Source organism: Shewanella intestini, assembly GCF_018221465.1.
In the GTDB taxonomy this organism is placed as follows: Bacteria; Pseudomonadota; Gammaproteobacteria; order Enterobacterales; family Shewanellaceae; genus Shewanella; species Shewanella intestini.
On sequence record NZ_JAAIKR010000012.1, the window covers coordinates 57,672 to 115,342 of the forward strand.

The following is a 57,671-nucleotide window of genomic DNA, read 5'->3' on the forward strand; positions in this document are numbered from 1 at the left end:
GCGGATATAAAAAGGCATAGAAAGCCACGCCGCCAAACATCGTAATCACGATGGCTTTATCGGATAAAATAGCAAATAACTCATGACGTAAAAATGTCAAAAATCGCATTATTGCTCCTGCTTATTCATTGCTAATTTAACGGAAATTATTGCTTGCAACCATCATCATGTTGCCGCGGTCACTCTCTAAATACAAAGAGCATGATGACAATCATTGTCTAGGCTTGTTACCTAAGCTGACGTCTTCGGATAATACTCTAAGCTATTGCGGCCCGCAGTTTCCTTGCCCCCAAATAGGTAATAGGTAGCAGCAATAAAAACGGCAGATATTGAGTTAACATCATCACAAGCTCACTTAATGAGGCGTGATAATGCAATACCGCCATTTGCTGTTCAATATAATGGCTTGAGGGCATTAACATACGCCACCACTGCGCGGCAATGGGCATATTATTGGTTGGGAATGTAACCCCCATAAACGGAAATGCAGGTGCAAATAACGCAGTGCAAAAGCTCACCATCCGCGCACTATCACGCAACGTCATAAAAATGGTCAGTACGATTAACCACACCACTATTGTCATCAATACTTGCGCCAGTAATAACAATAAAAATGCGTGGTTAACATCAAGCGATAAGTATTGGAATAACAGTAAAGTTAGCGCGCTAAATTGCACAACACTCAACGGGATATACACCGCAGCCTTAACCCAAAGTGCCCGCAACAATCCAAATTGCAGCCACTGTGCCACGCTATGGTGGCGTAATTCACGCCCAAGGCTATTGGCAAAGGTTAGCATCATCACAATTTGCCCCAACGCAATCCAAATGGCTGGCATAAGGAATATTTGATAATGACTATTGTGGTTATAAAGCGGGGTAATTTGCATCGCTATCGGGCTCAGATTTAACTCGGCCTGCGCCTTGGGAATGCCTCTGGCATATTGCAAGTACATCGACACGTCTTTTAAACCCGCCCCTAATGCTTGTTGAATTTGGCTAGCTAATAACTTACCGACTAATAAAAATTGGCTGTTATAACGCACATCAATAATAGGGCTGTGGCCGGTGAGTAAGTCTTTACGCATATTGTCAGGAAACACCACCAGCGCAAATACGTCTGCGTTGTGCATTGCAGTTTTTGCTTCATCAAGATTGTAAAAACTCACCAGCTTAATGGACGGACTCGCCTCTAACTTGTGCGCCAGAGTTTGACTCATTTGGCTTTTGTCTAAATCAACAACAGCAACAGGTAAATCGCGCGGTGTCACTGAGTTAAAAATCCACAGTAACAACAACATAGTAAGAATTGGAATATAGGTGAGTAACGCTAACTGCCAAGGATCAGCCCACAGATTTTTCCATTCTCGGCGAAATAACCCTGTCATTATCGAGGCCTACAAACGAATAATAGCTGACATGCCAACACGCAGGTTGTCAACCTGTGTCAGCGGGCGTAATTCAACATCAAAGGTGCGCATATCAAAGTCATGGCCCGACTCGGTCGCACGCCAAGTCGCAAAGTCACCCATCACACTAATAAACTGCACTTCACATTCAACGTCTTGTTTTAGAGCGGGTAAATAAACACTGATCTTATCGCCTTTATTAAAATGGCTTAATTGGTCTTCTCGCACTTGAAATGTCGCCCATGCATCTGACATATCAATCAGACTCACCACCGGAAACCCACTTGGGACTAACTCGCCAGCTTGTAATAAGACTTCACTGACTTCGGCGGTTTTAGGTGCACGCATTTGGCTATCCGCTAATACCGCATGCACTTCTTTTACCGCCCCTTCGGCCATACGCGCATTGCCAGCTGCTGCGGCTTTAGTTTCAGCCCTCGCACCTTCTTGCGCCATGTTATACATCGCTTTTGCGGCTTGCTCAGTAAATTTAGCCGCTTGCCATTGGGTATAAGCTTCATCGCGTTTTTGTCTGGCAACCACACCGTCACTAAATAAGTTTTCAACCCGTTGGTAGGTTTTTTCCATTAACTCAGTGGCGGCTTTGGCTTTATGCCATTGATCTTTTGCAGCCATCACTTCTTGGCTGCGTGCGCCGTTGTCAGCTTGTTGCAACATAGCTTTTGCCGCATCACGCCCACCTTCGGCTTGCATCAATTTGGCATTCAGCTCAGGGCTGTCGATAGCAAATAAAATATCGCCTTTAGTTACATCATCGCCTTTACGCACAAAGACTTGCTCAATGCGCCCAGCCACTTTGGACGAGATATTGTATTCACGCGCTTCAATTTGCCCTTGCAAGGTAACGGGCTTTTCAACAAACGCTTGATTGACGCCATAACCAAGCACGCCGACTAATAGTAATACAGTAAGCACAGCAAAAATTTTATTGGCCTGCATGAGACGTCCCTTGTAATAACGCAGTTTGCGATAATGGAGTGGTAATACGTAGCGCTGAATCTGCGGCTAAATCTTGATGTTGCACCCGGTTGACAAATTCATCGAGCTGGCCGCTTAGCATCATTAATTTGGCATAAGCTTGCACATAACGATATTGCGCCGCCAATTGCTGAGTTTTAACGCCATTAAGCTTAATTTCGGCGTCGACACGTTCAACCGACGTTGATAAGCCTTGATTAAATGCTAACTCACGTAAACGCAGATTCTCTTTCGCTAATGCCAAGGTACTATTTAAGGCATTAATTTCTTCTTCGGCTTGTAGTAGCTGTCGATATGACTGGTCGACTAGCAAGCTAAGATCTTGCTTTGTTTGCGCTTTCATATGCCTAGCTTGCAGTAACGCACTTTTAGCCGCCTGTACTTTGCCACTGTGACCATCTCGGCTCAGTAACGGTACTTTTACCCCGACACCGACTTTCCAGTCTGGTTCCACTTTGGCAAATAAGCTGTCGTCTTCATACAAGGTGTAATTACCGTACAAAAACACTGTTGGGTAATATGAACCTTTTTCTAACTTCACCAACCCATTAGCCTGTGCCTCTTTCGCTTGCAGGAGTTTCAGCGCCGGATGGGTTGCTTGGGTGAGTTTATTGAGTCGAACTAATGAAGGTTGGTGCGGCAACATAAATAAATGCGATGTCGGCGCCACACTTGGCAGTTGTAGCATTCGCGACAGGGCTATTTGCGCCATTTCATGTTGTCGCTGCGCATGGCGCATTTGCACTTGGGCATTATTGAGCGCCACTTGAGCATTAAGCAGTTCAACGCGCGCAATTTGTCCTTGTTGCTCAAGTTTACTGGCGTGTTGTGCATGTTTAGTTAATGATGCGACTAATTCTGCCTGAGTCGCCGCCACCTTTTGGGTAACGGCCACGGCAAAGTAGCGGTCCACTAAGGTGGAAAATAACTCCCGTTGTGACAAGGTATATTGCTGTTTTTGCTCAGTGACTTGCGCCGCTTTTATGCCTTGCGCCGCAGTAATTTTTCCACCAGTGTAAATCGGCCACATGGCTTGTAGACTGGCGCGAAAAATATCTTGCTCGGTAAATGGAGTAATAAATAACGAGCCAGGAATTGCCGCAATGGCACCACCTAGGGCTGGCGGAAGTGCTGCGGGGTCTAATGCGGCAAGTGGGTTTAAGTCTCGTAGATCTAGTTCAATTGGCTTAGCTAAACGGGTGTAACTGCCGGCAATATCAACTGAGGGATAGTCAAGCGAGTCGCTGGCATCTTGTTCTGCCTGGGCGCGATTAACTTGTTGTTGGTCGGCTTGCAGCTTGTCACTCACCTGCTGTAATTGCTGCCAAGCTTGTAAAAATGACACTTGGCTACCAACACGGTGCTGCGGCATTTCAGTTTGCGCGTGCGCAGCAGATAAGCCCAAGAACAGTTGCAAACAAAGAAGAGTGGCAAATATTTTACCGGCTACGCCATTTGCATGCTTCTTCCTACTTGAATACATCGCTTCCCCTTTTAGAGCTTTTACACTAATTATAGTTTAGCTATTTCAATTTCATTTGCACACGATTAAATACTAAAAATGGGCGTGCAGTAATATTAGATCTGATAAGCCATCACATTACCTACCGATAATCTTGCTCGTCTAGCTAGTCTTGTGTGGTTTTGCTGGCGGTTAGCAGCCTCAATAATAGTGCTAACCTGCTAACCTGCTAACCTGCTAACCACTCAAGACTATCGCGGTATCGGTAGACAACCCACACGCTATTAAGCAGTACCACCTACCGTCAATTTATCGAGTTTCAAGGTTGGTTGACCAACACCAACAGGTACACTTTGGCCGTCTTTACCACACACGCCCACGCCTTTATCAAGCTCAAGATCATTACCCACCATAGAGATTTGGCTCATGGCTTCAGGGCCGTTACCAATCAGGGTAGCGCCTTTAATTGCTTGAGTGACTTCGCCGTTTTCAATTAAATATGCTTCAGACGCTGAGAACACAAATTTACCTGAGGTAATATCAACTTGACCGCCACCAAAGTTTGGTGCATACACGCCGTTTTTAACCGATTTAATGATATCTTGTGGGTCGCTTTCGCCCGCCGTCATATAGGTATTGGTCATACGTGGTAATGGTAAGTGAGCATAAGACTCACGACGACCATTACCTGTTGGCGCTTCGCCCATTAGACGCGCATTAAGCTTGTCTTGCATGTAGCCTTTTAATACACCATTTTCAATTAATGTGGTTTTTTGTGTCTTCACCCCTTCATCATCAATCGATAATGAACCGCGGCGGTTATTTAAGGTGCCATCGTCAATCACGGTGACCAATTCAGATGCCACTTGTTGGCCAACTTTGCCGCTAAATGCACTGCTACCTTTACGGTTAAAGTCGCCTTCTAAACCGTGACCGACTGCTTCGTGCAATAATACACCCGGCCAGCCATTACCTAATACCACCGTCATTTCGCCTGCGGGGGCATCAATGGCATGCAGGTTAACTTGTGCTTGTCTTACCGCTTCTCGGGCAAATTCAAAACTGGTAGGCAAACCATTAGCGTCAGTTTCAAGGAATACACTGTAATCATGGCGACCACCGCCACCGGCACTGCCGCGTTCTCGTTTACCTTGCTGTTCAATAATCACACTACAGTTAAAGCGTACTAGCGGACGAATGTCTGCCGCTAATGTGCCGTCACTGGCCGCAACTAAGATTTCTTCATGCACGCCTGATAAACTCACAACCACTTGAATTATACGATCATCTAAACTGCGAATATAAGCGTCGGCTTGCTTTAGTAGATTAATCTTGGTGGTTTCAACCATGGCAGCAATAGGGTCTGCGCTGCTATAAAGTGCAGTTTGAGATTGGTGCGTAAAGGCATTAACCGTTTGTGACTGACCGCTGCTGGCAATCCCTCTAGCCGCTAATGCTGCGGCTTCAAGTGCGACAGGGTTAATTTCGTCAGCATATGCAAAACCGGTTTTTTCACCGCTAATCGCTCGGACACCTACGCCACGTTCAATATGGAAGCTGCCTTCTTTAATGATGCCATCTTCAAGCACCCAAGATTCATGGCGACTACCTTGAAAATACAGATCAGAGAAATCCACTTGATGGTGATGGATCTGATCTAAATAACCTTGCAGGCCATCTAGGGTTAAACCATCTTGTAATAAACTTTGTTCTACTTGGGCTAAAAAAGGCATTCACTGTTCTCTTTTATCTGTCGCATCGCCATTGGCGCTGCGCTTTAGGATGTAACACTAGGTGCATTAAACCGATTATGCCTTAAAACAGGCATGTTCTGGCGAATTTTCTGTAATTGGCGCATATCTGGGCGAACTTGCACCCAACCTGTTTGCTGCGGCTTTTGTGCCAAAACCGTCCCCCAAGGGTCAACTATCATGCTATGACCAAAGGTTTCACGACGTCCTTGATTATGCGCACCCCATTGATTAGCACCCAATATAAAACATTGGTTTTCAATCGCACGGGCTTGTAATAACACTTGCCAGTGGGCTTGTCCGGTCACTTTAGTAAACGCTGAGGGTAAGACAATGATGTCTGCGCCCATTAAGCGTAGCGCCCGGAATAAATCAGCAAAACGTAAGTCATAGCAAATGGCGAGGCCAATTTTACCAAAGGGAGTATCAATGACAGTAAGTTGCTCACCGGCGGCAAAGGTGTCGCTTTCACGGTAGGTTTTAGTGCCGTCAGCCACATCGACATCGAATAAGTGCATTTTGTCATAATGGCCTAATGTATGGCCATTATCGTCAAAGGCATAACAACGACTAAAGACTTTGTTTTTGGCAGCCTTAAACGGCATTGTACCGGCAATTAAATACAGCTGATATTGCTTGGCCATTGTTGCCAGCGCGTCTGCTAACGGGTTGTCATCGTCAGTGCCAGCATGTTGCAATTGTTCGGCTTCGTGGCCACCAAATAGCAAGCTGCATTCGGGCAACACCACCAATTGAGGCTCGTTGTCGTGTCGGGGTAACTGTTTAAGCTGCGTCTCGATAAAGCGCAAGTTTGCTTGGATGTCTGAGCTGCTTTGACACTGCAGTAAATTCCATTGCATGAGGCACTCCTTGAGTAACAGGCGGACAAAGCTCGGCGATGGGTTGACCAGATAAACGGTCACCCCTTATTTGATAATGACCGCTTAAAGAAACGGTTGCAACATCATCATTGGCGGCAAGTACATTGGTTAGATCATGCTCAATACCTGCAGCAGACGTTACAGTATCGACATTATCGTCTTGCTTTTGAGGTGCAATATCATTGGTTTGCGGTGACGCTGGCGATACCGGAGTCGCCGGCTGCTGTTGAGACTCTTGCGGCGCACCTTGTTGAGATTCATGTTGAGTGTCACGCAGCACTTCTTTAGGGATCTCAATCTCTTTACTCTTGCGTTCTAGCTCTTCCAGTTTTGGCGCGTCCATACTCCCCGTTAAGCGAAAACGAATTTCTGAAATGACCTCAATCACAGGCTCAAGTACCTTAGTTAATGCAAACGCACCAATACCTAATGTCCATGCACTAGTGCTAAGCAACACCACAGTGGGGACGCTTGATGCTAATTGCGGCACAAAGCGAATATCGTAATTTAAGCTGCGCGTAGTTAGGTCGGTGTAGCCTCTCACTTTCATATTTCCGGCAATGGCATCCATTTCCGTGTTGGTGGTTTTAACCACTCCATTGTCGATATCTAATTGGCCGTTAAAGCGATTAAAATATAAGCCTTGGCCAAATACGTCGCTAAAGTCTAATGATAATTTTCGTAAAATGGAGTCGAGACTAAATAGCGATAATATGCGCGCACCTTTGTCACTGACTTCAGACAAGTGCCCTTTGCCAATATCAAACTTCACTTTACCGTTAAGTTCCGCTAACGAGAATCGATATGGCACCTGTGGCCAACTGACACTCCCCACAAGGTTAAGTGGTGCATCTTTAATCCCCAGATTAATCCCCAACATTTTGGATAAATCATCAAATTTAGTGGCGTTCATTTTCACATCAAAACGGGTGAAATCTTTGCCATCATTACGTTGCCACTGGCCATTAGCGGTTAAATTAACAGCGGGTTGATTCAAGCTAATGGTTTGAAAGCGGTAACCTTGATCATTCGGATTACCTTGAAGCACTAACTTGCCAAACTTAATGCCATAAAACTGAAAATCATCAACATTGACCGCTAATGTGGGGACTGAATCTAATATTTCACCCGCGGTAAATTCAGCCGCGGACTCACTGCGCATCTCGGGCGATAAATACAGTTTTTTGGCTACAATTTTTAAGCCTTGTTCTCGCCACTGTGGATAAAAATCAATATTGCCAGCAAATTGGTCAGAATCCACATCAAAACGCCATACGTGTGTCAGTGGTTTTGCTGCTAACGATAAATGCTCAAAGGTTTGTCCCATGACATGCAATTGGCCAATATCTGCATCAATGGCTTTAAGTGGAGGGAAAAATCCACGTTGAATTGAAGGCGTTTCGCTAGTGGTTTCAGTTAGTGGCTGTGACGCCACCTCAGACAATGACGCTGGAGCTGCAGTTTCAGTATTTGAACTGTCTGCTGGTTGTGCCGAGCTGGTATTATCGACCTGATTAACCTTGTCGGTAGCAGCATCAGCCAAGGTTAATGCCTGCCCTTTAGTGAAGCCGTTGATTACCGGTAACCACTGCGTTAACTGCGCATCGGGTAAATCAATTTGTAGATGACCATCTTGCTTTAAGAGTTGATCGCCTAATTTGAATCTGCGCCCAAGCATGAGATCGTAATGAGCAAGTTTTTCACCGCTATCAGGTGCAAACTCGCCCCAAAACTCGGCTTGATTGGCCAACTTAACGCTTAATGAGGTGCGTACATTGTCACCCACTAATTCCGCTTCAATTAAACGAGGTTCAATTGCCGATTTAGCAAAACTGCCCGGCAATGTAAATTCCGTGCCTACAAGGTTGGAACTTGCATGCGCGCGTAAGGTATACCCGTCAGGGTCGAATACCATTAGCAGATCACTGTTCCAATCCATTGTGCCGTGATAAAAATCAGTTAATGGGTTAGTAAAATTAGCCGGCAGGTTTTGTAAGTCCCAGCTGCCATTTAGATTAATGTTTAAGGCGGTGTTTTTATTTTGTTTTTGGGTATTAAAGTCAAACTGCAACGGCTGATCAAATAATTGCGCGCTAATTCCTTGGCCTTGAACACGGTCATTCACAAAGCTAACTTTACCTTGAACACTCTCAAGATTGAGCCCTGGCTTACTGATAAACACCTTGTTGTTATCAAACGACACCGTACCTTTAGAAAGCGGCGCCTGCCCTTTAAATAACGGAATCGTTAAGTCTAATTGCGTTGCAATGGTGTCATGAATTTGCACAACATCAAGCGTATGCCCAACAGAAGTACGCAGTGGTGAGCGATTAATGACATCAATTGCATCTTTAGCATCGGATCGTAAATCCGCTTTTACCGTTAAAACTGAATGGGGCTGAAAGCGCTCAATGGCGACTTGCGCACCATCTGCTGGCACTTTTCCTAACAAACCAGACTCAACATCTAAGTGCATAGCGGCATTATTAAATAAGGCATTAAGGGTTAAGTCGGTGACGGCGGGCCAGTTTGGCTGAAATGAAAACGTGGCATCATTTAAGGTAAATTGTGCTTGAAATACGCCACTATTATCATCAAATGGGAATTGATTAAATTGGCCATTCCACAATACCTTCGCATTTGGAATGTCACCGGCCACTAAGCCACTTTTTAAGTAATTAACCAGGTTTTCACTCATGCTTTGCCGTGGAAAGTATTTTTGCGCTTGTGAGACATCTTTAATTGCCAGGTTAGCCGCAAGTGACATGTTAGCGTCATGAGCCAGCGCTAAAGCCAAGTTAGCATCAATCGCAATATCTTGGTTACTCAAGCCAATATGCGGCGCGACCAACTCAAGTGATTGCGTGTCGAAATAGCCATTTAAAGGTGCACCTTTAAAAGCTAAGTTTTGTCTAAAATTGTTGGCAAAATCTAAGCTATAGTTTTGGGCAGGCAAGTTGAAGCTCAGTCGTTGATTGGCCCAGTTAAGATCAAGGTCAATGCCTTTAATCCCCGGGATGGCTTTATAGGCATTCCAGCGAATATGGTTCAAGTGAACATCGGCCCGTAACGGTTGTCCGTCAGGTTTATAAAGCTTAATGGGCCCCACACTGCCTTGTGGGTTCACGTAGTGCCACGTTTCCACTTCTTGTTGCCAAATACCAGGAATTAAGGGTAATAATGGCGTGAAATGTTTTAACGACACAGGACTAATACTGGCAAACATGTCACCTTGTTGATACTTCACCGCCATGCTAAGCGGTTGCCAAGGCTCGCCGTTAGTCACAAAGTTTAATTGATGAGAGTCTAACAACCAGCCTTGCTCATTAGGCTGCCATGTCAATTGCCCTGATTTAATATCTAAGCGATGCGGCTTATCTTTTGACCCCCATTTTAGCCAACTTGGTTCAAATGTTAGCAACGCATCTTGTACACTGCGTTTTGAAAATGCGACCCAAGCTTCAAGGTTAATCACCCCTTCAAATTCAATGTGCTTAAAATCAAACTGTGGATCGTCTTGTCTTGATGCCCACTCACCTAAATCCAGTGATTTAGCCGCGACATAAAGCTCACCCGCAATCGTATTTGGCCGATAACCGTTACCGAGTAAATCAACACGAATACTGAGTTGTTCTTTGTCTGATGCATTTTCTTCCACATGAACGATACCTTGACCTTGGTGACGTCCAGCTGAATTAAGCCACTGCAAATCCTTGATAAAAATAGGTCTAAATTGATGATGTTGACTTAATAACTGCAGTTTTGCATTGGTTATAGAAAAGTGCTTTAACTGTTCAAGAAACAAAGCATATAGCCAGTCAACATCATGACTGGCTGCTGAGTTGGTTTTCAGTTTAGAGACGTGATCAATGTCTAGCGATAATGTTAGACCGTCAAAAACCACGGTATCGATTTGTGGTGACAAACTAATAAGCGACTCCCAGAAGTCGAGTTTAATCTGGACGTTTTCAGCCACAATCGTCAGGGGCATGGCGTTTTGCTGCGGGATCACCAGTTGGTGTACCGTTAGTGCAGGGCCAAAAGCTTGCCATTTTGCAGACAGCTCACCCACTTGTACTTCAAGTTGATACTGCTGTTGTAAATAATCAACAATTTCATGCCTAACGTCGGCCAGTTGTGGCAATAATCCACGAATTAAACTGACCATAAGGGCAAATAACACGAGTGCGCCAGCAACCAACTGCCAGCAAATACGATTGACTTTACCTAACTGACTTGTTGCCACTACACCATCACCACATCATATTTGTTTTGTGCGTACATGGTTTCATTTTGTAAGCGGATCCGTTTGCCAATATAGACTTCAAGCTCGGCCAGTAAATGGCTTTCGTCACCACTTAAACTCATGTACACCGCTGGCGAGCAATACAATAAAAACTCGTCAGTTTGATAAGTGCGATTTAAGCGGATGAGTTCCCGAAAAATTTCATAGGACACCGTTTCGACGGTTTTCATGCTCCCCGTTCCCTGACAGGCAGGACACTCAGAACACAACACATGTTCTAGGCTTTCACGGGTACGTTTGCGGGTCATTTCAACCAAGCCTAAACCTGAAAATCCACTGATGCTGGTTTTTACACGGTCAAGGTCTAGCGCGCCTTGCAAGCTGCTTAATACACGGTCTTGATGGGCGGATTTTTGCATATCAATAAAGTCGATAATGATAATACCACCCAAATTGCGCAGGCGTAATTGGCGGGCAATGGCTTGCGTGGCCTCTAAATTAGTATTGAAAATGGTTTCTTCTAGGTTGCGATGGCCAACAAATGCACCAGTATTAATATCAACCGTGGTCATGGCTTCAGTTTGATCAATAATCAAATACCCGCCCGACTTTAACTCGACTTTGCGACCCAGTGCGCGTTGAATTTCATTTTCGACATCGTACAGCTCAAAAATAGGTGCTGGGCCGTCATAATGTTCAATCTTATTGGCAATTTCAGGCATAAACTCGTGCGCAAACTGATTGAGCTCTTCAAAGGTGCGGGTTGAATCGACTTGAATATGGTCAAGTTGTTCACCAACAAAATCACGCACTATACGCACTTGTAAAGCTAAGTCTTGATATAGCAATCTCGCGCCTTTGCGTTTGCGGCGCTCACTGACTTTAGCCCACACTCGACGCAAAAAAGCCGCATCTTGTGCCAGCTCATCTTCGCCAACATTTTCAGCCGCGGTGCGAATAATAAACCCACCGTCTTCGTCAACATAAGGCTGGGTAATTTGTTTAAGTCTACTGCGCTCTTCTTCTTGCTCAATTCGCTGAGAAACACCAATGTGGCTCGAGCCTGGCATAAACACCAGATAACGAGAAGGTAAAGTGATATCAGTGGTTAACCGTGCGCCTTTGGTGCCTAAAGGGTCTTTAACAACCTGCACCATAATGTCTTGGCCTTGGCGAACTAAAGACGCAATATCACGCACGACAAAGTTATTACGTTCACCGTCGGCAACGCATTCCGTGTGCGGCACAATATCAGAAGCATGTAAAAAAGCGGCTTTTTCAAGCCCAATATCAACAAATGCCGCTTGCATACCTGGCAATACTCGGCTGATTTTTCCTTTATAGATGTTGCCGACTAAACCACGCTTCATGCGCCGTTCAATATGCACTTCTTGCAGGACACCATGCTCAACTAAAGCGACTCGCGCTTCGGTTGGGGTGACGTTTATCAGTAGTTCAGACCCTTTTTTACGTTGTACTTTATTATTCATAAACCACCGGCATTGGGTGCATAAGACTGCAGTTAAAAGGTTAATTTAACGGTAATAAATCAGCGTAGTTCACGCAGATCACTGGCCGCTTAGGCTACGATGTCAGAGTGCTGAACCATGGCGTGTAATAGTTCACGCGTTTGCGTTAATGGTAAGCCAACAACAGCAGAGTAACTGCCATTAATATGCTCAACAAAGCAGCCGCCTAATGCTTGAATACCATACGCGCCAGCTTTATCCATTGGCTCATTGGTCGCAATGTACGCGTCAATATCGGTTTCATTTAGTGTGCAAAAAGTCACTTGAGTAATACATGTTCGACTCATCGTCGTTGTACCGTCTGTTATCGCAACACTGGTCATCACTTGATGCTCGCGTCCTGAAAGCTGCATAAGCATATGCTTCGCATCAGCGCGGTCTTTGGGCTTACCAAGCACGTGACCATCAATGACAACAACCGTGTCTGAACCTAGGACTTTTGGCTGTTGAAACTGAGTCGATAACGACAGTCCAACGTGCGCCTTTTCGACGGCTAAACGTGCAACAAATTGCTGCGGCGTTTCAGCAGCTAATTTGGTTTCATCGATATCAGGCGCAACTTGCTCAAAACTAAAATCGGCAAAGCTAAACCCAGCTTGAGCAAGTAGTTCTTTGCGTCTTGGCGAAGTAGAAGCTAAAACCCATGTCATGTTTATTCACCTATTTGATCACGTTAAGTCCGCAGTTAATTGGCTGATATGCATTATCAGCCAATTAACACATCGCTATCTCACATTGTATAATCGCCGCAAATTGCGGAGCACTAAAAACAACCACCACCAAATGAACACACTTGAAATAGCGGGCAAAAATAACACCACATCAATCGGCGTTTCTCCAACAACCACGTATTGCACCCAAAAAACCACTAGGTGATAGCCGCAAATGAGTGACGAAACCAACAGCGACTGTTGCCAACGCGGAAAGTTTCTTAATCGCTGTGAATGCATCACGACAACATAAATAACCAATGAAAAAGCCAAGGCTCTAATGCCCACAGTGGCACCAAGGAGAATGTCTAACAACACCCCTAAAAAGCACGCCGTTAAAATGTTGTATCGATGCGGCAATGCCATCGCCCAGTAAATCGCAACTAATACCAGCCAGTCTGGTCGCCATACCTCAACAATTTTGGGTAATGGCATAATTTGAAACATTGCGCCAAGAAAAAAGGTCAGCCACACAACTAAGCGACCATTTGCTACATGAGCACTCATTGTCCTTCTCCATTCGCTGTTGAGGCCACGCTGTTTGAACCAAGTTGGGTTTCAACGCTTTGTTTAATGAGGTGTTCACTTAAATGAGTATCGACAGCAGGTTCATCTGGCCAAATCAGTAATACATAACGAATACGGTCTAATGCTGCTAAAGGCTGGGCATTAATGACGGCATAATTTTGGCCTTCATCACGAGATACGTTCATGACCCTCGCGACGGGATACCCTTCAGGGAATCGATTCCCAAGCCCAGATGTCACTAACAAATCGCCCGCAACAATATCGGTATTTTTGGCCACATGGCGTAATTCAATGTCATCTATGTCACCGGTGCCATTGGCAATCGCACGTACGTCATTACGGGTCACCCTAACAGGAATGCCGTGAGTTGAGTCAGACACTAATAACACTCGGCTGGTAAATTTACTGACCTCAACAACTTGGCCAACCACACCTTGTGCATCCACTACGGGTTGACCATGATACACACCGTTGCTCGCACCTTGGTTTAACACCACGTACTGACGAAACGGGTCGCTTGCGACCTCAATCACCTCGGCGACAACCTTGCGTGAATCCATATGTACAGGCGAACCCAGTAAAGCGCGTAAACGCACGTTTTCTTGGCGTAAATGTTCAAAACGTTGTAAACGTTCTGACATTAATAATTGTTGACGCATCAGCTGTTTATTTTGCGCCGATAACATGTCGCGGGTCGCTAATGTTTCAGAGGACCAGTCGAGCAATACGCCGGGAACATTGGCAAGATATTGAATAGGGGTAAGCAGGCTTGAAAGAGATTGACGATAAGGCTCAAGCCGTTGATTAGATATCATTAACACCACCGACAAAATAACAGCCAGTGCCAGACGAAATTGAATCGAGATACCGCGGACAAAAATTGGTTTCATATTGTACTTATAAGAACAAAAACGGGGCTTATCGCCCCACTTTCATTCAGATATTATCTGCTCAATTAGTTCTCTTCAGAGAATAAGTCACCGCCGTGCATGTCAATCATCTCTAGGGCTTTACCACCACCACGAGCGACACATGTCAACGGATCTTCTGCCACCATGACAGGAATACCAGTTTCTTGCATTAATAAACGGTCAAGGTCACGTAGTAACGCGCCACCACCGGTTAATACCATGCCACGTTCAGAAATATCTGACGCTAGCTCAGGCGGAGACTGCTCAAGTGCCACCATGACAGCACTAACAATGCCAGAGAGTGGCTCTTGCAGTGCTTCTAGAATTTCATTGCTGTTAAGGGTGAAGCTTCTTGGCACACCTTCAGCTAAATTACGGCCGCGAACTTCAATTTCAAGGACTTCATCGCCAGGGTATGCGGTGCCAATGGTGTGTTTAATGCGCTCAGCAGTTGCTTCACCAATCAAACTGCCGTAGTTACGACGAACATAGTTGATAATGGCATCGTCAAACTTGTCACCACCAATACGTACTGATGACGAGTACACCACACCATTAAGCGAGATAATAGCGACTTCAGTTGTACCACCACCGATATCCACAACCATTGAACCTGTCGCTTCTGACACCGGTAAACCCGCTCCGATTGCAGCAGCCATTGGCTCTTCAATAAGGTAAACCTCACGCGCGCCTGCGCCCATTGCTGATTCACGAATAGCACGACGTTCTACTTGGGTTGCACCAACTGGCACACACACCAAAACACGTGGGCTTGGACGGAAGAAACTATTGTTATGCACTTGTTTGATAAAGTGCTGCAACATTTTTTCAGTTACATAGAAATCAGCAATCACACCGTCTTTCATTGGACGAATAGCTTGAATATTACCCGGAGTACGACCCAGCATTTGTTTTGCGTCGGTTCCCACGGCGGCGACTGACTTTTGTCCGTTACCCGTTCGCTCACCTCGGATCGCCACAACTGAGGGTTCGTTTAGCACGATACCTTCGTCTCGGACATAAATAAGCGTGTTTGCCGTCCCTAAATCAATAGATAGGTCGTTTGAAAAAATACCGCGCAACTTTTTGAACATGAATCAGGCCTGTTTCTGTGAAGTCAGAAGAATGAAAAATCAGCTAACTTTATCAACGCAACCCCGTTTCTACAAGACCGAAGGGGTTAACATTTGCTAATCAGCCACTTTTTTTTATAAAAGCATTCATAAAAGCTAAAAAACACCAAGAAATGATGACTATTGTGGTTTTTATCAGCACAAAATGTTCTCTGATAAAACACCATTATCGCCATTTCTTAGTGCTCAGCGTTTATTGTTTAAGTTAAATTTAGCTTACAACGACAAAATCGCGCCAACCAAGCACTATTGTCTAATTTCACGCCAGTAAATAATTCGGTCGTGACCTCGATAACGACCAAAGAAAGCACTGGCTTGTGGATCAGACAACACATTAGGTGACAAGCTGTCCCAATTCCAATACCACTGCAACCAATTGTCGACAGCCAGCGATGACATAACTTGACCACGGTAATTGTTACTGCCTACATTTTGCCACAATAACTGGCCTTGGCCATTAAGCACTTGTGCCGACTGAGCGCTGCGTTGCACCGTTTCATTGACGCCTAGTGCAGGCGCGTAAGTGGTGCCAGACGATAAACTACCGCTAATCACCGAGCAATTGTCATTACTACTGGTTTGCCAAGTGCTGCCATCCCAATATTGCGCCGTGACTGGCATCGTTAAGGTTTCGTTTTCAGGGCCGTAAGTGTTTGCTAATACCACTCGCCCTTGACGTAAATCTTGAGTACTAATGCGCTTGGCGGTGCAGGTATTACTTGGGGTGGTACAATTACCCGCGGTATTAGCGCGCATATCAGGATCTGCAACATAAGCAAGGTCGCCGTCATTATCAAACACTTTGACCCCAATATCTAAATTGGTAAATGGGCCATCCACATTTGGTGGCGCAATTCGGCTAAAGCTGGCTTGATAACTGTTGTCAACCGTTGCCACACCGGCCAACCATGAACCTGCATTGATTGGTAATGCACTTAAGCGGCTGCTTAACTCAACGCCGTCATCGTTATTTTCGCCCTCTAAGCTGGCTGTGGCCTTAGCAAAGTCCCCAAAATAGTTTTTAGTCACCGCAGAACTGGTGTTTTGCGCGCTAATGTTCATTGCCATTGGGAAAGGCTGATCCATGTATGAAAACATACCGCAAGCGGGTAACACGCTGGTCCCACTCACCGCAAAACGGGCAGGCACAAAGCGCCCTGTATTACCGGTTTTCGCTTGAGGAATATTGTAAAAGTCTGACCCTAAATACGTGCTGGGTGATTTTATTGTAAAGTTAAACACCCCAACCTCACTCACCGCTTGCGTTACCGTATTAAGGTTATTGCCTGCTGCAACATGATCATATTGCGTGTTAGTTAACGCCCCTATTTCACCTGCTGCTGGGGCAACTAGCTCATGGCCAAGCGTCATGCCATTGTGGGCATAATTAGGCGTATTAGGGTTATCACAAAAGTTATTGTCGTTATCAGACGTCCACGCTTTTGCGCGCACTTCAATCGGAAACGACTCGCCGGCATGTTTGTATGCGCTGCAGCTACTGTCGCCACTTGAGCAACTGGCATTGGCCTCTGGTAAACTGGCACATAACCCAACGGGGAAACTCACTACCTGCTGATTACCTGTCATCACCAGCCCGGCCTCATCACCGCTACCGCTATATTGAGCATCAATTTGAATACGCCCAGCATCAGGGTAGTTAAGGCTAATATTGGCCTGACCTTGAGCATTAAAATTAACCGTTAACGGCGTTGCTGCTGTTGGTGATTTACCCACTGAGGTGCCGTCAATAGAAACCGCTGAACTGGCGACTAATCCGCTAGTATTAGGATCTATATATGAGCTCCAAAGCGCAAGGCTTTTAGCCTCGTTGGCAAAGGTGGGTACACACTGCAAACTAGCATCATCTTTTTTCACCGCAGAAATGGTCATAGACAAGGGTTTATTAGCCAGTTTTGCCATATTGCCGTTACTGTCTTTATTGGCGCTGGCAACATCAAACAAAAAGCCACTGTCATCAAAGATTAACTGACAATTTGCCACGCTGGCATTACCACCTGAAATGCGGCACAACGTTGGGTTAGTCGGATTAGCCCCGGGGGTCGAATCAGCCACATCCACGCTCACCATACCCGGCGTGTTGTGGCGCAAACTAAGCGCGATTTGCCCACCGTTAATATTAACTACATTACCGCCAACCCAACCGCCACCACCCGGAATGCTTGCTGGAGATAAATTCGCGGTAATCGCATCAGGCACTAGCTGGCTACAACTGCTATTGGCACAGGCTTTTAGGATTAAGGTTTCAGGCGCACATGTTAGTCCACCGCCGCTGTGGTCAAACTCAAAATGGTCAATCACCACCCCAACAGGTGTCGATTCAAAGGCCATAAAGCTGTAATTTTCCCAAACATGACGACGGTCGGTATCGCGGTAAGTGTCTTCATCAACAGCCATACTCACCACATTACTCGTTAACTGACAACGCCTTAACCAACCACCATCTCCGCCTCTGCGGCTGTTTTTACCCGCAACGAATATCGGCGGGGAAGTAAAACCAGAAAGAGTGGTGGTGACCCCACATTGATAAGCCAATGATTGAATATTTCCTGCAGTAAAAGTTTGCGCACCACCAGTAAACTGGTATTGCACATTTTCACCGTTAAGCGCTAACGTACCAGCGCCACTGGCAACGGATAAATAAGCCACTGATTCATTTTGAATCTGACCATTACCCAAATTGGCAGGCTGACACGCCCTTGAGTTAGTGCGAACTTCGGAAGTATCTATGGCAATTTCGGGGCCGTTATTACTAAATTGCGAGGTCGTAGTGAACCAACAGTTATTATTGTGAGTTTGAATTTGATGCAATAACACATTGTTCGCACTGGGCACGGTAATATCAGTATAAGGTGAATTACTGCCAAACATCACCTCATCAATATCAACCGTACCCGCCACCAATTGGCTGCCATTACTTAACTCATGCGTACCAGGCGTCACCGCAATCCAATGCATTTCAGGCATGTTTTGCGATGGCACATATCGATTATTAGGTGAAGGGGATTCCTCTTGTGTCCAACTAAACCCTGTTGCGGTTGGCGTACCGACCAAAAAAGCCGATGCAGGGCCGTCATTATTACTATTGGTTTCAGACACGGTAGGCATTAAAAAGACTAACGGTGTCACTCCTGCTGGAAATGGCGAGTCAAAAGTCACCGTGCCGTTGCTCGTTTTACCGTATTGAATATGAAAGGGTGTTGTAGGATTTTTTATATCGTTGATAACGCTTTGATCACTAATCTCAAGTTTTCCAGCGGTGATACGGCCATAAAATTCACTTTTATTATGAATGACGATATTGCCATCAGCATATAAGTAACCATTAAAGTCGACACCGCTGTTATTGAAGTTAATGTTATTGTAGGCAATCATTGTAAAGCGGCTATCAGCGTTTTGTTTAACCTTAAACGAACCATTTACCTGAATCGATTGATTCACAAAAAAACGCACATCACCAGACACATTAAACGTAGGCGTACCACCCTGAATTTCTAATGCGTCAACCCAATAATCACCTGCGGGTAAATTTACCACCGAATTACTATTTAAAATTAAACGTTTAATTCGGTATTCTTGTCGTGTTGATGCGAAAGTTAACTCACAGCCACTTTTATCTAAAATCAATGTACCAAATTCATTTTCTGCAGGTCCCAAATTATCACTTGCAGTACATCGCCCCCAATCAATATTGGTTGTACCGGAACTGCTAAGAAATTTATTCTCATTGCGGTTCAAATTAAAACCATTGATATCTGAGCCGGTAATTTCACAATACGTATATCCACCAGCGCCATCATCACATGTATTGTTTTGCATCCCATTAGTTTTATTACTGCTACAAAATGGCAGCGATTGACCATTGGTACCATTAATTTGGCCGTTAAATATCACTAACTGGGTGCCATTATTATTCCGACAAGATGCAGTATTACTGTGATGACCTTGGACCACATTAGGGAAGTAGGTATCATAATCAATATCTTCAAATGCAAGCGCTGAACCTGTTGTTAGCAACGCTATCGCGCACATTAATACTTGGCTAAACCATCTAATTCCCACGCGCTTCTACCTCCACTTGCCGATTGACTCGTAAGCAATCTGTCGTGCTATCGCTGCCGCATCCTCCGGTTTCGCAACTGGCATTACTATTAATAGTAAATTGCGAACGAGTGCCTACCGTGACCATCTTACAACTGATTGTCACGCTACAACCGTGAAAACCGACGCTATTAGGTGGCGTCCACGACGTAGAAACACTGCTGCAATCTTGAGGGACACCATTAACAGGAAACAATTGCGCTAATGCGGCATCAGCACCACTGTTAGCCGAGTTGAACGCCCGAGCCCCCCACACTTCCATAGAAAAAGACTCATCGGCATCGTCCACAATACGCAGCAAACTTGCTGCCAATAAGAACATGACAATAATGACAAATATACCAATGATTAACGCACTGCCTTGCTGCGTCTTGCTGCTGCGACTATGGAACATTAATCACCTGCACCTGATGTTGATATTGAAACGTTTCACCGTTAACACTAAACCGAGGTTGAACATGTACCAAAGCATTCGTCACTAAGTTAGACGGCGTTAAAATAATGGCGGGTTCTATAGAAAAAGTATTGGTGACATTTTGCGCCAATAACTGCCCCGAGCCCATGCTGGCAGGGGTGGGCTGTGAGGTTTGATAACCGTAATTTTGATAAATTTTTAAATCAGCTTGTTCGGCTAACGCGCCGCGCACAAAACAATAACTAATCGGTTGCTGGGCAAAGTATATGCGCTTAAGGGGAGAATCCTCGCTAAAGCGGATACGACTTGCAAAGTTAATCGTCAGCTCATCTCCTGCTACTGCACTGCTTTGCACGCTAAAACGTTTCGCGGTTGTGCCACTTGGATTATATACCTCAGCTTCAGTAAGCGGATAAAGCAGCACTTGATCGCCACCAGCGACGGAAGATGCCCCATTAAAAACGGTCATACTTGTCGCCGTAGGCTGCGGAGCAATTGGGGCAGTAATATAGCTGCTACTTGCTAATATCGGTACAAATTCAATGCATTGATACAAGCCACTTGAGTCGGTTGTTAATCTTAGGCTATTGGGCACGGCATTGCGTAAATCACGAGTCATGCGCTCAATACCGTAACGACTTTGGCTTAACACTTGATCCACCGAGCTCGATTCAACAAAAATGCGCGTGCCAAAAATAACAAAACTACTCACACCAACCACTAAAATACCTAAGATTAAGATAACCGTAACCATCTCAATTAAGGTAAAACCCACCTGTTTAAGGGGATGTAAACGAGGGGAATGCGTTAAGGCCATTAGTAATTACTCCTCACCGATTGATAAGTAATCACTTCATTGTTAGGGGTTGTCACGGTAACGGTGATCAGTTTGGCGGCTTTAGTGGCAGGAACCACATATGCTACGCTCACTTCAAGACCAAAGTTAGGATAATGATCAAGGTAAGTATCTGATGAATCGAACATATTGCTGTTTATCGTTAAGCCTTGGTAATCATCAACATCATTATAGTCATTACGCCCTTCACCTGTTTCATGGCCAAGCGTGTCTGAACAAGCTAACAGCCCTGTGATTCCACATGCTGGTGTGCCGCCATTAGGGTTGGTATTTTGATCATAACGCTTCCCCCAAATCTCATTCATTACCGAATGTGCTAACTCAGCTGAGCGCACCCGCTGTAAGGTTTGTGCCGCGCGATCGGCTTGCGGAAATAACATGCTGGTCATCATCACTAGCGCAATGCTGAGCACCAACATACCAATGACCAGTTCAATTAACGTAAACCCGTTTTCACTAGGGTTAACTCGCTTAAAGCGCATGAATATATCCTTCAGAACTGACAGCTATTTTAACGGTGTCACTGGCCGACACGGTGAAACAATCACCATTACAATTAGGCGCAATAACCCGCCCTAATGAATCAAAGCTTACCGAGAATGTTTGGCTATTATTACTTGTAAGCGCAATTTGCGCGCTACCGTCAAGGCGATGAGCTTCATCGGCTCTAACCAGTCCGGTGCATTGATTACCTGCGCGGCCACTGTATTGGCGTAATTGATACTGACTGCTGCTAACGTCAATGGCATAACAACGGTCAGAATTATTCATCGCGCGCCATTGTGCTTGACGCAACTCAGAAATAAACTCATTGCGTAACGTAAATGCACTGTAGGTGGTATCTGAAAAAAGGCGCGGCAAAACAACCACCGAAATAATACCAATCAACAAAATGGTGGTGACTAACTCAACAAGGCTAACACCTTGTTGGCGACTTTTTGATCTAAAATGGATAAACGTTAGCTTCATTTTGCCCTTTCTTGCAGGCTTTATGCACAAAAACAGCCTGTTAAACTTGTACTTAGTATGGCAAATTAATCGTACTTTTGTCTGCTTAAATATTGATTTCGTTTGCAAAGACGCCCATATATTCTTGATTAAATCACCACAAATAACTTTCGTTAGTCAGCCCGAGCAACGCATCCTCAGCAGACAAGCAACTCAAATAGCGATAGTATTCATTATCTGTGCCTAACCAGGTCAAATTCAAGTTGATTAAAAACAAGGTGATAGATGAAAAAACTGCTCTGTTATTGCTCAATTTTCATGTTCAACCTCAGCCTCATTAATACGGCTTGGGCGCTTGATATCGTGATCCTTAATAAGCCCAGTTCAAACAATGACGCCCGCTACAATTATACCCATGATTTATTAACGTTAGTGATGGAGCAGACGGCTGAGCAATATGGCGCAGCGGATATCCATAACGCCCCCATTGCCATGACCCGTAACCGCACGCTTGCCGAACTAAAAAGCGGTAAACTCATCAACGTTATGCCACAAGTTTCAAGTAAAGAATGGGACCAACAACTATTGGCCGTTAACATCCCTATTCGTAAAGGTATCCAAGGCTTTAGGGTCTTCATCATCCGCTCCTCCGATAGCAACCTATTGCCCTCAATCAGTAATCTGCAACAATTAAAATCAATCCCCACAGGGGCGATGCATTCTTGGTCGGCATATCAAATTATGAAATATAATGGCTTTAAAATGGTGAATGGTGCTAACTATGACGGTTTATTCCACATGCTAATCAAACAGCGTTTTGATACCTTTAGCCGCGGAATTAATGAAGTTTATCAAGAGATTGACTCAAGAGAGCAGCAATATCCTCAACTAATGATTGATGAGTCTACGCTAGTGTACATGCCTTTACCGACGGTATTTTATGTTTCACCTAATGCCCCAAAACTCGCCGAGCGCATTGAAAAAGGGTTAATGTCGATAATGGAAAACGGCATTTTTGATGACTTTTTCTATCAACATTTTTGCCCCATATTAATCAAAAGCAAATTATCACAGCGACAGTTATTTGAACTGGAAAATCCGATGCTAAACGCTGACTTTTTGCAGCAAGCAAAAGCTAACCATTGGCTACTTGACCCAAGCCAACCCATCAAACAACGCTGCCAAAATTATGTGCAGCCCACCTTGCCAAATCGTCTTCACAACCATTAACAGTTAAATGTCGCCATCGTGATGAATATTGCCCCACTTGCTTGTCGCAACGATAAATGATGGTTTTATTCTACTTGGCAGTAGCGTTCATAAGGGCGACTTTCAATCGACTTCATCACATAGTCAATAAAGCGCTGACTAGCTAAACTAATGTAACGCCGCGATGGATAAACCAAAAAACACTTACCCACATAAGGCGGCACATCTTCAAACAACCGCACAACCTGACCACGCTCAATATATTGCTGACAATAAGTTAATGGCATCATAGAAATACCTCTACCGCTTAACGTTGCGGCAAGACACACTTCTAAGTTATTGACACAGAAGTTACCTGTGACTTTTAACGTCTCGTTAATTCCAAAAGGCACTTCATTGAAAATTTTGCCATTAGGGTAACGAAATAAAATCAAATTATGCTCAGATAACTCACCCGCTTTAATTGGCCGTCCAGCTTTAGCTAAATAAGCCGGGCTAGCTAAAAAAATCACCGGTTCATCAATAATATGGCGCGCCACCATGTCATTCTCGTTAAACGAGTCTTCTAGCATAAATGCTAAATCGATATTGTTACGGATCATATCCTGCGGCTCAGCACTCACAATCACCTCAACAGTAATGCTGGGGTTGATATCCATAAACGATAAAATCGCTTCAGTGATATAAATGAGCTCAGGAATAGGAAAAATTAATATCCGTAAATGGCCATCAATGTCGGTTTGTTTGTCGGTTAATTCAGCAACGGCTTGCTGCAACGACGTCATAATTTGCAAGCTTTTATCATAGAAATGACTCCCCGATGCCGTTAACGTCATCGAGCGACTTTGGCGATGAAATAGCTTCACTTTTAACTCATCTTCTAATTGCTGCAACCGCCGACTTAAGGTTGATTTAGGTAAATTCAGCATATCTGCCGCTTCAACTAAACTGCCGGTTTCAACAATACGATGAAATAAGGTGATATCTTCTGTTTTCATAACCTAGCTAACCCACTAATTTATTTAAATAAAACTCTTTATCCCACTATATTGGTTTGGGGCATTAATGCGCAAGCATTTAGTTTCATTATTTGGAACTGTCGATTCCAAATAATCCCATTTTAATAAACCTTTATAACTGATATGGTTGCGCCCCATTGTAAAATTGCATTGTAATTTAAATCACTACGCTATGTTGAGGCTCAACTAAATGAAATGTCTGTCACTGCCATTGTCCATCTTGGTACTTTCTTTATTGATAACTGGATGTCACTCTGAACCAGAAAAACAAGCGGAAATGGTAATACGACCGGTCAAGCTGATAACAGTTTCCGACATTAGCACCCAGCCAACTCGAGCCTTTCCTGCTAAAGTTGCGGCAACTAAACAAGCTGACTTGGCATTTCGTGTACCTGGACACTTAGTTAATTTCAACTTATTTGAAGGCCAGCTCGTCAGCAAGGGCAGCGTATTAGCAAGTCTTGATGATCGCGATGCAAAAAATGCCTTATTAAGCCGCGAAGCTGACTATGACCTTGCTGAAGCCGACTTTACGCGCAAAGGTGCATTACTAAAAAAAGCCCTTATTTCACCTGCAGAATATGACGCATCAAAAGCCCAATTAAAGTCAGCCCGCGCCAACCTTGCCAATGCCAAGGACCAACTGAGTTACACCCAGCTTAAAGCTCCATATGACGGCACCATTGCTAAAATCGCCTTAGACAATTATCAGATGGTACAAGCCAACCAAACCATTTTAACCATTCAAAAAAACAATACTATCGATGTGGTCATCCAGGTACCCGAGTCACTTGTTAATAGTATCAGCCAGCTACAGTTATCCACCATCAACGCCGCACAAGTGTATTTCGCCAACAGCCCTGACACCGCATATGCAATACGTTTAAAAGAACACGCCACTCAGGTGACACCTGGTACTCAAACTTATGAAGCCGTCTTTACCTTGCCACGACCACAAAAATTAATGGTATTGCCCGGCATGAGCGCCGAAGTGAAACTACACATCAACGAGCCTTCACCAGTTAGCGCCGTGGTTCCTACCTCAGCACTAGTAAAACGAGACAGCGACGGCAAAACCATTGTTTGGGTATTTAATCCAACCACCAGCACCGTGACAGAACGTATCGTTAATATTGGCAATGTCACCACCAACGGTATTGAAATCATAGAGGGTGTGACCAAAGGCGAACAAATTGTTGTTGCAGGCGTGCAGTACCTTTCAGCGAATCAAACTGTTAAACCATTGCACTGGCAACGCGGAGTATAACCCATGAATTTTGCTGAATATTCCATTACCCATAAGGTAGTGAGCTGGATGTTTGCCTTATTGCTATTCATTGGTGGCAGTTTGTCGTTTACTCAACTTGGGCAACTTGAATTCCCTGAATTCACCATTAAAAACGCCCTTGTGATCACCAGTTATCCCGGTGCTTCCCCTGAACAGATTGAAGAAGAAGTTACTCTGCCGCTCGAAGACGCCCTGCAACAACTCGATGGCATTAAGCACATCGTGTCAGTCAATAGCGCTGGTTTATCACAAATTGAAATCATCATTAAAGAAAACTACGACAAAAGTGAATTACCACAGGTGTGGGATGAAGTGCGTCGTAAAGTGAATGACACAGCCCCAACATTACCGCCAGGGGTGTATAGCCCCAAAGTCATTGACGATTTTGGCGATGTTTACGGTATTTTGTTAAATCTACACGGTGAAGACTACAGCAACCGTGAACTGCAAAACTATGCAGACTTTTTACGCCGCGAATTAGTGTTAGTCGACGGCATTAAAAAGGTCACGATTGCCGGCAAAGTTAACGAGCAAATGGTGGTAGAAATATCCCAACAAAAACTGAGTGCTCTAGGCTTAAACCAAGATTATATATACGGCCTAATTAACAACCAAAATGTGGTATCAAATGCCGGCAGCGTGAAAATTGGCACCCAGCGGATTCGAATTAATCCAACGGGCGAATTTAACAGTGTGAAGCAGATGGAGCGTCTACTGATCAGTCCGCCTGGCAGCAGCAAATTAGTTTACCTTGGCGACATTGCCACCATTTATAAAGACGACCAAGAACAACCTGAAAGCATCTATCACGCTAAAGGGCTTAACGCCTTGTCGATTGGCATTTCATTTTCAAGCGACGTCAATGTTGTGAATGTCGGTGAAGCCGTTAATAAGAAAATGGCTTTATTAAGCAATGAATTGCCTATTGGCATGTCATTAGACACCGTCTACGATCAAAGCAAATTAGTCGACAAAACCATTCACGGCTTTCTCGTTAACCTTGCAGAATCAGTTGCAATTGTCATCGGCGTGTTATTGCTATTTATGGGCTTACGCTCAGGGGTGCTTATTGGGCTGGTGTTACTGCTAACAATCCTTGGCACCTTTGTGGTGATGAAAGTGCTTAATATTGAGCTGCAAATCATCTCTTTAGGGGCATTAATTATTGCCCTGGGCATGCTGGTCGATAACGCCATTGTGGTCACAGAAGGTATTCTTATTGGTTTACAACGAGGTCAAACGCGCCTTCAAACCGCCAAACAAGTGATAACGCAAACCCAATGGCCTTTATTGGGTGCAACCATTATCGCCATTATTGCCTTTGCGCCTATCGGCTTGTCTGACAACGACACTGGCGAATTTTGTGTTTCATTATTCCAAGTGCTGCTTATTTCGTTATCGATTAGTTGGATAACAGCAATGACCCTCACACCATTTTTCTGCAACATCATGTTTAAAGATGGTAATACTCAAGCAAATATTGCTCATGAAGATCCATACAAAGGCTGGTTATTCCATGCTTATCGCGCCAGCTTACAGCTTGCTATTCGTTTTAGAGCCTTAACGATTCTTGCCGTTATCGCCGCTTTAATCGCCTCGGTGTCTGGCTTTGGTTATATTAAAAATGCCTTTTTCCCTGCCTCAAACACGCCAATATTTTTTGTCGATGTATGGATGCCAGAAGGTACCGATATTAGAGCAACCGAACACACACTGAGCCAAATTGAAGCCAGCATCATGGACGACCAAGCCAAAGATGACATTGGCCTGGTGAATTTAACAACGGTGATTGGTCAAGGTGCGCAGCGGTTTGTACTGCCTTACGTCCCCGAAAAAGGCTACAGCTCTTATGGACAGTTGCTACTGGAAATGACCGATCTTGAGTCGCTCAATCAATACATGCGCTTATTAGAAAAAGACTTAAGCCTGCGCTTCCCACAAGCACAATATCGCTTTAAATACATGGAAAATGGACCAAGCCCCGCAGCCAAAATTGAAGCGCGTTTTTATGGTGAAGATCCCGCAGTGCTTCGTCATCTGGCAACGCAAGCAGAATCAATTTTAAATAACGAACCCACCGCCGTTGGTGTCAGGCATAACTGGCGCAATCAAGTTATGATGATTAGGCCACAACTGGCCATGGCGCAAGCGCGTGAAACCGGCATCAATAAAGCCGATTTAGATGACGCCTTACTCACTAACTTTAACGGTAAACAAGTTGGCGTGTTCCGCGAAAACAGCCATATTATGCCCATTATTGCTCGAGCCCCGCAAAGTGAACGCTTAGATGCCCAAAGCATGTGGAAGCTGCAAGTATGGAGCGCCGACAATAACTCATTTGTCCCCGCAACACAGGTCGTGTCTAAGTTCGACAGCGAATGGGAAAACCCGTTAATCATGCGCCGTGATCGCAAGCGGGTATTATCGGTGTTAGCCGACCCGATTAACGGCGGCAATGAAACGGCTGACTCAGTATTTAAAAAAGTCCGCCCACTCATTGAAGCTATACCGTTACCTGAAGGCTACTCTCTTGAATGGGGCGGTGAATACGAAACCTCATCAGAAGCACAGCAATCGGTATTTAGCTCAATTCCAATGGGATATCTCGCCATGTTTTTGATCACCGTGCTGTTATTTAACTCAGTTAGGCAGCCACTGGTCATTTGGTTTACCGTCCCGTTAGCCTTAATTGGTGTGGTATCGGGCTTATTGTTGTTTGATGCGCCCTTTAGCTTTATGGCGTTACTTGGATTACTAAGCTTAACTGGGATGATCATTAAAAATGGCATTGTATTGGTGGATCAAATTAACCTTGAGCTTAGCCAAGGCAAAGAGCCCTACAAAGCGGTTATCGACTCTTCAGTTAGCCGTGTGCGTCCAGTATTAATGGCCGCAATTACCACTATGTTAGGGATGATCCCGTTATTACCTGATGCTTTCTTTGGTTCAATGGCCATTACCATTATCTTCGGTCTAGGCTTTGCCTCAGTGTTGACATTAATCGTCTTACCTGTGGCCTATACCATTGCCTTTCGCATCCCCAATCAAGCGCCAAAAGCAACGTAATCACGCTCTTTGTTGGCCAGCACTTTCAGTGCAAAATCAACCACTCAACTGACACTAAAAGCGTTTGGCCAATGGCTAAACGCTTTTAGTGTAGAAAATGTGCGCTAAACCACTGGACGAGACCTGTGGCTCAAACTATAATTGAGCAAGTGTTCAATCAGTGTATTGAACCGCAATAGAGCAACAGCAAACCACCGTGACTTGAGCTGTTATGCGCCAATCCGCCACACCGTTAATCGAGCATAGTATGACTAAACCCGCTAAATTTGACCGTGAAGATATTATTCATCGTGCTGCCAATTTGTATTGGGAAAAAGGTTTCCATGCCACTTCAATGCGTAATCTGCAAGAAGTTATCGACATGCGCCCAGGCAGTATTTATGCCGCCTTTGGCAGTAAAGAAGGTTTATTTAAAGAAGCTCTGGATCATTATGCGCAATCAGGTGTTGACGTATTAGATGATTGTGTTGCCAAAACTGACTCGCCATTAGCAGCACTTAAACTATTTGTAGAAAAGGCCATTGCAGGCCAAAAAACACCCGCACCGAGTGGCATGTGTATGTTAGTAAAAACGGTTGCCGAATTAACCGAAGAAAACGCTGACTTATTAGCCCAAGCAAAGCAGTCGCTTAGTGTAGTAGAAGGTGAATTTGCAAAATTGCTCGCTCAAGCACAAGCCAATGGTGACATTGACACTGAGCAAACCCCGCAAGCATTAGCGCGTTTTTTACAGGTACAAATTATTGGTATTCGCACCTATGCTCACGTTAATAGTGATGACCAAACCATTGGCCAACTGGTTAATGCAACCTTCAACAATCCACCACTAGCAAAGTTAAAATAAGCCCATTTAGGTTAATAACCAATACGTTATCTCCCCCCCCATTAATGGCAGGTAAAAGATCATATGGCAGCGAAATACAAAGTGCCACATCATAAAGAGTCAACATCCTGCCAAGCGATGCTAAGCTATTCTGCGTTATTTATCTTATTAGCTCTTTCCTATCATGTGGACGGCTTTTATCGCGTTAATTTCATTCCTATTAACGTCACCACCGGTCACTATCGATAAACAAACCTAATGCTAATGTTTATACTTAAATATTTTCAATGATACTGCCGTTAAACATCCAACCCACGCGGCGGTAACTAAATACATCACCCCTTTATTCAAAGTGACATCATTGACAAAAAACACACTGGCGTTTGTGTCATCCAAATTAATAACGTTGATGGCACGGTAAAGATCCGTTGGATTCAGTGCAATTAACACATGAGTCACGCGCTCACCCACAAATGAGAAATCCGCCACTAAAATGGCCAGAAATAACAGGTCATAAACGAGCACGAACAAGAACCATAAGAATAGTAACCCTGCAACGGCTTTGGCCTTTTCGGTAACGCTTAAACTGACAATATAACCAAGCACAATGAAGTATGCGGCTAAAAGGTAACTGCTTGTAATGAACACCACAAAAGCGTTAAGTAGTTCAATGGCATCGTATTTACCACTCACGAAATACAATAAAATAGCGGTTAACCCAAATGAACAACTAATGGTGATCATCATCACCACACTATGACCAATAAGCTTACCGATTAATATTTGGGTGCGACTAATAGGGTAAGTCAGCAATAACAATAACGTGCCCGATTCTTGCTCACCAATAAAACTGTCGTAACTGAGTAATATCGCCGCCAGAGGGATGATAAATACTGACACCGTCGACAAATTCGACATCAACTGCGTTAAAGCAGGTAAAACAAATTCCCCCCTTACCGCGCTGCCTGCGAAGGTAATCGACAATGACAACAGTAAAAATAAGCTGCCCATAAATAACACCCAGCGATTTCGTAAACTATCGCGTAGCTCTTTGTTAGCAACAATAACTATCGGGGAGGTAGAAATACGACTATTCATAATGACCTTTCCCTACTTGTGGCTTAAAATAGCGTAATAACTGCTGAAATAAAGGCGTGTCAGTACGCGATGGCTGTACCGTTGCTGCGGAGGTTTCAAGCTCAAAGACTTGCCTCATAAAGTAACGATAAACATCCATTAGGCTCGGTTCTAATACATTAAAATCGGTAATATTTTTCGTGGCCACTAAGTATTTAATCATCTCATCTCGCTGATTAGTCCCCACCTCTAATGCGTTATCACGACACAAAGATTGCAAATAACGGTCGCCTTTAATCCGCTGCTCAATCGCAGTCATCGTAATGTGAGTATTAAGACCGCTTAATTTACGTAATTCACTTAACGTACCACTCGCTAGTTTGTGGCCTTTGGCCATTAAAAACGCACGGTCAAGGTGTTGTTCAATCATGGCTAACTCATGAGTACACACAACTACGGCGCAGCCTTGGTGTTTAAGCTGATCAATTTTTTTATATAAGAACTGCGATGCTTGCGGATCAAGTCCTACCGTGGGTTCATCAAGTAACAACACTTGAGGTTCGGACAAGATTGCTTGCGCAACGCCTAAGCGTTGCTTCATACCTTTCGAATAGGTTTTTAAGGGGCGATGCTGGGCATAACCCAATTCAAATTCTTCAATTAACTGGTTAACTTTACTAGGGTTAACTTGTTTTAGTGCAGCAAAATAACTCAGCACTTCTTTGCCCGTAAGCTTGTCATAAAAGCTAACATCTTCAGGCAAATAGCCTAAGTTCAATTGCTTTTTATCGGCAATATTAATCTGACCACGCGTCGGTTGATACAAGCCTAAAATTAATTTTATTAAGCTTGATTTACCCGCACCATTATGGCCTAGCAAAGCTAAGGTTTGCCCTGGAAATATTTCGAAATCGACCTTTGTTAATGCGGCAAAGTCACCAAATTGTAAGCAGACATCTGTTAAGCTCACTATCGGTTGGCTTTGGCACACAGCAAGAGAATGACTCATAAGCTGACTCACTTTTAATTACTTTTATGCTTGGACAAGGGGTTCATCGCTGGATAGTCATCGATAATGCCAGTAGGGGCCACAATAGCTAATTGAGAATCTATCCAACGTAATAATGCAATAACGGGGCTATTAAGTAGAAACTTGGCTTCTGGATATAACCAAAATAATTTATCTAACGCATCATTGGGTTGGTAGTGGCTTTCTCCCGCTCCATCACCATTAGTATCCCACCCCACATAGCTACTCCAATAGTTGCCCTGCCCTTGATGGCTCCACTGTAACAATTCATCGCCCACATATTTAACTTGCACAAAATTATCAATAAAATCATTACCATAAACACGATTTTTCTCTCCACCCATCGCCATAGAAATACCAATATCACATTCAGAGAATACGTTATCCTTTATATTATTATCGCGTGCGCCATAGACATATAACCCCTTGCCTTCATCACCTAAAGTAGGTTGAGATAACGGGTTATGAATATGGGAGATGTGATTAGATTCAACTCTAGCGCCATTAGTGATATTGAGTAATACACCAAACTCTTGCGCATTATTAACTTTATTATCATGTAAATAGACGAACTTAGAGCTCATAATGGCATAACCGCCATAGACATTGTTAGCGACATTGGCAAACGCTTCATCATGCTGACTATACATATAGTGTATTGCGTACTGCAGATTAGAAAAGCGGTTATTTGAGACCAAACTATGATCTCCAGACTCAATATAAACACCGTCCCTCACGGCTGAGATTTCATTAGATAACACCCGCGCATGACGCACATGATTTAAGTGAATACCATCACCTCTATCAAGAATATGAATGCCTTTATTACCGGTTATCATATTATTTTTAATCGTTAAATGATCGCTGTCATCTGCACGAATGCCAAACCCCGTTCCCGATAGCGTATTATGTAAAATATTGATATGACTGTTATCTTCGGTAATCAATATTGCCGCGTCTAACTCATAAAGATCATCCCCCCAATTGTTGATTGTCAGACCTTCAATTGTCACATTGCTCGCAGCAACCGTTAACGCAACCCCTTTACCGTTGGCGTCAATGACACTGCCAAGTTCTCCTTTTATATGAATAGGTGCGGTAATAGAAAAGTGGCCAGAATAGATACCCGCTTTAATCATTAAGGTATCCGTAGGCTTGTGAGTGAGTAGATGATGTTGCAGCTGTTGGGTATTGGTTGCGGTTAAAATAGCCGCAACCGAAGAGTCACTATGTAACACACTGACGAATAACAACAAAGAAAGATTTATTCGCATAATAGCAGTCATGTTAATGACCTTTATTTAGAGCCTGTTAATAATTCAGTTGTAATCTGTTCAAAACGAAGCACTTTTCCACCATATTCTTGTGCAAATGCTTGTGCAGAGGCTTCGTTGCCAAAACTAGCAACAGCCGGGCCCATTGCGGCTTTTTTATTAGAACCATAAACATACCAAGCCGTTTTTGCATCAATAAGCGCCGAGTCAGCAGGATGATCCCAACCCGTTTTCGACATATCGTGGACGAACATATCTGTTATTTGGCGTTTATTTTCACTTTGTAACGCAAAGATGAACATGTCTCGAGTAGAGCAAAAGCTTTGATTTTGCGTTGTGCCTTTTAAATGTGTTTGTCCTTTAGGGCCAGGATGATTTTTGATGATCATGCCACACATATGACAACGGTCATGGTCATGTATTGGCTGCGCGCTAGCCGCAGTCGCGGTATTAATTTCTTGACTACAAGCAAATAACAATGGAATAAGTACAAGTAACCCGAGTAATTTTTTCATGATGATCCCCCCCCGGAATCGATAACATAAGTTTTCGGCCTCTGGTTAGCCCACAGTGATAAATCACCAAGACAAACACCATCGGCCTACTCACTAAAAAATCATTCTAAATGGCGAAGTTTTGTCCCGCATAAAGAATAAATAAACGTAAACACATCATGCCGCTTACTGCACATATGCCTGCGGCATAAAATGCATTAGCTGAGTGGCGAAATGCTTTACTAGTGGCAAAATTCAGTAATAGTGGACCACCAAAACCTAGCCCAACAACACCAAGCCAGAACACCGCTGCCCAACTCCCCGTATGGAACGCTTCAAATGCACTTTGTGCACCGGCATTACCGGTCATCAGTGACATAATAATCATGAAAATGAACATGATTTCAGCGAACATAATTGGCCATTCAGCACCATGTAGCAATTTCATATCGTGACCATGTCGGTCTGCTTTGAATAATGAAACCGCCAGCATTTTTGCCGCAGCTGCACCAGCAGAAATACCTGACGCAATAAATAATGCTGGTAAAACCGAAGTATTAATTATTGGGAAACGAATTAATGCTGAAATAAGGAAACCGGTATAAGCACATACCGCTAACGCTAAAACAAATACCGCTGTTTCTGCAGGCTGACGAACAGACCGAAGCTTATCGATAATAGGTACCAGCATGCTTAACGCTGGAATACTTCGAATTTCTTCTTCTAATGCATAGAGGCAAATGACTACGGTTAACGGGATGTATGCCGTCAACGCAATAACACCAATAGACATAACTGAGTTCAAGTTGTAAAAAACCAGTATTCGCCAGAAAAATAATGGGTTAGTTAAATCTAAGACTAAGCACAACATCCCCAAACTTATCGTCACGAAAGAAATAAGTGCCGCCGCTTTATACAATGGAGTATTCGTTGTTTGTTTTTTATAAAATCGGATAAATATCGCCGTTGCTAATGCACCACCAGATATACCGGCAAAAAACAAATAAACTGCAATAGGCCAAGGCCAAGCAATACCATTAGAAAGCCCAATGGTAAAATCCATAGTTCCGTCCATAGTTACACCCCCACCTTAACAATTGGTATGTATCTCAAACTAGGTTGTGTGCCAAATCCTGGTTTAATTCTTACCGCATCTTTTACTTTCAAAAGCTTGCTCACATACGACGTCGGATCATTCATATCACCGAAAATTAATGCATCGTATCGACACTGAGTGACACACGCAGGTAACTCACCTTTCACCAACTTACTGTTCAAACAAAAATCACAATTGTCAGCAACATCCGTTTCATTATTAATAAATCGTGCATCATATGGACATGCAGCAATACAATACTTACAACCTGCACACTTCGATGCGTCCATTGTCACAATGCCAGTCTTTTTATCACGATGAGCGGCCCCTGTTGGGCAAACAGTGACACAAGGCGCGTTTTGACATTGTTGACATGAAACCCGTACATATTTGCGATCGCATAGATTATCCTCAGTCCCTTTATCCAGACATTGAGCATCATTTGAATCACCAGAAAGTTGCTCGAGTAATACGCGCGACTTTCCATCTGGTAAGTTGTTTGCGACGTTACAAGAATCTTTACACTCTCCACAGCCTGTACATTTGTTTTGGTCAAAAACCATTACATAATGCGGCTTATTAGAATCTGATTCCTCCTTGACAGAACTGCACCCTAAGGGAGCTATTATCAAAGAGCTGGCTCCTAAGCATTTAAGAAACCTCCGTCTCTCTCTATTTTCACTCACAGCATCCTCCATCTATCAGCTCCAGTGCTGACCTATATATTATTTATGTGACTTTACTCAGATGCAGTCACTGAACGACTAGTTATTATTTGCTCGGTTTTAGAAATTGCATTATTAATTAACGCTCGATTAAAACTTTGGTTATCGCTTTGCAGCAATAACTTCCAGTGGGCAATTGCTTTGGTATATTGTTGATTTAAATATGCATCTGTCGCGATAAGTAACTGCGATTGGAATTCGAATTTATCCAAAGCTAATGCTCTGCTGAGAACCAATTTGGTTTCTAAACTCATTTCGCGTCCATCACGGTAGTACATCGCTGTTGCTTTCATCCCCAGCGTTTTTGCATTCTCACCACTTAAGGCGATTAAATCATCCAATGTAACAACGGATTCGGCATACAAACCACCATCAGCATAAGCCTGAGCTAAATTTAATAATGCAATTTCATTATTGGGTTGCTCATTTACTTTTCTTGCATTTTTATTGATATCTGCGGCGATCAGATAATCAATATTTTCATCAACGACTCCCTTGTCCCATTCACTAAAACGACCAACATGGCTATAAACCATTAAAGGTATCAATATCATTACTAAAGAAATTGCCGCTGGCACTGCACCATTAAAAGTCTGTCCTTTTACTTTTAATGGTGCTTTTTCATCAGTTAGTTCACAACGTTTGAGATGATGAGTTTGAAGATGATGAGTCCAAACACACGTTATAACGCTAAGCAGACAAAAAATTATGCCAACAACAAGATAACTCATAGCGACTCTCTTATTTTCTAAATTATTGAATATATGGGCTTTTAAATAACTAGTGCGCACTACCCATCATGCCACCCATTCCCATGCCACTGAGTCCCATACCGTGGGAGTTCTGACCAGGTGCTTCAACTTTCAAGAGTTCAACTTCAAACACTAATGTGGAACTGGGTGGGATAATGCCAACTTTTTTAGTGTCATAAGCCAGTTCCGATGGAATAGTAAATTTATAAATGGCCCCTTCATTCATTAATGGGATCCCTTCTTGCCATCCGTCAATCACTGACATCAATGCAAAACGATTAGGTTCATTGCGTTCGTAAGTGCTATCAAATTGCGTACCGTCAATTAAGTACCCTTTGTACTGAACGGTAACCACATCTTGTGGGTTTGGTTTGCGGCCTTCGCCTTCTGAAATCACTTCATATTGGAGACCGGAATGAGTGACACTCACACCACTTTTTAATTTGTTTTTTGCTAGGTACGCTTTACCCGCAGCGATATTTTCTTGCGCTATTTTTTCTTCGGTAGCGACTTTTATCGCATTAAGTTGTTCAGCTCGCTGATTCAAATACGTCAGGATTTCTTCGTCTGAAAACTGAGTCTCATTTTTCAATGAATCCACGACACCTTGTATCACCAATTCAACATTTACCTTGGCACCCAGCTCTGTTTGTGAATAAATTTGACTTGATAGGTATTTGCCGATTGAAGCACCTATGCTGTAAGACTCTTTGTTAACGTCAGTATCTAAATTGGTGCTTGCCACACAATTAGCAGCAAGGAACACAGAGGCACTGGTTACGATAGCGATAGCAGTTTTGGTAAATTTTTTCATATTTGTCATCTCGTTTATTAAATTAGTTGCACACCGATTAGCTAACATCCGTTGTTATGGTTTTTCGGTTACTCTGTTGGCTAAGCGCCAGCCATAAATACCATCAGGCATTTGCCTTACATTGGTATAACCGAGTTTCATCACCATTCGAGCAGCAATCTCACTTGCATTACAAAGTCGATTAGCACAATAAAAAATCATCTGTGCATCTTTGTTTTTAGGTAACAGCTTTTTCCAATCTTTAACGTTGAAATACACCGCGCCTGGAATAAACCCTTCTGCCCATAACTCCAAGGTGTTGACGTCAAAAAAGTAAACATCTTTTTTACCCACTAGCATGGCGACTTCTTGCATCGTGATGGTGTTTAGCTGATGTTCATAACGCGGTGCGGGGGCCATTTCAGAACCACCTCCACCAGCAAAACAATGGCTTGAACTGACCAGTATTAATAACGTACCGAGTAGTTTACTAAGACCTTTTTTCATCATTGTTATCTCTATTACCTCGACACCTTCTACTACTGACTCCGGTGTCGAGGAGGTTAAAGGTTTAACTCATTAGTTTGCTTTGTAACCTGTGCCATCAAGAATATTTTGCGCTTGAGTAACATAAGTTTGTGCTGCATCTAGACGTTTTTGGCTATAACGGAAGCCATGTACACCCCAAGAACCATCTTTTCTAATTAAATCAACAGTTTCTTGTGCTTTTTCAGCAAGCATTAGTACCTGAGTTTTATCTTCAGTTGATAACTTGGTGACTTCCAATAATTGGTCAATACGTACAAGTGATTTTTCAACACTTGCAAAGACTTCTTTAATGGGTTTTTGCCACTTCATTACTTCACCGTAGATTTGCACTTGGTCTTTATAATGCAATCCAGTTTCTAGCTCTGATTGGAATTGACTGTGACAACCTTTGTTCTCAACAACATCATGGTCTGAAATCGCAGTACGAGCACAAGACCACATTAAGTCGAGGTAAGAACGACCTTCGTCATTTTTCGCAACAGTCCAACCTTTACCTGCGTTAGGGCCTTGAATACGAGGCTCACCTTCTGGTGGGTTGAGTGTTTTACGGACAGGGTCAATATCAATTTTCCACATGTGCGATTTACGAACGGCATCGAAACCAGCTGAATCAGGGAACTGCATTGCTTTGAAGTTTTCACAACTGCCCATGTTAGGCATGTGACAGCTTTGACAAGTTTGGCTGCTATGAGTGTCAGTGTTGCTAGCGATCAGCGTTTGTGCTTCATGACAATCTTTACAGTCTTTTTTCAACTTAGGTTTAGTGATACCTGACATCCAAGTGCCGTCAGTCACTTCATGCGGGTCATGACAGGTTGTACAACGCATGCCTTTTTCATAATGCATCGAGTTGTACATTTGCGAGCCTTCTGTACCGCAAGATGGGCAAAGAGACTTCATTTTCACACCAAAGGCATATTCTGCTTTTTCTTCCGCTTCAGGGGTTTTTGCAAGAACAGGGTCATACTCGAAACGTTGGTGACAACGTTCACAGTTAGACTGCATTCCACCTGTACCACCATCTAAGTGACCACCAGCGCCGTGACATTCTTCACAAGCGATACCACGAGAAATGGTATGTTCTTGTAGTTTTTTAGGGTCACCCAACGCATCGAAAAATTCTTGTTTGTTTTGGAAGTCAAACTTGAAGGTATGACACACTTCACAATAAGAACTGGCCGGTTGGAACAACATCGCTTCACGGTATTTTGCACCATATGAGCTCATACCAACTTGGTGAGAACCTGACGCACCAAAATCAGCCACTGTCAGTGGGAACTCTGGGATAACATCGTTAATTTTCTTAGACATTTCAGGGGTTAACCATTCAGCCCAACCACGTGAGAACTGGTTAGCACCCGCAACCATTTTACCGGTTCCGTCTCTAAGTAAGCCGTCTTCAATGTGGTATGTACCCCGTACTAACCATGCATCGATAAAGCCATATTTGGTACGAGGCGTCCCTACGGTCGCGTAGATAACATCAGGTGTAATACCATCAGGTAAAATTGAAGTATCTTTCGTGTTGTACATGGTTTTCTCTAGGTCGTTATCCACTTCAGGATGCTCACCAGGGAAACGAATTGTTTTCGCATGACGCGAACGTTGCCATTTCTCATACTGCGTAGCATGACATTCAGCACACTTTTCTGGGCCAACAAAGTTATTTGGATAATCAAGAATTGATTTAGCACCTAAGCGATATTGAACTGCGCGAGGCGTCCCAACTTTGGCACTATAATCTAGGCTATTACCTGTATCTAAATACTCTTCACCACGGTCACTAATATGGTAATCACCAACTAAGTTACCTGATTTTTGATATTTAAATAATGGGTGATTCTCAAATAAGAAGTCGAATAAATCAGCTTCTTGAACAATATAATCTTGAAGCGTTTTAACGCCATTTACTTTTTCCATCCCTTGGTATTCAGCTAAAGACTTTTTCGCTGAACTACCCATTTCAGGTACGCTGTTATATTTACCGCCTGCAGCATTTGCAGTGCCAATGGTAGCAAAGCAAAACAGCATTGATAATGCTACCTTGTGTTTCCATCGTCTCATCATTAACTCCTACTTATTTATAAATATTTTTATTTTATATATACATTTAAGTTTGCTTAATTGAAGTTAAAAATAACCGCCAGTTAATTTACACTATCAACTTTATAAAGCTTTAATTAAATGTGGAACAACAAAAACTAATCATTCACTAAACTACTTTCTAACTGAGCGAGGCTTATTCTCCTGATTTCAACCAATAAGAATAGGTTCAAGATCACAAAAAAAAACGCATTAGCTATCACAAAAAATAAAAGCCAAATAAACAATAAAAAACAATAACTTAAGCGAGGTGAAGTGTGAATTTGTCATATATTAAAATGGGTTTTTAGATCTAAAAAATTATTTTTAGATCTGATAAATCTAAAATGTATCATTGCGTATTAATTGTCACTTTTCTTTTTGAACCATGTCTCATCTTTTATAAACAACCTAGACTAACCTTACTCAAGCATTTAAGAACACAATCGTAACCTCAACGAGTAGCAATGAATAATTTAACGTTGTTCAATACTAACGTTGATAAAATTACAATTTAAACAACCTTAATTAAACCCAAATACAAATGAGTGATAGGTATTAGTATGTTCCCAGAAATAGGTTTATTTCTAATAATATTGTCTACGGTGCTATCTTTGATTTTATCTACTACGGCGATAGCGGGTATAAAATTAAATAATGCATACTTACTTGGTTATACCAAACCACTAAACTCGCTTGTCTGTTTAACCTTAGCCTCTGCATTAGTTATTCTTGGTTATAGTTTCGTCACTAATGATTTTTCTGTCGCTTATGTTGCTAATAATTCTAATACGCAATTAGCGCTATTTTATAAAATAGCGGCTATTTGGGGTTCGCATGAAGGCTCCATGTTATTTTGGGTATTTTTTATATCTCTTTGGGGAACAATTATTTTTAATTATGCACCTAAAGAATCGAATCTGTTCCATACAAAAATGATTGCGGTTTTAGCGTTAGTGATATTCGGATTTAGCCTGTTTATGGTTTTCACCTCAAACCCATTTGCACGCTTGTTGCCAGAAATGCCAATAGAGGGGCGCGACCTCAACCCGATACTGCAAGACATCGGCCTTATCATTCATCCTCCCTTATTGTTTCTTGGCTATGTCGGATTAACGATTTGTTTTGCCGCCTCTATCGCCGCGTTGCTCAGTGGCGGCCTCACTAAACAGCTAGCACGATACATGCAACCTTGGGCAATATTGGCTTGGGTATTTTTAACCGGAGGGAATGCTTTTGGTTCTTGGTGGGCGTATAACGAACTGGGTTGGGGGGGCTGGTGGTTTTGGGATCCTGTAGAAAACGCTTCGTTTATTCCTTGGTTAATTTCGACAGCACTGTTGCACTCGGTTCTGATGACATCAAAGCGCGGCATATTAGGTTCGTTTAGTATTTTCCTTGGTATTTTAGCGTTTTCACTCAGTTTACTTGGCAGTTTTTTGGTGCGCTCCGGCGTGGTTCAATCTGTTCACGCTTTTGCATCAGACCCAACAAGAGGGATGTCAATTTTAACCCTGTTAATTGTGTTTGCAGGAACAGCAATGGCGTTATTTGCTCAAAAAGCCCAAATTAGCCGCAACAAGATCAGTGATAGCTTATGTTCAAAAGAAATTGTCATGTTACTTGGTAATGTGTTGTTAATGGTTGCAGCAGCATCTGTATTACTGGGGACATGCTACCCACTTATTATTGAAGTTATCACAGGAACACGCATCTCGGTCGGTGCGCCCTACTTTAATAGCATATTTATTCCAATTGCCTCGCTAATCTTTTTACTGATGGGCTTGGCACCCTTGATTGATTGGCAAAAAAGCCCGTTATCGGCTTTAACCCTACCCTTAGTGCTTATGTTTGTCTGTGCAGCACTTGCTGTGCTGATAAGCGTTATCACCAAAGGCACATTTGATATCTGGTTATTTCTAGGTTTATTCACTAGCATCTGGATCATTAGTGCCACCTTATTCGTGCTCATTAAGCGTCGTGCTTCAGCACGTAATACCACCAAAGGCCCACAACAATCATCACTGCGATTTTATGTTATGTGTTGTGCACATGTTGGTGTGGCCATCTCTGTTCTTGGGGCAACATTCGTTTCTAATTTTGAACAAGAAGAGCTACTGCGAATGGGTCCAGGACAAGGTAAAACACTGGCAGGTTATAATTTTATCTATGAAGAAACACAAGAAGTCGATCTTAAAAGCTATAGCGCCATTCAAGCGAAAATTAGGGTTGAAGATGCGGACAACGAACAACTCATTACCCATATCTACCCACAGCGTCAAACGTTCAAAAGCAATGCGATGCAAATGTCCGCGGCAGGCATTTCAAGCCATTTTTGGCGCGATCTTTATATATCAATGGGTCAACAACTCACTGACCACCCTCATTTAAATGACAACGAATATTTAATCCGTATCAATTTCAAACCATTAGTAAATTGGATTTGGCTTGGGGCATTAATGATGATGTTGAGCGGTTTATTATTAATCATTTGTAGAAAGAAAGCGCCGTTGTTCAATCAAGACTCTGCGCAAGAAAAAACCTCATCAATGGAGAACAGCAATGAATCTAGCACTGATAAAAAATAATGCTGTTAAACAGATTGCCACTGTCATTTTTATTATGTTAACCATTTTTCAAATTTCAAATGCCAATGCCCAGCAACATGAAACTCGACAGCATTATTCAGCTGAACAAAAGAAAGCCTTAGGGTTTGAGATTGCCAGAGAGCTGCGATGTCCAATGGCAATTAATCAAAACCTTTTTGACTCACAGAGTCAAATTGCCAGCGAACTAAAAGGGCAGATTTTTTTTATGCTGGAAGAAGGCCAGTCTAAAAATGACATTATCAATTTCTTAGTTGAACGTTACGGAGAGAAAATTCGTTATATGCCATCGTTAAATAATAACACGCTATTTTTATGGTTATTCCCTTTAACTCTGGTCATCTTTTCTTTTATTGGTATTTTCTTATTAATGAGAAAAAACAATTAAACCTATTTCAGGAAATAATAATGATCGTTAAAAAAACCAACCACAATTTTTTTTCAAATAATAATTTAATTAAAATGACATTAATTGCGTCATCTTTATTATTTAGTTTTTCAACTGTTGCCGCCATACCTAATCACGTTGCTTATAACACTGGAGACGCTATTTTAAAACCGATGATAATGTCTCGATTCGTTGAAATGTCTTCTGCGAGAAAAGTGCCTAATCTGGCATTCTCAGATACGCAAGGCAATGTTATTCATTTAAATCAATTTAAAGGTAAGCTCGTTTTTATTCATTTGTGGGCAACATGGTGTGCGCCATGTATTAAAGAAATCCCACAAATCGACGCCATTAGACAACAAAATGCAGATAAAGACTTGGTGGTAATCCCGCTTTCTATTGATGAAGAAAGTGAAAAAGTCGCCCCGTTTTTAGCAAAATATAATCTTGCTGACTTTAAAACGTGGCTTGACCCCAACATGGATATTGACCAAATCATGCCGGCAAATGTCGTACCAGCAACATATATTCTGGATGGTTCAGGTAACTTAGTGGGATTCTTGCGTGGTTATTTAGATTGGAGTGATAAAGATATTCAGCCATACCTCGAGAAGCTCACGGCTAAATATGCAGGAAAGTAATCAATAGACCTCAAAAGTGTCAGAGTGTAACTGACACTTTTGAAGCTAAAAATAGTATCCATTTTATGATCACGGCTATTTAATCGAATAGTTAAATTTAGCACTCGCCATTGCATGATGTATTAAATCTTACATCACCACGGGTTTATATTCATACCAAGCAACAATGTTACCTAATATTGGGTTAATCCAGACTGCAGATTTATCATCAGTATGAATACGATAAAAATATATCACTTTATCTTTAATATTGTGCTTTCTTATTGAACGATAAAAGTGCATGGCTTCAGGGGTAACAACATCAGGTTTAATAAACTCTTTATTTTTAACTTTAACCAGGAAAACATCAACGTCCATGCCATCTATCATTTTATGGTATTGGGTAAATTCACCATTTAGTTTATATTTGATAGGCGATGTTAGGCAATCTTCATCGGTGATACACACAGATGAGTAAAAAATTCCTTTATCTTTTTCCTCATAAATCAATGACAAGCTCATATCCGATCGAAATAGTCGCTTTCCGGCTCTAGGGAAATAAACATCAGCATGATAAGAGTGCTCTGTCGTATCAAAGTCAACCTCATCATCACTTTCTGAGATAATGATTTTGTTATAGCGGATCCGTTTTTCTAATTTTTTGGCTAGTAGAATAAACTGGTCCATATCAAGACCAGCAGGCGTCTTATTTATTGCAGTTATATTGATTAAATCACTACCAGTACATTGATTATCAACGACATTTAAACAAGAGGCGATTGAGTAGTTACTGCCAACATGTGAGGCAAAACTTTTGATATTTTGAAGCCCATCGATGTGGTTATGTTCGGCATTTAAATGTTTTTGCCACATTGAACTTGTGAAGTTGTCATCGCCTGATTGATACAAAACCGGCGTATCTGCTTTTACGCCGCCAATATTTAACGGCATCATTTTATCAGCATGCCAATGACTGATCTGTTTCATCACTTGATGATAATCACTGCAATACCATCCAACCAACATTACCGCCAATAATGGAATAAGTCCCATCACTTTCACTATCATCGACGCATTTAAAAATGCCGATTTTAATGATTTAGCATCATTAACCGCTAATACTTTAATTGTCGATTGCTTAGCGACGTGTAATTCATAACCCCGCCGAGCCACCGTTTTTAAAATCACCTCAGAATAAGGTTCTAATTTTTTACGTAATGTACTAATACATTGTGTTAATGATGTTGCAGCAACAACACGATTTGGCCATCCGACCTCAAGTAGGCTCTCTTTAGTACAAACAGATTCACTCTGTAATAGATAAGCCAACACAGCAGACTCGGAAAAAGTTAACGCTATCGTTACACCGTTAACACTGTCCTCTAACTGCGTTGCCTCTTCATTTAACTCCAAGTAGGCTGTGATTTTTATCAACTTAAACTCCCCTCACATATTTTTAGCTCTTATAAAAAAGCACGATCCTTCATCAATTATTGTATTAAAAACAATAATTGATGGATGTGATTAAAACCTCAATTACTCTGTTTGTTACAAATACATTCAAGTATTTCTCTTATAACTTGTTACCTAAACCATTGACAGAAGTAAATTAATGCAGTTCAACTCAATTCAAATACGCTAATAAAGCAATGTTATATATGAAATTAACATCAATAAAATTAATGCCACTCCTTAGCCTTTCTCGACCTTAACATTTAGTAAAAGTTAATATTAAAACTTTATTATAAAATCAAAAAAAACCATCTAAAAACAAAAATACTTTTATTCACAAGCCTAAACAACAAGACAAAGATCGCATAAAAAAACCAATTGTTAATATTTAAACGTATTTGTTGTGACGCGAGTTATAAAATAACAAAATAAAAACAACATGGCTTCATTTTGATTTTATAATAGCGCTTAAATTTAATTAGATTTAATTAGATTTAATAAACTGACAACCAGCGAGCTTAATTATGAAAATGAATTCAGTTTTTTTATTAATATTAATGAGTGCAATATATTATCCGAAGATTGCATTAGCTAATCATCAAACTACATCTTGTAATAATGAAAAATGTAAAAATACAAAGTGTAATAATGAAAAATGTAGCACTCAAAAATGCGATGAACATATTGTCATCACTGGTGAACTCATGCACCAACCATCAAAAGTCACCAGTGATCCTAAAAAGCCACGTTTACCATTACCAGCCTATGATGGAGCTGGTTTTTTAAAAACGATCACCGGTTTTAGTATCAGCCGTAAAGGTGGTGCAGGCGGTGATCCTTCCTTACGCGGCATGGGAGGCTCTCGGATCAGCATTGTTGACGATGGTCAGCATGTGTATGGCACGTGTGGTGGACGCATGGATCCGCCAACAGCTTATATATACCCTGAAGCTTATGAGGCCATTACGGTAATCAAAGGCCCACAAACGGTAAAATATGGCCCAGTAGGCTCTGCCGGTACGGTGTTATTTGAAAAAGATCGCAACAACTTCGTTGGCAAAAATGTTGAAGGAAGAATGAGTACTACCCAAGGTTCATTTGGTCGTGAAGATTATTTAGTTGAACTCAAAGCCGGTAATGAAACCCATTACGTTGACTTTGATATGAACAAGTCACAAAGCGAACATTACACCGACGGTAAGGGTAATAAGGTGCAATCAAGTTATGACCGAAATAATTACAACATCGCTTTAGGTTGGACACCGGATGAAAATAGCGTGGTTGAGTTAGCTTACGGCGGTTCAAGTGGGAACGCAGAATATGCCGATCGAGCCAACAAAGCCCGCAAAATTGATAATGAAAATGTCACATTACTCGCTAAACACAACGTTGATTCTCAATGGGTGAGCAACGTTGAATTTCAAGTCTATAGCAACGAAAACGACCATATTATGGATCAATTTGACCAAGGTAATAACTCTGGAGTGAATGTTCGCCGAAAAACCACAGGGGGTCACTTATGGTTAGACATAACAACGTATGACAACTGGGAAACCACTGTCGGCGTTGACTATATGGAAAGTACTCATGCAGGCAGGTCGATTGATCAGAATGTTGATAATGGTTTAGACGATTTACTCAATAAGCCATATGCTGACAATATGAGTTATAAAAACTTAGGTTTGTTTATTGAGTCTAACTACCGATTAAACAGCCCATCGATTAATGGAAAAATATTAACCGGTTTACGTCTTGATCAATGGAACACCGCCCTTTTCGTTGCTCAAAAAGGTCAACGTGATGACAATTTAATGAGCGGATTTATCCGCTATGAGTACCTATCAAACCACAGCGAATACTACCTTGGTGGGGGTCATGCCAAACGAATTCCTGATTTTTGGGAATTCATGAAAGCAGACATAAATGATGCTTCTCAAAAAGCCTTTAATTTAGTACCTGAGAAAACCACCCAATTAGATTTGGGTTGGATTTATAAAAATGATGTTGAAATATCATCGGCGCTGTATTACGGCAAAGTAGATGATTATATTTTAATCGACGCAACACCTGCTAAAACATCAGCCTATAATATCGATGCCACGATTTGGGGCGGTGAAATTGGGGTGATGTATCCATTAAATCAACATTGGTCAACCCAAACAACACTCAGTTACAGTCATGGTGATAACGACACAACAGGAAAGCCTTTAGGGCAAATTTCACCACTTGAAGGCAGAATATCAATTAACTATGATGCCCATCAATGGACCGCAGGCCTGTTTTGGAGAATGGTTGCAGCACAGAATAACGTCTCAATTGGCGAAGGTAACATTTCAGGCCAAGACCTTTCTAAAAGCAGTGGTTTTGGCACTCTTTCTCTTAACGGTTCATGGTCACACGATGATGTGTTAATTAGCTTTGGTGTTGAAAACTTATTCGATATCGCTTATGCCGAACATGTCAGTCGTTCCGGTGCAGGCAATGATATCCCCGGCAGCGAACCTATGTTCCAAGTCAATGAACCCGGCAGAAATGCTTGGGTGAAATTAAGCTATACATTCTAACGTTTTCCCCTTGTGAGTTAGGGTTCTTCACCCAAAACCTTAACTCACCCCCCTCATCTGGTGTTTACTTAAGCGTTATCTGTCTGATTGACCATCTGCGCAATCAGACGATAGCGCTTTTTTACCACTCATAAGTAATCTTCACGCCACGATTTTAGCATGATTAAGCCGTTGTCTTCTTGACGCTTTGCCACATGATGCAAGCACACCAAATGGTATTTACATGGTCACCAAAGCACATAAACGTGTATGCTTTATCATTAAACATTTTATCAATGACCAAATTAATATTGGCTTATTAGACGCATTTTATATGAAAAACCTATCACCTTATGGCCGTACAGAGCACCTGCTTGACTACATCCACCGTCATATAACCCAGCCACTTAGTCTCGATGATCTTGCCCAGAAAAGTCATCTTTCCCGATGGCAGTTACAGCGTATTTTTCAGCAACAAACGGGGTTAAATCTGGCACAGTATGTCAGAGAACTCAAACTCAGTATGGCCGCAGAAAGAGTGGTAACCACGACCGATAGAATGCTCGATATCGCCTATCAACTGGGGTTTGCTTCTGAGGTCAGTTTTAGTCGGGCTTTTAAGCAGTTTTTTGGCTTAACGCCAAGTCAATACCGACAACGAGGCACCAAAGTCGGGCTACGCAACACCATCACCCAGCGTGCTGAACATTTTATTGATAGCACCTCTTTGCAAACCCGAATTGAACACAAGCCTGCCTTTACGGTTTATGGCATTTCAACACCACTTAATGGTGTTTTAGCTGATACTCCTGACTTTGACACCGTTGTGCCCGCCCTCTGGCAGCAATTATTTAGTATGGTAACTTGCAAGCCAATTTTAGATACCCAACTTGTGGGTATTATTGACACTCAGCAACAGACACCACAACAGCCTCAGTTACATTATTGGGCCACATTAGACTTTGGCGATACGGATGTAACAACACCTAATATCGTCACTAACGCTCAACTTAAAACGCTTATCATCCCCAGCCAAGAATATGCGGTAGTGGCTTACCATGGTTTACTCAGCGGTTTTAGTCAGTTAATTGAATGGTTAATTTGCGACTGGCTACCTCAATCAGGCTTTGAAAGCGTGCCAGGGTTTGAACTTGAACGTTATGGTGTGCTCACCCCAAACATGGATGACCCAAAACAAATGGAATACTGGTTGCCAATTCGGTCAATCTCTCCGCGCTAATACATGTGATTTCCCTCGCAATTTTTGGTGGTTGACCTCTTTTTTCAGCTTCATGCACCAAATTGTTAAATACGCTCAAATAGAATAAGTTATCATTTGCACCTGATAATCATTATCATTTGTATTTAAGGCAGGTTTTTAACCGCGTAAAGAGGACAGCATGATCTCCATCAGTGATAAAAAGGCATTTCCACTCACATTAATGGCGGCATCAATTGGTGCGGCAATGGTATTTTCAGCTCAGACTAACGCGAGCGAAAATAACGACACCGCAGACGCAACTATTGAAACCATTACCGTGTTAGGTCAGGCATACCGTAATACGGCCACCAAGACATCATTAACCCCATTAGAAACACCACAAGGTGTCACGGTCATAGATGGTGAGTTATTATCACAGCGTGGCGTCAGCTCATTAAATCAAGCTTTACGCTATGTGCCAGGGGTGACCACCGAACAAAAAGGTGGCGCAGTCACCATGTATGACACCTTTAATTTGCGCGGTTTTGATGTCAACCAAAGCTATTACGACGGCCTGGTTTTACAGTCATTAAAAGGTTGGAACTTACAACCACAAATCGACCCGATTGCCCTTGAGCAAGTTGAAGTATTTAAAGGCCCAACTTCTGTGCTGTATGGTTCAATGCCACCTGGTGGCATGGTCAACATGATTGCCAAAACACCACAAACGACTTCAGCAACCTCGGTGAATGTTGCCACTGGTAATCAAAATTTAGTTGAAGCCTCTATCGACACCACAGGACAATTTGGCGACAGTGACTTTTCGTATCGGGTGATTGGCCTTGCTCGCAGCAAAGATGGTCAGGTCGACCACACGCAAGAAAAACGTTATGTGTTTGCCCCGTCGGTAGACTGGAACGTGTCTGACGACACCTACATCAATGTCAATTTGTACTATCAAAAAGATCCTGCAATGGGCATGAACTCTTCATTACCTTCTGCAGGAATGATTTATGACAATCCTAATGGCAGCACGAGTGCATCGACATTAGCAGGTGATAAAAACTGGTCCGCTTTTGAGCGTGAATTTGTATTAGCCGGTTATAAACTGAATCACAGCTTTAATGACAACTGGTCATTTTTACAAAATTTTCGTTATATGGATGCTAACTTATCGCAAAAAAACACCTACCACCTAGCAGCTAATTTTGACCCTATTACAGGTAATTTAGACCGCAATATTTACAGTACTGACGAAAGCTCAAGTGGCTTTACGGTTGATAACCAATTGTCTGGCTTAATCCATACCGGCAACATTGAGCACAATTTATTATTGGGTGTTGATTATCAAAAAATGGATGGTGACTCACTGTATTCAGAGTTTGGCACCACTAGTCAATTTGGTGATTTTAATATTTTTAATCCAAATAACGACATGATTGACCCAAGTAAATTAACCGTTTCAACCGCTGCTAATGATAAGGTGAAAGTGGAACAAACTGGGGTGTATTTTCAAAACCAAATGCGCGCCAATAACCTGATTGTAATTGTTGGCGGCCGCTATGACGATTACCGCTCCTCAAGTCATTATGCCTATGACGGTGGCAGTACTGACAACGGAGCTGACCAACAGCAGTTTTCTTATCGTGTCGGTGCCATGTACGAATTTGCCAATGGTATTGCGCCATTTGCCAGTTACGCGACCAGCTTTGAACCCGTTGAGGGCACTAAAACAGACGGCTCCACTTACCAGCCTGAAATGGGTGATCAATTAGAGTTAGGGCTGAAATACGCCTCAGAAGATCAAAGTAAAACGGCCTCGGTGTCACTGTTCAATATTGTCAAAAGCGACGCCTTAATGGCCAACCCAGACGATCCATGGGGTGACAAACTTCAAGTGGGTGAAATTGAGTCGCGCGGCGCCGAATTTGAAGGTAAATGGTTCATGACAGACAATGTCGATGTTGCCGTAAACTACACCTACATTGACATGGAAATCACCAAAGACAGTGGTAATGGCTTACAGGGTACACAACCCATTTATGTGCCTAAAAATGCCGCCTCATTGTGGGCAAATTATCAAATTGATGATGGAAAACTAGCGGGTGTGCGCGTAAGTGGCGGCGTTCGTTATGTTGGCGACATGCAAATGGATGCCCTTAATAGTGCCAAAGTTAGTGCCTATACTCTTGCGGATTTATCAGTTGGCTATGACCTAGGTGAGTTCGACACCAGCTTGTTAGGTGCCAGTATTAATTTGGCTGCCAACAATTTATTCAACAAAGATTATTACACCTGTTATGACACAGCGAACTGCTGGTATGGCGCTGAACGTACGGTGAAATTGAGCGTTAATTATCAGTTTTAACACCCGATTACTAACGTTATAGTCTATCTAATTGTCTTACCCAAATTAACCTTAACAAGTGCATTTGGGTAAGCAACAAGAGCCCTTTTATGAATCAAGCTGTTTTTCGTGGTTTATACCAACAATGCCAACAGGTTTCGCCTTATTTAAAGGGTGAATGGCAAATCATGGATGAACAAGACCCATCAACCATTTCTTTGGCGCGCTCTAACCTCAGCTCTATTCGCGCTTTATACCAAAGCTTACAACAGCAATCTCCAGAAGCGGGCGCCGCTTATTGGTTAACGCGCAGTTGGAATTTACTTACATGGCAACCGTTGTACATTGCCATTACTGCTATTTATCACTGTAAGGTTTTGCCTGATCTGTGCAGCTTATCGCAGACTCACAAAAATGGGCTTATTGCTGGTTTTAGCTTCTCATGCACAAGATGTGACACCGGTGAGAATGCACAACTGGTTAATCGTGCAGGTGAACAATTAAGACGTATTTTTGAACACTTACGCACAGACCTAGACCGGTCGTTTCGTTGTCGACCAAGATTTGTAGAGCATTTAATTGCCGATGCGTTATTAAGCCGTCTGTTACTGCTGCAACACTCTCATCCTGAAATGTCAGTTTGTTTTATTCGTAATCAGGCCACACTTTGGCTCAACGCGTTAAACTTACCCCAAGCGCATGTGAATAAAATTCAGTACAGTGAATCGACCAAGCAATTGATATTTAATCGCTCAAGCTGTTGCTGTATTTATAAAACTGCCGCCGGTAACAAATGCGCCAACTGCCCGAGAAAATAACCTTATAAGCTGGTTATTTTGTTTATCCTTAGGCGTATTTAGGCGAATAACATCCATAAAAAAGCTCAGTTAAACTGAGCTTTTTAAATGTTGGGTCAATTGATTAACCGTTAATTCAACTGCGCGTGTTTTGGCGGATTTTTTATTGCCAATGAACGCGCTAAAATACCCAATGTCGTGCCATTATGCAGCAATGCGCTCATGGTTGGGTTTAACCAGCCCATTGCCGCCGCTAACATAATGCCGCTATTGACGTATTCAGCCACTTTAATGTTGCTGTGGATAATGTTCATCGCCACTTGTGACAACTGATAGGTTTCTACCACGCTGTAAAGATCGTCTTTAAGCAATACCACATCAGCCGCTTGTCGAGCAAGCTCTGTGCCCTTACACATTGCCACGCCAACATTTGCCTTGGTTAATGCTGGCGCATCATTGACGCCATCACCAATAAACATCACTTTATGCCCTTGCTGTTGCAGGCTTTCAATAATGCTCGACTTAGACTCAGGTGTCGCTTGGGCAAATACCTTATCAAGTTTAAGGTCGTCACCTAACATGTTTGCTTTATAAACACTGTCACCTGAAATCATCATCAATTTGGGAATACCCAATTGACGTAAATCTTCCAAGGTGCGATAAACATCTTCACGTAAGTGGTCACGCAAACCTATCATGCCCATTAGTTCACTTTGATGAGACACAAAAATTAAGTGGCGGCCTTTGGCTTCATATTCACTAATTTGTTGCTCAAAGGCACTAAAATCAACGCCTTCATGCACTTCTAAAAAGTGACGACTGCCCATGACTAAACAGTGTGAATTAACGGTACTTTTTAGCCCATGGGCAATAACGTATTCCACTTCACCATGATCAATATGCGGTAATTGATGATGTTTAGCGGCATTGACCACCGCTTGTGATAACGGGTGATTGCTGTGCTCTTCAACCGATGCCGCCATCGCCAGTAGGTCGCGGGCACAATGGTCGCCTTGGCAATTAAATGGCACCACGTCAGTCACTTCCATATCACCGTGAGTCAACGTGCCTGTTTTATCAAACACACATACATCTATGTCAGCTAGCTTTTCTATCGCACTGCCGCCTTTAAGCAAAATACCTTGCTGCACTGCGCGGTACATAATGGATTTAAAGGTCACTGGAGTGCTGAGCTTTAAGGCACATGAATAATCAACCAAAAATACTGATGCCACACGGTTAATGTCTTGGGTTAATGCAAATACCGCAGCGCCAATACCTAAGGTAATTTTTACCCGTCGATTAGCCATGTCTTGGGTGACTTGCTGAATTTCGCTTTTTTCGCTTAATGAATCATAAATCAGCTGCGCAATTTTAGCGGTGGTTGATTCGCTGCCAATTTTGTCAACGCGGACTTGAATGGTGCCTTCATAGACACTTGAGCCTGAGTAAACTGTGGCATCTAGCTCACGTCTTACAGGGACACTTTCACCAGTTAACGCCGCTTGGTTTATTAGTGCCGCGCCGCCAATAATAACGCCGTCAATTGGAATCGCATCACCGGGAACCAATTCAATCATGTCGTGTTCAACAAGTACTGCTGAACTGACTTTGGCTTTACTGCCATCAGGGAATATTTGCCAAACCATTGATTGCTGCGGGATCATCAAGTCAGCCAGTAACTTGTCGCTTTTACGACATGTTTCTTGCTCCATGTATTCCCCTAAGCTAATAAGGGTTTGAGTCATCATTGCGGTGCGATAATCACCACGATAAGCAGACAAGCCCACGGCAATAGCATCAAGCACTTCAACTGAAACGTGTTTGTTTTTAACCTCTGAAATACCCTCTAAAAGGGTCGGCGCAATTAATGTCGCCGTAGAGATTGCCCCCCATTTTTTGGGCAAAAGTGCGGCAGATAAAGTACCAATAACATTCATGGCAATATCGCCACGGGTGAATTGGTGTTCAGATTCAGCTAACTGGGCTTGAGTTAAATCTAACTGAGCGAGTCTGTCCTCAACAATGTCCTTATCTAACAGCGCAACGTCGTATTCAATGGCAATGGAATGTGCAGCTTCATTCACTCTCACGCTGCGAATGCCTTGAATAGCCATCACACTTTGCTTAATCCAATCGCCGGTATCTTCTAGCTCAACGTCACGTTTAACCTTAAAGCGAATACGTCCTGGAATATGATGTTTAACTCGCAAAGATGTCATTAGTCGCCTTTATGCAGGTTGCGGTAATACTCTAGCTCAGCTTGGGTGTCTTCTAAGCGCTCTTTGAGCTCTTCAACTTCACCACGGACCGTTGACCAGGCTTTTTCACCTGTTGAAGCCACACTTTGTTGTACTTTTTTGTTACTTAACAAATATGCCACTGCCGCACCTGCAGCTAGCCCCATCATAAAATGGGTTTTGGTATTCTGTGCTTTATAAGGCGTTGCCGCTGGGGAGGTAGACTGCGTAGCTTGGTCTTGCTGAGGCTGACCATACACTGGGTATCCATAAGGTGGATAATTATTCATAACGGTTTTTTCCTGAAAATTGGTCAACTAAATACAAACCCGCAGCGCCCGCGGCCAAAATAGTCATTAACGACAGTGCTGGACGCCCCGCCATTTTGCCAGCAACAAACGTTGTTAAACCGCCAATTGCCGCAGCTTGAATCGCTGACTTAGTGGCTTTAGCCGCCATAGCATCGGCGTTAATATCGCCTTGCTTGTATGATGACCATTGCGTTGCAATGGATGCACCGCCGCCAACCATTGCGCCCACTAGTAACGCACGATTAGTAGGGCTTAATTGGTTACTGGCATTACTCATACCGGTTTCATTTCTTGTTCATCTAAGCTTCTAATTTCTGTCACAAGCTCATCCGTTTCAGCAGGGGTTTGTGCCATGTTGTCAACAGGTTGTTGGTTGTGACGTTCTACTGATTGTTGGAAACCTTGTTTACCGGCGGTGTAGGTATCTTTAAAAATTTCGCCGCCATTGTTAACGCTTTCTCTGACGCTTTGAGCAGTATCAGTGGCAGAGTCTTTTACTTTACAGCCGCCGGTTTTAAGCATGTCACCTGCACCTGAAACCACATCCATTAACTTGCCACGTACTTTGTCATTGCTAAGTAGTAATGCCGCTGCTGCGCCAACCATTGCGCCTTTCCAAAATTCTTTATCGTTCATACCTAAACTTCCTAATATTTCTTTAAACATACCAGCTTCTTCACCCAGCGCTTGCTCTAACATAGCTTGAGCTTGTTCCATAAATGGATCGCTTTCATCTGTATTAGCTTGTGCTTGCGCGGGAGCTTGTTCTGGCATTGGTGGGTGTGGGTAGTATCCCGGAGGCATCATCTGTGGGTGTCCCCACATTGGGTGTGGTGCATAATGTGGATGACTGTAACCAGGGTGATAGTAACCGGGGTGCATCTGCGGTGGCATAGACGCTTGACCTTGATAAGGGTGCGCATGAGGCTGCCCTTGAGGTTGCGCATAATATCCCGGTGGCATTTGCGGTGGATACTGATTCATATGCGGTGGCGGAACTTGGTTCTGCCAATCAGGTTGCTGCTGCGTCGGTTGTTGAGCTTGTGCTTGAGCATCCGGTTGCGCATTGTCATGCCCGTATTGCGGCGCATAACCTGCCTGCTGATAATGTTGACTCATGGGGTAATTCCTTGGTCAGATAAATACTGTGCGAATGCGAAGTAAGCCTGTTTAGCCTGCTCATCTGACTCGCCAAATAACTGCTCAACCCATTGTGGAGTGACCAATTTGGCGTCATATTCGATGACAATGCTGCCTGTTGATTTATTCAGCTTATAACTAAGAAATGCAGGCACCTGTTCAATAACTTCGTCTACGTTACTCAGGTTAAACTGCATAAGTTGAGCCACTAAACCCAATTTATATTTGAGACGAATACGACCCGGAACATGATGAGCTATCACCACCCAACGTCGCATTTTCATTACTTTATTTAAATATTTTTCCATCAAATTATTATACGAATTCACGCCATTTTTTATTTGTGCCAGATCATGTTTCGCCACATCTTATTTAAACTGAAAAATAGTATTGTTGGGTGGCTAGAAAATGAAACGATCTCGTTATCATCTGATTTGATTAATCTTATTAATGTCTTCAACCTAGCAGTGTTATTCCAGATAAATAGCCTAAGTGTGACCAAGTTAGAATTAAACAAAACCCGTTTTCAAGATTAACAAATAATTGTTTAAAGGGGCTTTACCAGCAACAAGACCAAGTGGTAACATTAACGATAATGATTATCAATTAGGTGCTTGTATGAATTGTTATGTGCATAAAACCCAGCAAAGATTACGTGTTCGCTCTGAATTTATCCGAGAGAATAAATTGCAGGTTTGCACCTTAATTGAACAACTTGAATTAATTGATGCGGTTAAGCATGTCAAACATCAACAATATGCAGGTTCTGTGGCTATTACCTTTGATAACAAAGAATTAGATTGCGATAGCTTATTAGAAATACTTGAAAGCCATGGCTGGTTAGTTGAAAACAATAAACCATCATTTGTGGAAACTGCCGTGACGACCGGTACAAAAACATTTGTAAAAGGCGTGGCGGGTATTGCACTTTCAAGATTAGTTGGCCCTGCCGTAAGCAAAATGATCATGAGCGCAGCTTAAATTTACCGACTTACCTGCTTGCCGCTCTCCTCCCCCTATAAGTCCCTTTCTTCGCCGTGATATTGCCATAATGACTCATTAGGCAAGCACCATGATCTTAGCAATCAACAATTTTAATGGTGTGCGATACGCTGTGAATATTGTATTAACAAAAGCAATTAGCTCACTTAAAAGGCCGTCAAGAGTGACAGCTGATTAGACAGTGACATTAAACTTTTTCGCGGCGCATTTACAATAACCGCCTGCTAATGCAGGACAACGTTTACATGCAGGTGACTTTAAAGGCACCCGTAAAATAGATTGTCCAGGACGGGCATTCACAGCAATACGCGCCGCGGGTGTTGCTGCGGGCTTAGGGGAAACAACGTCGTTTGAAGGTGATAAGGCCACAATCGGTTTACTGCGCGCTTGGCCATGATGAAACCATGAAAGCACCGGGTTTAATGGCTGGATGAGCTCTGAAACCACATTCGTGATCACTTGCTCAGATAATTGATTGAGTTCTTTGGTTAACTGTGGGCTTAAAGGGGAACTAAGTGAAGCAGCAACCTCACCATTGCGGTTAACATTGGCAGTGAGGGCATTAAGCTGCTTAAGCGACTTACTGGTCACTTTTTTCGATTTTTTCTTCAGCTTTTTCAGGGCGCTTTTGCACTCATCAGTTTTACCTACCACAGATATCAACTTGACTACGATAACAAAAAACCAACCTTAAATAAATATGATTATCATTTAGATTTGTGGATTTGTGGATTTGTGGATTTGTGGATTTGTGGATTTGTGGATTTGTGGATTTGTGGATTTGTGGATTTGTGGATTTGTGGATTTGTGGATTTGTGGATTTATGAGTTTATGAGTTTATGAGTTTATGAGTTTATGAAAGCACTACATCATGAAGCGGCCATTATATACCGCGTGATTAATTGTGTCGGTGCATTTGGGCTTGTTTAATCGAGATCGCTGTCATTGCAACATAATGTTAAGATTAATAAACTCATGTTAGTGTCATCAGTGTCTAAGGAACCACGCTATGCCTTCACGCACTAAGCAACTTGCTCTGTTTCTCGATGTAGTACAACAAGGCTCATTTACTAAAGCAGCGGCCTTACATGACATGGATAATTCATTATTGTCAAAGCAAATAAAAAAACTCGAAACGGCACTTGGGGTTCAATTATTAAATCGCTCGACGCGCTCATTTTCATTAACCCCCGCCGGTGAAGAAATCTTTGAACAAACTCAAAGATTGATGGGCAATTTAACCCAAATACAAAGCATTGCCAATGCTTATCAGTCTGAATTAAAAGGTAAATTACGCATTAGCGCGGGAGTACATTTTGGACAACAGTACTTACACCCTGTGTTGATAAAATTTATGAAAACTTATCCACATGTGCAGGTAACATTGTCATTAGATGACAAACCCACCGATATTATTAGCGACCATTTTGACGTGGCTTTTCGGGTAGGTAAGCTCACTGAATCAAACTTAATTGCCAGAAAAATTGCTAATTCACATTTTGCTGTCTTGGCATCAAAAGACTTTATTATTCAGCACGGCCAGCCCACCACACCACAAGCACTTGCTGAGTTACCTGCCGTAATTTATCACAATGGACACGCTAATTTAGACACCTTTAGCATGACGACAGAGCCCCATGGCGGTGACTTTAAAACCTTTAAAATGCGCGGTAATTATCGTGTTGGCGACGTGCGCACGATGATGGAAGCAGCAGAAGCAGGCATAGGTTATTGCGTGGTAGATTTATTTAACCTCACCGCACCTATTACTCAAAGCAACCTCGTCCCTTTACTCACCAACTATGGTTTGTCCAATATGGGCATGGGGTTTTATGCCATTTATCCACACC

48 protein-coding genes (2 of these 48 cut by a window edge) are annotated in these 57,671 nt (G+C 42.7%); 13 read left to right on the forward strand and 35 right to left on the reverse strand.

Annotated features, from left to right (window positions below):
* From G3R48_RS12345 to G3R48_RS12425, 17 genes are all read right to left on the reverse strand, one after another.
* A protein-coding gene (locus G3R48_RS12345; protein WP_153665039.1) for an ABC transporter permease crosses the window boundary here: on the reverse strand, positions 1 to 109 show its start. Its footprint begins 1,055 nt before the window's first position; only the first 109 of its 1,164 coding nucleotides appear in the window; it begins with the start codon at positions 107 to 109; its stop codon lies off the left edge, out of view.
* Between the two features lie 148 nt (positions 110 to 257).
* Positions 258 to 1,388: an ABC transporter permease gene (locus G3R48_RS12350; RefSeq protein WP_153665041.1), complete on the reverse strand. Its 1,131-nt coding sequence runs from the start codon at positions 1,386 to 1,388 to the stop codon at positions 258 to 260.
* Between the two features lie 9 nt (positions 1,389 to 1,397).
* Entirely contained in the window at positions 1,398 to 2,369 is a 972-nt protein-coding gene (locus G3R48_RS12355; protein ID WP_153665043.1) for an HlyD family secretion protein, read from the reverse strand.
* On the reverse strand, positions 2,356 to 3,780 hold the full coding sequence (locus G3R48_RS12360) for a TolC family protein (protein ID WP_153665141.1): 1,425 nt from the start codon (positions 3,778 to 3,780) through the stop codon (positions 2,356 to 2,358). Before G3R48_RS12360 ends, G3R48_RS12355 begins: the two co-directional genes overlap by 14 nt.
* Positions 3,781 to 4,154: 374 nt before the next feature.
* Positions 4,155 to 5,603 carry a metalloprotease TldD gene (gene tldD / locus G3R48_RS12365; RefSeq protein ID WP_153665045.1) on the reverse strand — a complete coding sequence of 483 codons (1,449 nt, stop codon included), beginning with the start codon at positions 5,601 to 5,603 and terminating at the stop codon, positions 4,155 to 4,157.
* 44 nt (positions 5,604 to 5,647) lie between these two features.
* Positions 5,648 to 6,481 carry a carbon-nitrogen hydrolase family protein gene (locus G3R48_RS12370; RefSeq protein ID WP_153665047.1) on the reverse strand — a complete coding sequence of 278 codons (834 nt, stop codon included), beginning with the start codon at positions 6,479 to 6,481 and terminating at the stop codon, positions 5,648 to 5,650.
* Positions 6,405 to 10,748 carry a YhdP family protein gene (locus G3R48_RS12375; protein WP_153665049.1) on the reverse strand — a complete coding sequence of 1,448 codons (4,344 nt, stop codon included), beginning with the start codon at positions 10,746 to 10,748 and terminating at the stop codon, positions 6,405 to 6,407. Before G3R48_RS12375 ends, G3R48_RS12370 begins: the two co-directional genes overlap by 77 nt.
* Positions 10,748 to 12,238 carry a ribonuclease G gene (rng, locus tag G3R48_RS12380; RefSeq protein ID WP_153665051.1) on the reverse strand — a complete coding sequence of 497 codons (1,491 nt, stop codon included), beginning with the start codon at positions 12,236 to 12,238 and terminating at the stop codon, positions 10,748 to 10,750. Before rng ends, G3R48_RS12375 begins: the two co-directional genes overlap by 1 nt.
* Before the next feature lie 89 nt (positions 12,239 to 12,327).
* Entirely contained in the window at positions 12,328 to 12,927 is a 600-nt protein-coding gene (locus G3R48_RS12385; protein WP_153665053.1) for a Maf family protein, read from the reverse strand.
* A gap of 75 nt (positions 12,928 to 13,002) precedes the next feature.
* Positions 13,003 to 13,494 carry a rod shape-determining protein MreD gene (gene mreD, locus G3R48_RS12390; protein WP_153665055.1) on the reverse strand — a complete coding sequence of 164 codons (492 nt, stop codon included), beginning with the start codon at positions 13,492 to 13,494 and terminating at the stop codon, positions 13,003 to 13,005.
* Positions 13,491 to 14,405: a rod shape-determining protein MreC gene (gene mreC / locus G3R48_RS12395; protein WP_153665057.1), complete on the reverse strand. Its 915-nt coding sequence runs from the start codon at positions 14,403 to 14,405 to the stop codon at positions 13,491 to 13,493. The genes mreD and mreC overlap by 4 nt, the downstream gene beginning before the upstream one ends.
* A 65-nt stretch (positions 14,406 to 14,470) precedes the next feature.
* On the reverse strand, positions 14,471 to 15,520 hold the full coding sequence (locus G3R48_RS12400; RefSeq protein ID WP_153665059.1) for a rod shape-determining protein: 1,050 nt from the start codon (positions 15,518 to 15,520) through the stop codon (positions 14,471 to 14,473).
* A gap of 285 nt (positions 15,521 to 15,805) precedes the next feature.
* Positions 15,806 to 19,639: a DUF6701 domain-containing protein gene (locus G3R48_RS12405; RefSeq protein ID WP_323741272.1), complete on the reverse strand. Its 3,834-nt coding sequence runs from the start codon at positions 19,637 to 19,639 to the stop codon at positions 15,806 to 15,808.
* Entirely contained in the window at positions 19,629 to 20,072 is a 444-nt protein-coding gene (locus G3R48_RS12410; RefSeq protein WP_153665061.1) for an MSHA biogenesis protein MshP, read from the reverse strand. Before G3R48_RS12410 ends, G3R48_RS12405 begins: the two co-directional genes overlap by 11 nt.
* The gene (locus G3R48_RS12415) at positions 20,062 to 20,910 is read right to left on the reverse strand and encodes a PilW family protein (RefSeq protein ID WP_153665063.1); all 849 of its coding nucleotides are present in this window, start codon (positions 20,908 to 20,910) and stop codon (positions 20,062 to 20,064) included. The genes G3R48_RS12410 and G3R48_RS12415 overlap by 11 nt, the downstream gene beginning before the upstream one ends.
* Positions 20,910 to 21,431 (reverse strand): type II secretion system protein, encoded by a 522-nt coding sequence (locus G3R48_RS12420; RefSeq protein ID WP_212593341.1) that lies wholly within the window; start codon positions 21,429 to 21,431, stop codon positions 20,910 to 20,912. Before G3R48_RS12420 ends, G3R48_RS12415 begins: the two co-directional genes overlap by 1 nt.
* Positions 21,421 to 21,918: a pilus assembly FimT family protein gene (locus G3R48_RS12425; protein ID WP_153665067.1), complete on the reverse strand. Its 498-nt coding sequence runs from the start codon at positions 21,916 to 21,918 to the stop codon at positions 21,421 to 21,423. Before G3R48_RS12425 ends, G3R48_RS12420 begins: the two co-directional genes overlap by 11 nt.
* A 264-nt stretch (positions 21,919 to 22,182) precedes the next feature.
* Between G3R48_RS12425 and G3R48_RS12430 the strand changes: the two genes are divergently transcribed.
* On the forward strand, positions 22,183 to 23,127 hold the full coding sequence (locus G3R48_RS12430; RefSeq protein WP_153665069.1) for a hypothetical protein: 945 nt from the start codon (positions 22,183 to 22,185) through the stop codon (positions 23,125 to 23,127).
* Between the two features lie 65 nt (positions 23,128 to 23,192).
* Here G3R48_RS12430 and G3R48_RS12435 read toward each other — a convergent pair whose 3' ends face one another.
* Complete coding sequence (locus G3R48_RS12435) at positions 23,193 to 24,104, reverse strand: LysR family transcriptional regulator (protein ID WP_153665071.1); 912 nt, start codon at positions 24,102 to 24,104, stop codon at positions 23,193 to 23,195.
* 211 nt (positions 24,105 to 24,315) lie between these two features.
* Between G3R48_RS12435 and G3R48_RS12440 the strand changes: the two genes are divergently transcribed.
* From G3R48_RS12440 to G3R48_RS12450, 3 genes are all read left to right on the forward strand, one after another.
* A complete protein-coding gene (locus tag G3R48_RS12440; RefSeq protein ID WP_153665073.1) occupies positions 24,316 to 25,392 on the forward strand; it encodes an efflux RND transporter periplasmic adaptor subunit in 1,077 nt (358 codons plus the stop codon).
* A 3-nt stretch (positions 25,393 to 25,395) separates the two neighbouring features.
* Positions 25,396 to 28,479 carry an efflux RND transporter permease subunit gene (locus tag G3R48_RS12445; protein WP_153665075.1) on the forward strand — a complete coding sequence of 1,028 codons (3,084 nt, stop codon included), beginning with the start codon at positions 25,396 to 25,398 and terminating at the stop codon, positions 28,477 to 28,479.
* A gap of 247 nt (positions 28,480 to 28,726) precedes the next feature.
* Positions 28,727 to 29,323 (forward strand): TetR/AcrR family transcriptional regulator, encoded by a 597-nt coding sequence (locus tag G3R48_RS12450; protein ID WP_153665077.1) that lies wholly within the window; start codon positions 28,727 to 28,729, stop codon positions 29,321 to 29,323.
* 240 nt (positions 29,324 to 29,563) lie between these two features.
* On the opposite strand, the gene G3R48_RS12455 is transcribed toward G3R48_RS12450, so the two are convergent.
* The 10 genes from G3R48_RS12455 to G3R48_RS12500 form a co-directional block, all read right to left on the reverse strand.
* Positions 29,564 to 30,400, reverse strand: a complete 837-nt coding sequence (locus G3R48_RS12455) for an ABC transporter permease (RefSeq protein WP_153665079.1) — start codon at positions 30,398 to 30,400, stop codon at positions 29,564 to 29,566.
* Positions 30,393 to 31,388 carry an ABC transporter ATP-binding protein gene (locus tag G3R48_RS12460; RefSeq protein ID WP_153665081.1) on the reverse strand — a complete coding sequence of 332 codons (996 nt, stop codon included), beginning with the start codon at positions 31,386 to 31,388 and terminating at the stop codon, positions 30,393 to 30,395. Before G3R48_RS12460 ends, G3R48_RS12455 begins: the two co-directional genes overlap by 8 nt.
* 14 nt (positions 31,389 to 31,402) lie before the next feature.
* The gene (gene nosD, locus G3R48_RS12465) at positions 31,403 to 32,695 is read right to left on the reverse strand and encodes a nitrous oxide reductase family maturation protein NosD (RefSeq protein WP_228497471.1); all 1,293 of its coding nucleotides are present in this window, start codon (positions 32,693 to 32,695) and stop codon (positions 31,403 to 31,405) included.
* 11 nt (positions 32,696 to 32,706) lie between these two features.
* Positions 32,707 to 33,198 carry a nitrous oxide reductase accessory protein NosL gene (locus G3R48_RS12470; protein WP_153665082.1) on the reverse strand — a complete coding sequence of 164 codons (492 nt, stop codon included), beginning with the start codon at positions 33,196 to 33,198 and terminating at the stop codon, positions 32,707 to 32,709.
* A gap of 106 nt (positions 33,199 to 33,304) precedes the next feature.
* Positions 33,305 to 34,252, reverse strand: coding sequence for an NrfD/PsrC family molybdoenzyme membrane anchor subunit (gene nrfD / locus G3R48_RS12475; protein WP_153665084.1), 948 nt, complete (start codon positions 34,250 to 34,252; stop codon positions 33,305 to 33,307).
* A 2-nt stretch (positions 34,253 to 34,254) separates the two neighbouring features.
* Positions 34,255 to 34,959, reverse strand: coding sequence for a 4Fe-4S dicluster domain-containing protein (locus tag G3R48_RS12480; RefSeq protein ID WP_212593342.1), 705 nt, complete (start codon positions 34,957 to 34,959; stop codon positions 34,255 to 34,257).
* A gap of 53 nt (positions 34,960 to 35,012) precedes the next feature.
* Positions 35,013 to 35,729 (reverse strand): tetratricopeptide repeat protein, encoded by a 717-nt coding sequence (locus G3R48_RS12485; protein ID WP_153665088.1) that lies wholly within the window; start codon positions 35,727 to 35,729, stop codon positions 35,013 to 35,015.
* A 49-nt stretch (positions 35,730 to 35,778) separates the two neighbouring features.
* On the reverse strand, positions 35,779 to 36,564 hold the full coding sequence (locus tag G3R48_RS12490; RefSeq protein WP_153665090.1) for an FKBP-type peptidyl-prolyl cis-trans isomerase: 786 nt from the start codon (positions 36,562 to 36,564) through the stop codon (positions 35,779 to 35,781).
* Between the two features lie 54 nt (positions 36,565 to 36,618).
* Positions 36,619 to 37,053, reverse strand: coding sequence for a rhodanese-like domain-containing protein (locus G3R48_RS12495; RefSeq protein ID WP_153665092.1), 435 nt, complete (start codon positions 37,051 to 37,053; stop codon positions 36,619 to 36,621).
* Positions 37,054 to 37,122: 69 nt separating this feature from the next.
* On the reverse strand, positions 37,123 to 39,156 hold the full coding sequence (locus G3R48_RS12500) for a multiheme c-type cytochrome (RefSeq protein ID WP_153665094.1): 2,034 nt from the start codon (positions 39,154 to 39,156) through the stop codon (positions 37,123 to 37,125).
* Between the two features lie 581 nt (positions 39,157 to 39,737).
* Between G3R48_RS12500 and G3R48_RS12505 the strand changes: the two genes are divergently transcribed.
* From G3R48_RS12505 to G3R48_RS12515, 3 genes are read left to right on the forward strand one after another with little or no spacing between them, the layout of a single operon-like run.
* Positions 39,738 to 41,762 carry a heme lyase CcmF/NrfE family subunit gene (locus tag G3R48_RS12505; protein ID WP_153665096.1) on the forward strand — a complete coding sequence of 675 codons (2,025 nt, stop codon included), beginning with the start codon at positions 39,738 to 39,740 and terminating at the stop codon, positions 41,760 to 41,762.
* Positions 41,737 to 42,168, forward strand: coding sequence for a cytochrome c-type biogenesis protein (locus G3R48_RS12510; RefSeq protein WP_228497472.1), 432 nt, complete (start codon positions 41,737 to 41,739; stop codon positions 42,166 to 42,168). Before G3R48_RS12505 ends, G3R48_RS12510 begins: the two co-directional genes overlap by 26 nt.
* A gap of 20 nt (positions 42,169 to 42,188) precedes the next feature.
* Positions 42,189 to 42,809 carry a TlpA family protein disulfide reductase gene (locus G3R48_RS12515; protein WP_228497473.1) on the forward strand — a complete coding sequence of 207 codons (621 nt, stop codon included), beginning with the start codon at positions 42,189 to 42,191 and terminating at the stop codon, positions 42,807 to 42,809.
* Between the two features lie 129 nt (positions 42,810 to 42,938).
* On the opposite strand, the gene G3R48_RS12520 is transcribed toward G3R48_RS12515, so the two are convergent.
* A complete protein-coding gene (locus tag G3R48_RS12520) occupies positions 42,939 to 44,222 on the reverse strand; it encodes a winged helix-turn-helix domain-containing protein (RefSeq protein WP_153665098.1) in 1,284 nt (427 codons plus the stop codon).
* Positions 44,223 to 44,944: 722 nt separating this feature from the next.
* Here G3R48_RS12520 and G3R48_RS12525 point away from each other — a divergent pair.
* The 4 genes from G3R48_RS12525 (at position 44,945) to G3R48_RS12540 (ending at position 51,149) form a co-directional block, all read left to right on the forward strand.
* Positions 44,945 to 46,804: a TonB-dependent copper receptor gene (locus tag G3R48_RS12525; protein WP_228497474.1), complete on the forward strand. Its 1,860-nt coding sequence runs from the start codon at positions 44,945 to 44,947 to the stop codon at positions 46,802 to 46,804.
* 223 nt (positions 46,805 to 47,027) lie between these two features.
* Positions 47,028 to 48,023 carry an AraC family transcriptional regulator gene (locus G3R48_RS12530; protein ID WP_153665100.1) on the forward strand — a complete coding sequence of 332 codons (996 nt, stop codon included), beginning with the start codon at positions 47,028 to 47,030 and terminating at the stop codon, positions 48,021 to 48,023.
* A 160-nt stretch (positions 48,024 to 48,183) separates the two neighbouring features.
* Entirely contained in the window at positions 48,184 to 50,352 is a 2,169-nt protein-coding gene (locus G3R48_RS12535) for a TonB-dependent siderophore receptor (protein WP_153665102.1), read from the forward strand.
* 89 nt (positions 50,353 to 50,441) lie between these two features.
* On the forward strand, positions 50,442 to 51,149 hold the full coding sequence (locus tag G3R48_RS12540; RefSeq protein WP_153665104.1) for a siderophore ferric iron reductase: 708 nt from the start codon (positions 50,442 to 50,444) through the stop codon (positions 51,147 to 51,149).
* A 110-nt stretch (positions 51,150 to 51,259) separates the two neighbouring features.
* On the opposite strand, the gene G3R48_RS12545 is transcribed toward G3R48_RS12540, so the two are convergent.
* The 5 genes from G3R48_RS12545 to G3R48_RS12565 are packed head-to-tail and all read right to left on the reverse strand — an operon-like array spanning position 51,260 to position 55,097.
* A complete protein-coding gene (locus G3R48_RS12545) occupies positions 51,260 to 53,350 on the reverse strand; it encodes a heavy metal translocating P-type ATPase (protein ID WP_153665106.1) in 2,091 nt (696 codons plus the stop codon).
* Positions 53,350 to 53,658 carry a YtxH domain-containing protein gene (locus tag G3R48_RS12550; protein WP_153665108.1) on the reverse strand — a complete coding sequence of 103 codons (309 nt, stop codon included), beginning with the start codon at positions 53,656 to 53,658 and terminating at the stop codon, positions 53,350 to 53,352. Before G3R48_RS12550 ends, G3R48_RS12545 begins: the two co-directional genes overlap by 1 nt.
* Positions 53,651 to 53,956: a magnetosome protein MamC family protein gene (locus G3R48_RS12555; RefSeq protein WP_153665110.1), complete on the reverse strand. Its 306-nt coding sequence runs from the start codon at positions 53,954 to 53,956 to the stop codon at positions 53,651 to 53,653. The genes G3R48_RS12550 and G3R48_RS12555 overlap by 8 nt, the downstream gene beginning before the upstream one ends.
* On the reverse strand, positions 53,953 to 54,798 hold the full coding sequence (locus G3R48_RS12560; RefSeq protein WP_194823905.1) for a YtxH domain-containing protein: 846 nt from the start codon (positions 54,796 to 54,798) through the stop codon (positions 53,953 to 53,955). Before G3R48_RS12560 ends, G3R48_RS12555 begins: the two co-directional genes overlap by 4 nt.
* Entirely contained in the window at positions 54,795 to 55,097 is a 303-nt protein-coding gene (locus G3R48_RS12565) for an HMA2 domain-containing protein (RefSeq protein WP_212593343.1), read from the reverse strand. The genes G3R48_RS12560 and G3R48_RS12565 overlap by 4 nt, the downstream gene beginning before the upstream one ends.
* Before the next feature lie 340 nt (positions 55,098 to 55,437).
* Between G3R48_RS12565 and G3R48_RS12570 the strand changes: the two genes are divergently transcribed.
* Positions 55,438 to 55,800, forward strand: coding sequence for an HMA2 domain-containing protein (locus G3R48_RS12570; protein WP_153665114.1), 363 nt, complete (start codon positions 55,438 to 55,440; stop codon positions 55,798 to 55,800).
* 195 nt (positions 55,801 to 55,995) lie between these two features.
* On the opposite strand, the gene G3R48_RS12575 is transcribed toward G3R48_RS12570, so the two are convergent.
* A complete protein-coding gene (locus tag G3R48_RS12575) occupies positions 55,996 to 56,475 on the reverse strand; it encodes a hypothetical protein (RefSeq protein WP_153665116.1) in 480 nt (159 codons plus the stop codon).
* Between the two features lie 355 nt (positions 56,476 to 56,830).
* Here G3R48_RS12575 and G3R48_RS12580 point away from each other — a divergent pair, with 355 nt between their 5' ends.
* On the forward strand, positions 56,831 to 57,671 hold the 5' portion of the coding sequence (locus tag G3R48_RS12580; RefSeq protein WP_153665118.1) for a LysR family transcriptional regulator. The gene runs 110 nt beyond the window's last position; 841 of the gene's 951 nt are visible here — the first part of the coding sequence; the start codon lies at positions 56,831 to 56,833; the stop codon falls past the right edge of the window.

Coding starts and splice junctions, on each gene's coding strand:
- G3R48_RS12445 (WP_153665075.1), top strand. CDS start 25,396: ATGAATTTTGCTGAATATTCCATTACCCATAAGGTAGTGAGCTGGATG.
- G3R48_RS12450 (WP_153665077.1), top strand. CDS start 28,727: ATGACTAAACCCGCTAAATTTGACCGTGAAGATATTATTCATCGTGCT.
- G3R48_RS12565 (WP_212593343.1), bottom strand. CDS start 55,097: ATGCGACGTTGGGTGGTGATAGCTCATCATGTTCCGGGTCGTATTCGT.
- G3R48_RS12420 (WP_212593341.1), bottom strand. CDS start 21,431: ATGCGCTTTAAGCGAGTTAACCCTAGTGAAAACGGGTTTACGTTAATT.
- G3R48_RS12540 (WP_153665104.1), top strand. CDS start 50,442: ATGAATCAAGCTGTTTTTCGTGGTTTATACCAACAATGCCAACAGGTT.
- G3R48_RS12360 (WP_153665141.1), bottom strand. CDS start 3,780: ATGCCGCAGCACCGTGTTGGTAGCCAAGTGTCATTTTTACAAGCTTGG.
- G3R48_RS12400 (WP_153665059.1), bottom strand. CDS start 15,520: ATGTTCAAAAAGTTGCGCGGTATTTTTTCAAACGACCTATCTATTGAT.
- nrfD (WP_153665084.1), bottom strand. CDS start 34,252: ATGGACGGAACTATGGATTTTACCATTGGGCTTTCTAATGGTATTGCT.
- G3R48_RS12385 (WP_153665053.1), bottom strand. CDS start 12,927: ATGACATGGGTTTTAGCTTCTACTTCGCCAAGACGCAAAGAACTACTT.
- rng (WP_153665051.1), bottom strand. CDS start 12,238: ATGAATAATAAAGTACAACGTAAAAAAGGGTCTGAACTACTGATAAAC.
- G3R48_RS12470 (WP_153665082.1), bottom strand. CDS start 33,198: ATGAAAAAATTACTCGGGTTACTTGTACTTATTCCATTGTTATTTGCT.
- G3R48_RS12355 (WP_153665043.1), bottom strand. CDS start 2,369: ATGCAGGCCAATAAAATTTTTGCTGTGCTTACTGTATTACTATTAGTC.
- G3R48_RS12495 (WP_153665092.1), bottom strand. CDS start 37,053: ATGATGAAAAAAGGTCTTAGTAAACTACTCGGTACGTTATTAATACTG.
- G3R48_RS12425 (WP_153665067.1), bottom strand. CDS start 21,918: ATGAAGCTAACGTTTATCCATTTTAGATCAAAAAGTCGCCAACAAGGT.
- G3R48_RS12410 (WP_153665061.1), bottom strand. CDS start 20,072: ATGTTCCATAGTCGCAGCAGCAAGACGCAGCAAGGCAGTGCGTTAATC.
- G3R48_RS12525 (WP_228497474.1), top strand. CDS start 44,945: ATGCACCAACCATCAAAAGTCACCAGTGATCCTAAAAAGCCACGTTTA.
- G3R48_RS12415 (WP_153665063.1), bottom strand. CDS start 20,910: ATGGCCTTAACGCATTCCCCTCGTTTACATCCCCTTAAACAGGTGGGT.
- tldD (WP_153665045.1), bottom strand. CDS start 5,603: ATGCCTTTTTTAGCCCAAGTAGAACAAAGTTTATTACAAGATGGTTTA.
- G3R48_RS12550 (WP_153665108.1), bottom strand. CDS start 53,658: ATGAATAATTATCCACCTTATGGATACCCAGTGTATGGTCAGCCTCAG.
- G3R48_RS12440 (WP_153665073.1), top strand. CDS start 24,316: ATGAAATGTCTGTCACTGCCATTGTCCATCTTGGTACTTTCTTTATTG.
- G3R48_RS12545 (WP_153665106.1), bottom strand. CDS start 53,350: ATGACATCTTTGCGAGTTAAACATCATATTCCAGGACGTATTCGCTTT.
- G3R48_RS12485 (WP_153665088.1), bottom strand. CDS start 35,729: ATGAGTTATCTTGTTGTTGGCATAATTTTTTGTCTGCTTAGCGTTATA.
- G3R48_RS12430 (WP_153665069.1), top strand. CDS start 22,183: ATGAAAAAACTGCTCTGTTATTGCTCAATTTTCATGTTCAACCTCAGC.
- G3R48_RS12500 (WP_153665094.1), bottom strand. CDS start 39,156: ATGAGACGATGGAAACACAAGGTAGCATTATCAATGCTGTTTTGCTTT.
- G3R48_RS12460 (WP_153665081.1), bottom strand. CDS start 31,388: ATGAGTCATTCTCTTGCTGTGTGCCAAAGCCAACCGATAGTGAGCTTA.
- G3R48_RS12555 (WP_153665110.1), bottom strand. CDS start 53,956: ATGAGTAATGCCAGTAACCAATTAAGCCCTACTAATCGTGCGTTACTA.
- G3R48_RS12370 (WP_153665047.1), bottom strand. CDS start 6,481: ATGCAATGGAATTTACTGCAGTGTCAAAGCAGCTCAGACATCCAAGCA.
- G3R48_RS12490 (WP_153665090.1), bottom strand. CDS start 36,564: ATGAAAAAATTTACCAAAACTGCTATCGCTATCGTAACCAGTGCCTCT.
- G3R48_RS12505 (WP_153665096.1), top strand. CDS start 39,738: ATGTTCCCAGAAATAGGTTTATTTCTAATAATATTGTCTACGGTGCTA.
- G3R48_RS12455 (WP_153665079.1), bottom strand. CDS start 30,400: ATGAATAGTCGTATTTCTACCTCCCCGATAGTTATTGTTGCTAACAAA.
- G3R48_RS12530 (WP_153665100.1), top strand. CDS start 47,028: ATGGTCACCAAAGCACATAAACGTGTATGCTTTATCATTAAACATTTT.
- G3R48_RS12435 (WP_153665071.1), bottom strand. CDS start 24,104: ATGAAAACAGAAGATATCACCTTATTTCATCGTATTGTTGAAACCGGC.
- G3R48_RS12570 (WP_153665114.1), top strand. CDS start 55,438: ATGAATTGTTATGTGCATAAAACCCAGCAAAGATTACGTGTTCGCTCT.
- mreC (WP_153665057.1), bottom strand. CDS start 14,405: ATGAAACCAATTTTTGTCCGCGGTATCTCGATTCAATTTCGTCTGGCA.
- G3R48_RS12535 (WP_153665102.1), top strand. CDS start 48,184: ATGATCTCCATCAGTGATAAAAAGGCATTTCCACTCACATTAATGGCG.
- G3R48_RS12515 (WP_228497473.1), top strand. CDS start 42,189: ATGATCGTTAAAAAAACCAACCACAATTTTTTTTCAAATAATAATTTA.
- nosD (WP_228497471.1), bottom strand. CDS start 32,695: ATGACTGCTATTATGCGAATAAATCTTTCTTTGTTGTTATTCGTCAGT.
- G3R48_RS12510 (WP_228497472.1), top strand. CDS start 41,737: ATGAATCTAGCACTGATAAAAAATAATGCTGTTAAACAGATTGCCACT.
- G3R48_RS12350 (WP_153665041.1), bottom strand. CDS start 1,388: ATGACAGGGTTATTTCGCCGAGAATGGAAAAATCTGTGGGCTGATCCT.
- G3R48_RS12560 (WP_194823905.1), bottom strand. CDS start 54,798: ATGAGTCAACATTATCAGCAGGCAGGTTATGCGCCGCAATACGGGCAT.
- mreD (WP_153665055.1), bottom strand. CDS start 13,494: ATGAGTGCTCATGTAGCAAATGGTCGCTTAGTTGTGTGGCTGACCTTT.